Consider the following 54,550-nt stretch of genomic DNA (forward strand, 5'->3'; position numbering starts at 1 on the left):
TGCTCACCGCGGTGCTCCAGCACCATGCGTACGGCACGCTCGCGCACCTCAGGCGAAAACTTCGGGGACTTCTTCATGGCTCCATTCTCCAGAATCGGAGCCTCCTCGAAACCCGGGGCGATTCAGTGATGCAAAGATGCATCGAAATGAATAGTAGGCGACTGCTCAAGGCAGCACCATAGAGGACAACGAACGCGCCTGCATTCGATGCGCCCCAGGTCGAGCACACGTATGGAGGAGGCAGCTGTTGAATTGAAATACAGCGCGACCCTTGCCTCGTGGCGCTGGCACACCTTTCCCAGTACTGAGTGGGCTCTGTGTTCACCATATGAGAGTCGACGGGTATCCGCTCGCCTCAATAACCGCGCCGATCGCTTCAATGCCAGCGGGCGCCGCTGGCTAATCTGCCTACCTATGAGCCACCGCCTGCAGCCGCTCGCGCCGGCTCGCCTTCGAGCGCCTCTGGAACCTAACATGACCCGATACCACCACTTTCTTGACTGGGCCTGCCGCAACTGGCGGCCTGCCGATGGCGCCTCGCTCGATGCGCTGATCGGCGAGGCCCGCATCGTCTCGCTCGGCGAGGGCCTGCACGGCGCGCACGAGCCGCTGCAGTTCCGCAACGCCTGGTTCGCCAGGCTGGCCGATTCGCAGGGCTTCAGCGCCATCGGGCTGGAGTCCGGGCTGGCCGAAGGCCTGGTGATCGACAGCTTCGTGCAGGGCGACGCGGGTGATGCGTCAAGCGCCGTTTCGGCTGGCATCACCTCGGGCCTGCATGCGTTTCCCGAGCAGGTGGCGTTGGTCGAGTGGATGCGCGCATTCAACTCACGCTCACCCAAGCGGCGGCTGGGCTTCTTCGGTTTCGACACCTCTAACGCGCATGCTGCGCTGGAGCGGGCATTGGGTTTTCTCGATGCGCCCACAGCCGCCTCGTTCAGGGAACGGCTGGCGCCGGTGTGGTCCCGGTTGGTGGTGGACCGTCGTGCCTCGGAGCCGACAGGCTATGCGACGCTCGACGCCGCCGCGCGCGATGCCGTCACCGCGGCGGTAGCCGACATCGGGGTTCAGGTCGAGCGCAGCGATCCGTCCGATGCGGCGCTCGATGCCGCGTTGGCAGCCCGACAGGCCGACCTCTACCTGCGCCAAATTCCCATCGGCTGGTGCACCGCCCAGGGCCTGGCCGGCCTTTGGGCCAGCGTCGCTCTGAGCGACCGCGTCAAGGCTGAGAACGTGGAGCGAATGCTGCATCGATATGGCCCTGACGGTCGCCTGCTGCTGTTCTCGCACGTGGGGCACGCGTCCACGCTGCCGGTCTCCATCGACATGGCGGGCCAGCGCATCGAGTTGCCACGGATGATGGGCCACCACCTGCACCGCCGCTTTGGCACTGCGATGCTGACCATCGGCCACTTGATAGGTGACAACCAGTGCCAGCCCGAAGTCGGCGCCGCGTCGCCCGACTCACTGGAAGGAATGTTGGCAACGCTGGGCCAAGACGCACTGCTGCTGGACCTGCGAGATGCCCCCCATGACGTGCAAGCCGAGTTGCTGGCCGCGCCGCATCCACTGCACGGCCAGCAGCCCATCCACCTCTTGAGCCCCGGCCTGGGCGTCGACATCCTGTTCTTCACGGCCCGGGCGACCCCGGCAAGGTAGTACGCCACCCCGTGGCCGAAAGCCCGTGCGTCGCCGTCGCCAGAGGTGAGCTGGCTCATCGACGACGGCCATCGCAGCCAAGGCCGCTCTGACCGTCGACCAACGGAGGACTGGCCGCTTGATCGCTGGGCAGGCGGTATCGCCTCTGCGCTGCCTGCGCCGGCGATGGCGCTTCCTTGTCTCCCGCTCACGGGTGCGGCGTAGTGGCCATGTGCAACTTGGCTCCGGGCAATACCCGCGCAGTGCGCCATCTGGCGCAGCTCGCCCTGGAGGGATTCGCGCCGGGCAGCACACCCTTGTCTCTGACGGGTATAACAGATGACTCGCCAGCCCTTACTGCCATGGCTAAAGCGCAACTCCTTCGCAACGGAACGGCATTGGATCAGGGCTGCTTTGCCGAGGAGCTGCTGAAAGTCGTGTCCCAAGGCAATACAGTGCGCAATGTGATCAACCTGTGGGCCGGCAAAGAGCCACTGGTCCTTGAGCTGGTGGAGCAGCAGCCCCACTCGACGCACCGGCTCCGGCGCTATCGGATCCGCTACGCCGACCGCGCCGAGCACTTGCTAGTAGGCGCGACTTCGGAGAACAAAATCTACTTGGCCTGGCCACTTTGAGCGGTCAAGGTGTGGCGCACCAACTTCGCCAGCGCCGCCACACCCTGGGCTATCCGATCCGGGGGTTCCGTTGCGAAGGACAACCGGACTGCGTTGCGCATCGGGTTGCGCGCGAAGAACGCAGCGCCTGGCAGATAGCTCACACCATGCTTGATCGCCAGCGGCAACAGTGACGCACTGTCTATCTGCGGCGGCAGCTTCATCCAGAAGAACATGCCGCCGTCAGGAATCTGCCAGGTGGCGAGATCGCGCATGTGCGTGTGCAACGCCTGTGCCATGGCGTCGCGTCCGATTCGGTAGCGGGTGCGCACGTCGTCCAAGTGACCATCAAGCATACCTGTACGCAGCAGGTCAAGCACAATGTGCTGCGCCAACGTCGAACTGTGCATATCGGCCGCCTGCTTGGCTTGCACGAGAAGGTCATGCACCGGCAAGGGTGACACGGCATAGCCCAGACGCAAGCCGGGCGCCAGCACCTTTGAAAACGAACCCAGATAGATCGTGCCCTCAGGCCAATGGGCCGCTACGGGTGCCGCCGGCGGCTGGTCGAACCAAAGATCGCCGTAGGGGTCGTCCTCGAGCAGAGGCAGTCCCATGGAACGCGCCGTAGCCGCAATCTGCGCGCGCCGCGCATGCGAAATGCAACGCCCAGTCGGGTTCTGAAAGTTCGGCAGTAGGTATAGCGCCCTGGCGCCGGCCACCTCGGCCAAGCGTTCAGGCAGCGGCCCGGCGTCGTCACAAGCCGCCTCGATGGCGTCTGCCTCGTATGGTGCAAAGGCCTGCAATGCGCCCAGATAGGTGGGCGCTTCGACCGCCACCTGGGCACCGTTTTCCAGCAGCATCTTGGCCACCAGGTCGAGCCCCTGTTGCGATCCGCTGGTGATAAGCACTTGCGATGCCTGCACGGCCAGACCGCGTTGGCTCAGGCGCGCCGCAAGCCATTCACGCAGCGCGAGCAGCCCTTCGGTCGTGGTGTATTGCAGGGCTTCACGTGGATGCTGCGTCAGCACGCGATGCGAGGCATCACGGACGGCTTCGGAGGGAAATCCTTCGGCCGATGGCAGTCCCCCACCCAGTGACACCAATCCAGGCTGGCCCATGAGCTTCATCAGCTCAAGGATCATTGATGGCGCGAGTAGCCGGGTCCGGTTTGCAAATCTGAAGACTGAGGCATTCATGTATTGGCTTTCATTTCGGCTACTAACTACTCCATACGGAAAACAAGAGCACGGTCGGAGGGGAAATTGCATCGGAGGATGCTCATTGAGCTGGTCCGCGTCTTCTCAATTTATGAACATTAAAAAACCAAGACCATGATCCGGCCCGACACCAACATCGAGGACTTGAGCAAATGGACATGTGCACATTCAACTGTTTGCTGACACCGATTGACGCATGTGGACTTGCTGCCCTGCCTCGCGCGAGCCGCGTGTCCGGTCCTGGTCTTCGGCGGCGCAGACGATCCGATCACGCCGATTGAGGACCAACGCGAGATCGCCGCAGCACTGCCGGCGCATCTGGTTCGCTACGTCGAGTTCGCAGACGCAGGCCACGGAGTCTGGCGCGACAAGCCGCTCGCGGCGATGGCGCTGCTACGCGAATTCATCGCGGCCTGAACCGCGCAGAATCAGGCCAGGCTGCGGTCCAGGAAGGCGCGCACCGCGGGGACGAACAGTTCGGGCTTCATGCAGACCTCGTGACCAAAGGCGGGCACTTGCATCAACTCCCATCCGAGCAGGCGCAAGGTGGCGGCGTTGTTGCGAATCAGGCTGGCGATGGGCACGGGTATGCCCGCTTCGACCAGATCCCCCCGCTCGCCATGGAACACGAGCTTGGGCAGTGCGCGCATCGCCGCCAAAGCCGCAGCTTCGTTCCAGCTATGCTGGACGCTGCGGTTGTAGTGGATCCACTGCGTGTACTGCGCCTTGCTGCGCAGCACCATCATGGACGAGGCCTCGGGCTCGTGCTGCTTGCGCTCCGCGGCGTCGGCGATTTCCTTGTACGGCCCGCCGATCGGCGGCCAGCCACCGATGACCAGCGCCTTCAGCCGATCGCTGCGGCTGACCAATTGCAAGCCGACGCCGCCGCCCCAGGAGTAGCCCCAGTAGGTGAACCGACCGAAGCCGGCTGCGGTGGCGACACTCAGCAGATCCGTGCAAACGCGTTCGGCCGTCAGCTGTTCGGGTGCTATGTCGCGGCTTGCACCAATGCTCGGGTAGTCGACTAGAAGCACCCGGTAGCGATCCGTCAGGCGCGACAGGTAGCCGTCCAAAACCGGCTTCAACGCCGCGCCGAAAATCGCTTCGAACGAGGCCATCAGCGGCAAACCGATCAACAGCGGCTCGCCATCGCTCGGGCCGTGCAGCGCGTACGCAACGCCCGAGACAGGATCGAATTGAATGCCACTCATGCCGCAGCCTCCTCGGCCAGCCATTCATCGAGCAGTTCGCCGATCACTGGCAGCGTCGCGGTGCCGAAGCTCAACAGCTTGTCGTGATACGTGCGCAAATTGAAGCGCTCGCCCAGCTTCGACGCGGCAAGTGCGCGGAATTCGCGGAAGCGGATGTTGCCGATCTGATAGGCCAGCGCCTGGGCCGGCAGCGCGATGTAGCGGTCGACCTCCGCCTCTACCGTGTCCAAGCTTAGCGAAACGCGCGAGGCCAGTGCCTCGATCGCCTGCTGGCGGGTCCATCCCTTTGTGTGGATGCCTGTGTCGACGACCAGCCGCAGCGCGCGCCAAAGCTCCATGTCGAGCCGTCCAAAACGTTCGTGTGGCGTCTTGTAAAGACCCATGTCCTCGCCGAGGCCCTCGCAGTACAAGGCCCAGCCCTCGACGCAGGCGCCGTACTTTGGGCCGTTGTAGCGGCAGAAGGCCGGCACATCTTCCAACTCCTGCACCAGGGCCAGATGCATCAGATGGCCCGGCCAGCCCTCGTGCAGCGTCAGCGACGGGATCATGTAAAGCGGGCACTTCTGCGGTAGGCCGCTGACCCAAAGGATGCCGGACGTGGAACCATCGCCTGGGCTGGGTTGGGCGTAGGCGGGCGGCATGCGCGGCGCCAGGCTCTCCGGAATGCTTTCCACACCGTAAGTGATGCGGGGCACGCGGCCGATGTAGCTGGGGATCAGCCGGTCGATGCGCTTGGCGGTGATCTCGAGCCGCTCGCGCAGTACCTCGCCGGTGGGGGCGAAGAACTCAGGTGACTCAGCCAGGTGCCTACGGTAGTCGGCCACGCGGCCGGCAAATCCGGCATCGGCGGCGACCCGTTCGATCTCGGACTCGACCCGCGCCGCCTCGGCGATGCCGAGCTGGTGGATCTCGTCGACTGACATGTCCAGATTGGTGAAGTGACGCACCCAGAGCTGGTAATAGCGCGCACCGTCGATGTCATCGGTCGCGGCAATCGAATCGCGGGCCTGGGGCGCCAGCTCGTCGCGCAGCACGTCGGCCAGGCGGATGATGGCGGGGAGGATGGCTTCCGAAATCACGGCCTTCGAGGCCTCGGCCTGTGGCCACAGGGTGGCGCAGCGAGCGAAGGGGCCGAACCAGGCGAGCTTCTCGACCGGCCCCTGCGTTACGGCGCGCATATTGGCCTCGGCACGCGTCAGCACAACGCGCGGGTAGCGAAAGCCGCGTGCGAGACCGTCTCGCAGGTTCGCGCTGATGTCGTCAAAGAACCCGGCCAGCGTCTTCAGGCGCGCCAGGTACAGCTCCGCCGACCGTGCATCGGCAAGGCTTGTGAGATTGGCGAAGTAGATGGTGTTGAACTCAGGCCCGACCGGCAGCAGCCAGGGACGCTGGTGAGCGCCGAGCCCGTGGAAATCGCGCAGGTCCTCCAGCTCACGGCGCAGCAAGGCGGCGTCCGCCCGTTCGCGCGGCGTGGCAGGTGCGGTGATGGCATTGAGCTGCGCGATGAAGCCCAATACCTCGTCGTGGCGGCGCAGGTGGTCGGCCGGCGCGTCCCGGAACATCACCGGGTCGTCGCTGGCGCTCACGCCTGCGATGAAGGCCGTCAGCGGGAACTCGCGGCATTGCCAGGCCCAGAAGCGCTCGGCCAGCGTGTTGATGTGCTCAGACATGGCGCTTACGTGCTCCTTCTACCTGCTGCATGACGCGCAGGATGTTGCCGCCCAGGATGGAGGCCACATCGGCCTCGCGGTAGCCCCAGCCCAGCAGGATGGAAACGATCTCGGTGAGTTGCTCGGGAGCGACGAAGCGCCCGCCCAGTTCGTACCCCAGACCCGGCGGGAACGTGTGCTTCATCTTGTCGAGATAGTCGTCCAGCTCCTGGCGATCGAACACGTAGTCCAACGCGATGCTGGCGTGCTGCGGGCCAACAAGCTGCACGACGTGGTCGACGTGGCGCGCGTAGGTTTCGCTGGCGATGTCGTTCGCGCCGAGAAAAATTCCCACGCCGTTCAGGCCAACCACGCCGCCCGTGGCGGCGCAGGCACGAATCAGCTCGTCCGGGATATTGCGTGGGTGCTCGTGCAGGGCCGCGCAGTTGCTGTGCGAGAAGATGACCGGTTGCTCTGCGAGCGACAACACCTCGCGTGCCGTGCGGTGGCCGGTGTGGCTCAGGCATACCACCACGCCGACACGCTCCAATTCGCGAACTACGGCACGGCCAAAGTCAGTCAGGCCGGCATCTACCTCCTGGCAACCACCGCCCACGCGGTTGCTGCGGTTGTAGGCCAACGCCATCCACCACACGCCCAGGTCTCGATACAACTCGATCATCGACAACTGGTCTGCGATGGCGTTCGCTCCCTCAATGTCCAGGCCGATGGCCAATCGCCCGCTGCGTCGGGCCTCCATCGCATCCGCCGGGGTGTCCAGCATCAGGTAGTGCTCGCGTCGGGCTGCGACCCAGTGCCGCACCGCCGCCGCCATGCGCACGTGGTCCTCGATGCCGTTCTCGCCAAAGCCGATATTCAGCATCACGGTGTCAAAGCCAGCGCGGCGGTGCCGCTCCAACTGCGGTAGGAAGCTCTCATCCAGCGGTCGCAGCGGCAAGCAGGCATGGTTGTCCCAGGCCAGTGTGCCGTCAATCAGCGTGCGGGCGCGGTGCATCAGTGGCTCGGTGATCTTGGTCATGGCGTGACCTTATTGACTGCTGCGTCGCCTGGATTAGCATTCCGCATCAGAAATTTAGGAGAGCAGACTCGATGAGCACAACCATCCGCGCCGAGGTTCCAGATCCGCTGAACTTCGACGCCGAGTGGCAGCGCGCATCGATCCACGGGGGCGCCAAGCCGATCTCCCGCAACATCGTTCGCACCGTGTTCGACGAGCCCGGCAACGGCACGGTTGACCTCTTCCGCCTCGACGACGACGCAATGGCCAATGTGCTGAACTGCGTACTCCCGGAGCAGGTGCGCTGGCCCTACCAATCCGAGGAGCCCGTCATCATGCTGCGCGCCTCGCTGGCCTGCGACGTCTCCTTTCGCTACGGCGACTCCAACCCCATCGTCTTCAATCGACCCGAGGTGCTGCTGGCCTGCCTGCCGGAGGGCGTCACGCTGACGGCCGATGTGATGGGCGGCTCGCGCCAGCAGGGCCTGGTGGCAAGCTTTCGCGGCAAGACCTTTGCCAAGCGGCTCGGCCTGTTGGAGAGCGAGTTGCCGCCAGCGGTGCGCGAGGTGGTACGCCATTCCTCCGACGTGGTGCGGCTGTCGTCCTTTCCGGTCGACCAGCGCATCGCCGCATTGATCGCTGATACCTTGGACAGTCGCTTGCCGGGCGAGCTCCGCACGATGCAATTGAACGGCCGGTTGACCGAGCTCATTGCCTTTGCGCTGCAAGCCATCCAGGAGCGTGCAGACGATCCGGCACACCGGCATGTGCTGCTGCCGCGCAAGCGCGATCTCGATGTGGCACGTGCGGCCCGTGAAAGGCTGGACCGCGAATACCGCCGGCCACCGCTACTCGGCGACCTGGCCTCGGACCTTGGCGTCAGCCTGAACAAGCTGAAGTCGGTGTTCAAAGAGTCCTTCGGCACGACCATGGCCGGTCACTGCCTGGATCGTCGCATGCGCGAGGCTCAGCAGCTACTGCTGCAAGGGTCCTTGACCGTCGCGCAGGTGTCCGACAGCGTAGGTTACGAGCACCAGAGCAGCTTCGCCGCAGCCTTCAGTCGGCACGTCGGCCTGGCCCCGCGCGAATACCGCCGCCATCGGGCACCCTTTCTGGTCGAACTCGCGCCTAAGGACTAACCCGACTCCGTCTGTTCGCCTAAATTTTTCGTCGAAGTCCTCACGGTGCGAGGGTTTCGTGAACCTATCGTGACTGTCACCCGCCGAGCTGTACCCGGCCCATGACAGGAGCACATCGATATGTCCGTGAAGTCTTCTCCCTTGCGCCTCAGCCGGATCGCCGAGGCGACGGCCTTGATCGGCCTGGTAGCTACGGTGCCCGCCGTGCATGCCCAGCAAAAGCCCGCAGCAGATCCCGATCAACTCGATCGCGTCGTCATCACCGCCAATAAGCGCTTGGAGCCCGAGCGAAGCGTCGCCGGCTCGGTCAGCGTGCTGCAGGGCGCGCAACTGGAGAAGCTCGGTGCCAAGGACCAGGAAGACACGCTGAAGCTGACGCCCGGCGTTCAATTCAACAAAGGGGACATCTCAAGCAACACGATCACCATCCGTGGTATCGGTACCGAGACGACCAACGAAGGAAGTGGCGGCCAGCAACAGCCTACGGGCTTCTATGTGGAGGACGTGCCGCTGGTCTCGCCGCTGGGCAAGGGCATCGTGCCCGACCCGTATGCCTTCGACCTCGACCGAATCGAGGTGCTGCGCGGCCCCCAGGGCGCGCTGTTCGGCTCTGGCTCGTTGGGCGGCGCGGTGCGCTATCTTTTCAACAAGCCGCGGCTGGACAGCTTTGAAGCTGCAGCACAGCTGAGCTTCGCCAAGGTCTCCGGCGGCGACAGCGCGCCGTCTGTCGCTGGCATGGTGAACATACCGCTGTCGACCAATGTCGCTGGCGTACGTGTCGTCGCATGGGATCGGGAGGATCCGGGCTATATCGACAACCTGGGAACGCGCACACCAGATGCGAACAAGGTCAAGCAGCACGGTGCACGTCTTCTGGCCACCATAAAGCCGAACGCTGCGCTGAGCGCTACATGGGTCGTGTCTTCGCAGGACACCAAGCAGTACGACACCTTCAGCGTGTCACCCGACCCGAGCAAGCTTGAGCACACGTCGCCCAACAATTCCGCCCGCAAGGTCACCGCGGACTTCTCCAGCCTCACCGTGGACTGGAATCTCGGCGCCCAGACGCTGACCTCCATCACGGGCTGGTGGCGCAACAAGTCCACTGCGCTGATTGACGACACCGAGCTGTTCGCCAGCGTGGGACTTGTACTGCCGCAGGTGATCCGCCCGCAGGAGAGCGAACTCAGCGCGCGTTCGCAGGAACTCCGTATCGCCAGCAATCCCGGTGGGCCGCTAAGTTACGTTGCTGGCGTCTTCTACCAACGCAGCTCCGGCAATGGGCACGCGAAACAGATCGACCCCTCGGGGGCCTTCGGACTGACCGACTTGGTGGATCTGAGCACCGATCTTCGCGGCACTGAGACCGCGTTCTTCGCCGACGCGGAGTATGCCCTCGGCAATGGCTGGAGCGTCGACATCGGGGGCCGGCGCTACAAGACGACGACGCACTACGTGCAAAGCGGCACTCAGTTCGGCGCACCGTCCTCGGTGACGCCACCCGACTCGTCGGACAGTGGCTTCACACCCAAGGCCAGCGTGAAGTACCGTTTTGACGGCAACCAGATGTGGTACGCCCTCGCAAGCAAAGGCTACCGCTACGGCGGCACCAATGGCACTGCACCCTTCCTGCCGTTCAAGTCTGACTCGTTGTGGAACTACGAGACCGGCCTGAGGCTGAGCCCGGCCAAGGGCTTGCAGGTGGACCTGAGCGTCTTCCTGCTTGACTGGAAGGACGCGCAGTTCACCTACTTCACCGTGCAGAACGGAGGGCTACCGGAAAGCGGCATCAGCAATGTCGGTCATGCCAAAAGCAAGGGCATGGAGGCAGCCTTGCGCTACCGCTTCGGCCCAGCGTTTGACGTCTCGCTCTCGGCGGCCTACACCGAGGCCAAAACGACGGTGCCGGTCGCGGTGCCCAATGGCCGGACGTCCATCACGGCGCCTGCGGGATCGCGCCTGCCGGGGTCACCCAAGACCCAGGCCGCGCTGCAGGCCGGCTGGAACTTCGCCGGGCCGATGGGTACGAACGGCCGCGCCTTCGGCACCTGGACGTATGTGGGTGACCGCGTGATGTTCCTGAGTGGCAACAAGCCCGCTGCTTCCTACAACACGGTTGACGTCGGCACCTCGTTCACCAGCGACCACTGGACACTGTCGGGTGTGCTTGCCAACATGACGAACTCCAAGGGTGTGCAGAGCATCACCGGCGCACCAGCCGGTGTGGGCAGCTTCGCGCAATACTTCCTGCAGCGACCGCGCACACTGACGGTCAGTCTGCGCTATGACTATTGAGCGGCAGCCATGAACAGCAGCAAGTCCGACGTGGATTCCAAGGCCAGCTGGAAGGTTCTCGTCGGCTGCTGCCTGGTGGCATTGTTCGGAGTGACGGCGCTCTACGGCTCGACCTTCGGCCTGTTCCTGATCCCCATGGAACAGCACCTGCACTGGTCGCGCGCGCAGATCGCGTTCTCGATGACGCTGGTGACGATCATCGGTCCACTGAGCATGCCGCTGGTCGGCTGGGTGATCGACAACCTACCGCTACGCCCCCTGGTGCTGTGGGGCGTGCTGCTGCAATCGGTCAACTTTGCCGCCTTCGGCATGATGAACGGCAACGTCCTCTTCTACTACCTGCTGTGCGTGGCATTGATGTTCACAGCCACAGGCGCCTCGCTGCTGACGCTAGCCAAGCTGGTTCAGCAATGGTTCGACGCCTCGCTGGGCAAGGGCCTGGGCATCCTGTTCGCGGCCACCGCCGTCGGCTCGGTGATTCATCCGCCCTGGGTTGGCTATGTGCTGACGCACTGGGGCTGGCGCGATGCCTTCTTCGCGATGGGACTGATGAGCTTGTTGTTGGGTGGCGCGGCCGCGCTGCTGCTGATCCGAGAGCGGGAGCCGGAGCAGCCGGCACGCGCTGGCGTCAACGTCACGAGGGGCGGCAGCGGAAGCTCGATGCTGGGCTTCCTGAAGAGCCCGACCTGGTGGGCGCTAGCCTGGTGGAATCTGTTCTTTGGCTTCGCGATCGGCGCGATCATGATGCACTTCGCGGCGCTGCTGCAGGGGCGCGGCCTCTCGCTGGCCCAGGCGGCGGCCATGCTCAGTGTGATGGGCGTGGGTGGTTTTTCTGGCAACCTGCTGGCGGGGTGGCTGATCGACCGCTTCCCCGCCACGTGGCTCGCGCGCGGCTTCGTGCTGGCGCCACTGGGCGCCGTCGTGCTCTTGTACTTCGGCCATGGCCTCGCGGCGGCGGCCATCGCGGCGCTGATGCTGGGCTTGTTCAGCAGCGGCGACCACGCGCTCGGCGCCTTCCTGGCGCGGCGCTACTTTCCCGCTGAGGCCTTTGGCCGGGCCAGCGCCACGCAGATGATGGCGGCGACGCTGGGCGGGGGCGTCTCGCCCTGGATCTCGGGTCTCGTCTATGACGCGACGCACAGCTACGACGCGTCCCTCATGATGGCTGGCGTGGCCTTCGTGCTGGCGACCATCGCGGCGTGGCGCTTGCCAAAAGTCGGCGAACAGGTCAGCCAAGAAGCCAGCGATGACGAGGTGACCGCCCCGGCGGCTAAGGCCGGTGGCGTCGCTGCCGCTAGCAGCACCACCCAATGAACACGCTGCTCTCGCTGCTGAGCCGCGATGCGGCCGGCCTGCTGCTGGCACTGCTCTCGGCCTTGATGCTCGCGCCGGTAAACCTTTGGCTGGCGGCGCTCGTCGGCATCGGCCTGGCCTTGCTCTCGCTCCGCTACCTGTGGATGCGTGCTGTCGTGCGTCGGCGTTTCCCGGCGCCGGGTCGCCTGGTCGACATGGGCGGCTACCGAATCCACGTCCAAGCCGAGGGCGAGCCGCTAGAGGGCCGCCCGACGGTGCTGTGGTTCGCAGGCGGCCACACTGCAGGCAACGCGATGCATCACCTGCACCGGGCGTTCCGTGGCCGCACCCGCTCCATCCTCATCGACCGGCCGGGGACGGGCTGGAGCGACGCCGGGCCTTTTCCACGCACCACCGCCCGTGAGGCGGACGAGGTGCTCCGCATGCTGGAACTGACGGGCGAGCGCGGGCCCTTTGTCATTGCCGGTCATTCCTTCGGTGGCCTGCTGGCCGCGAATATCGCGCGCCGCCGGCCCGACCTCGTCCACACGCTGGTGCTGCTGGATCCGACCCCGCTCGACACCATCCTGTACGGCCCGCCGCTGGAAGCGCTGCGCGAGTTTCGGCTGGCGCCGCTGAAGGCGGGCCTGGCGCGCCTGTTCGGCTTCGACCTCATGAAGCGCCGTGCGGCCGAGCAGCGTCTGATCCCCGCCTACGCGGCGGTACTGGCGGCCGTGGACCGCGAGCTTGGGCCGGAGGTCGTCGCCGCACGTGCGGTCGACGAGCGTGTCGCCGCCGACTTCACGCAGGCTTCCATCTACGCCGAGCTGACGCCGGCCGGCGCGGCTCGCGCAGCCTGGTCCGCCGGTGTCTACGACGGTGACCTTGACGGCGTGCCCGTCTGGCTCGTGGCCCCGAAGAACGACCTCGACGTCGCCCGACTCCCGGAGGCCCAGACGGCCGACGCTCGGCTGAACGAGCGTGTGGTGCGCGTGATCGCCCGCACGCGAGAGCGCTACCTGGCCACGTCCGACCGTTCGCGGCGTATCGTCGCGCCCGCCGGCTCGGGCCACAACTTTGTCTACGAAATCCCGGACTTCGTCATCGGCGTGATGCGCGAGGCGATTGAAGGTCCTGCACAGAAGTATTGAACATGAATGCCTTGCTATCCCCCTGGTCCGGCCCCTTCGGCGGCCTGCCGCCCTTCGAACTGGCTACGCCGGCGGCACTGGAAGCAGCTATGACCGAGGCGATCGCCATGAAGCGCGCCGAAGTGCATGCGATCGCCACAAGCGCCGAAACGCCAAGCTTTGCGAACACCGTCGAGGCGATGGAACGCAGCGGCGGCGCTTTGAGGCGCGTGAACGCGCTGTACCGCGTGATGGGCGCAGCAAATTCGCTTGGCGAGATGCCAGCCGTCGCGCAGCGGGTCACGCCAATGCTGTCCGGGTTGGAAAACGAGATCCTTTTCGACCAGCGCTTGTTCGCCCGCGTCGACCGAGTCCACAAGCAACGCGAGAGCCTGCCACCGCTGGACAGGCGCCTGACCGAAGTGATCCACGACCGCTTCGTCCGCGCCGGCATCGGCCTGCCGGCAGCCGACCAGCAGCGCCTCGGCGAAGTCAATGCGCGGATCGACACGCTGGCGGCTCAATACAACCAGAACCTGATAGCCGATGGCGGCTCGCAATTCGCCTGGATCCAGGACGAGGCGGAACTCGAAGGCCTGCCCGCGCCGCTGGTCACTGCCGCTAAGGCCCTGGCGACCGCGAAAGGCCGCCCCGAAGGCTGGGCGATCCAGAACGCTCGCGCCGCCGTCTGGCCGGTGCTGACCCATGGGCGTGACCGCGGCCTGCGCGAGCGGGTCTGGCGGATGTGGAACGACCGGGGCGACCATGCCGGCCCTACCGATAACAAGCCCGTCGCGGCGGAGATTCTTCGGCTGCGTGCCGAGAAGGCCAGGCTGCTGGGCCATGAGAGTTACGCGCACCTGGCGATCGGCGAGCGAATGGCGCGACACCCCGAGACGGCGATGGCGATGCTGATGCGCACCTGGAGTGTCGTCCGAGCGGTGGCGCTGCGGCAGATCGAGGTGTACACGGCCATCGCCCGCGACGAGGGCCTCCAAGATGCCCTTCAACCCTGGGACCGCCAGTTTTATGCCGAACGCCTGCGCCGCCGCGACCTTGGCTTCGACGGCGAGACGCTAAAGCACTACCTGACCCTCGACAACATGCTCGCTGCGATGTTCGACAGCGCCAAGCGCACCTATGGCCTGCACTTCACCGCGTTGCCACTGGCGCCGCGGTTGCACCCGACCGTGCGCGTCTACGAGGTGCGGCGCGACGACGGCTCGGCGCAGGGCGTGCTCTACTTCGACCTGTTCAACCGCCCGGGCAAGATGCACGGCTCCTACCAGACCGAGTACCGCACGACCGAGGTCGACGACGAAGGCCGGCGCGTCCTGCCGATCTCGGCCGTGCATTCCTCCTTCGAGGCTGTGCCCGGACCGCGCGGCGAGATCCTCCTGCCCTTCGAGTACGCAAACGTGTTCTTCCATGAATTCGGCCATGCGCTGCACATGCTGCTGTCGCGCGCGCCGTACCCTTCGCTCGGCAGCGTCGGCGTGCCCTGGGATTTCGTGGAGGTGCCGGCACTGCTGAACGAGCGCTGGCTGCTGGATCGTGGCACGCTGGCCCGCTTCGCCCGCCATGCCGAGACGGGTGCACCGGTGCCGGCGCCGCTGGTCGAGCAGCTCGAGCGCTCGCTGCGCTACGACCGCGTGTTCAGCCTGAACCTCGACTACCTGGCCCCAGCGATCATGGACCTGCGGATGCACCTGCTGGCCGACGGCGCGCCGGACGGTAGCTTCGATGTCGCCGCGCTGGAGAAGAACATCCTGCGCGAGCTGGATATGCCGCCCGCCTGGGACATGATCATGCGGATGACCAGCAACTTCCACAGCTTTCCCGGCGGCTACGCAGCCGGCGTGTACGGCTACCTGTGGGCCGACGTGATGGCGGCCGACGCGGCAGAGGTTTTCCTGGCCAGTCACGGTGGTCTGAATGACCGCGAGACTGGGCGTCGCTGGGAAGAGGCGTTGCTTGGCGCGGCATGGTCCGTCGAGCCAGAGGACGCCTGGCTGCGATTCCGCGGCCGCCCCGTGGATCCAGCCGCTCTGCTGCGACGCTTTGGTCTGCAACCACAGGATTAGCTCTGCCGCCATGTCCCGTCGTGTCCACCGCCTTCCTGCAGACGATCTCAGCAATGGATGGAGCGCACTGCTGCCCAGCCGGACGGCTCGCCCAGCACTGGAGGGCGCGCAAGCCTTCGACTGGGTGGTTGTCGGGGCGGGCTATGCTGGAATCGCTGCAGCCCGCCGCTTGGCCGAGCAGCAACCGGGTGCATCGATTGCCCTGGTGGATGCCGGCGAAGTTGGCGAAAACGCATCGGGACGAAACTCAGGTTTCGCGATCGACCTGCCCCATTCGCCGGGAACTTCCCCTGCATTGACCGAGCAGGGCAGGCGCGCAATCCGCGTCGGCCGTTTCGCCTTGGGCGAGCTGGACCACCTGATCAGGCAGCATGGCATAGCTTGCGATTGGGATCGGCGTGGCCGGTACCACGCGGCGGTCACGACCAAAATCGCCGATCAGGCCCTGAAGAACTATGCGGCCAATCTGGACAGCTGGGGCGAGCCGTATGAATGGCTGGAGCGCCAGGCCTTGAAGGACCGCCTGGGAACAGACTACTACCGGGCCGCGATCTATACGCCCGGCACCTACCTGATGAACCCTGCGGCCCTTGTGCGGGGCTTGGCGGACAGTCTCCCGGAGCAGGTGACGCTGTTTGAGAACTCGGCAGTGCTTGAAGTCGAATTCGAAGGGGCTTCACGCCTTGTCCGCACGCAGCAAGGTCGCATACGCTTCGGCAAGCTGATCCTCGCTGTCAATGCGTTCTCGCCGTCCTTTGGCGTGTACCGAGATCGCCAGGTTCCGATTCTGCTGTTCGCCAGCCTTACCAAGCCACTCAGCCCTGCACAGCAGGGCCGGCTCGGAAGCGACACCAGCTGGGGCATCACGCCCGCCCACAGCGTGGCCGGCTCGACTCTGCGGCTTACATCCGACAAGCGTCTATTGATCCGCCATGGCTTCGAGTATTCACCTTCGCTGCGATCAGGCGAGGTTCGGCGGCAAGCGGCAAAGGCAGCGCAGTTGCAGTTGCTGAAGCGCCGCTTCGGCGAACTGGGTGAACTTGAAATTGAGCACTTCTGGATGGGCTGGCTGGCGGTTTCGAGGAATCATGCACCGGCGTTCGGGCAGGTGGCGCAGCACGTCTACGCGGCCTCCTGTTGCAATGGCTCAGGTATCGTCCGTCACACTGCTGCCGGCCTGCTAATTGCAGATCTCGCGCTAGGACGACACAACTCGCTGATTGACGACTTCCTCGTCCACGGCACAGCGAGCTACATACCGCCGCGCCCCTTGCAAGACATCGGCGTTCGCCTGCAGATGAGGTGGGAGTTGGCACGGGGTCGAGCCGAAGAGTAGCTGGACCTAGTTAGCCTACGTCCGGAACTCGCAGTCACGATACGGAAGCGTCTGGCAAGGTTGGCGAATCAATCATCCAGCGCTTAGACGCGGTTAACAGTACTGCTAGTCCCGGCGATCCGCGTGCTGGTCCTAAGACAGCTTTTCGAATGAGCAGGCGCTCGCGATTCGCCTGCAAATGTCTCTAACCAGCCTTGAGCCGTCCGACACGTAGAGCAAATGCAAGGTTCGCCGTGTCTTGTTGCCCAATCGAAGCGCCCCATGCAACTCGGCATGGTCGTTTGTCAGCCATCCTGCTCATTCGGCCCAGCTATCGGAATTGCGGCTGATCGCTGCTCCGACTGCATCCGATCCGACTGTCCTTGAATGAGGATTCCCGCTCACTTTCGCGTCAGTGATCGCCTGATTGACCGCTGCCTGAAGCACCGCAGTGACGTTCGCAATCGGCTGGCCGTCGAGCTCGCCGAGTGCGGCGATACCTTCGTCGTCGATCGCCCATCCACGCTCGCCTAGCCATCGCATCGCGTACTCCGTAATGGCCTCCAACTCCGGTGCCGTGAACTCGATCTTCTCGGCAAACCGCCCTCCTCTCAGAACAGCTGGGTCAAGAGCGGCTGGACTGTTGGTTGCCGCGATGAATAGGAGATCCGGAACGCGCCCGCCGACGCCATCCATTAGCGTTAGCAACTTGTTCGTCACGGCAGCCACACCACCAAGCTGCCGGTGACCGAGTACATCCTCCGCCTCGTCGATGAACACAATGGACGGGCGAGCGTCTCGCGCGTCGCGAAAGAGCTTATCGGCGAGGTCCGGCTTGGCCAGAAGGTCATGACCAGCGGCTGCGACCAGTGCCCATCCTGTGTCCTTCGCCAGTGCTCGCACGGCTTCAGTCTTGCCCGTTCCGGGTGCACCCCAGAAGAGAACGCCGGTAGGCAAGCTGCCGCCAAGTCGCTCAGTCTGGAAAGAGTTCTTCATCTGCACCACGAGCGACTGCAGTGCCCGGCGTTGCGCCGGCCCTAGCACCAGCTCATCCAGAGACTTGGCTTGCTCAGAGACCCTGATCCGAGTGCCTTGAACGCTCCGCATGCACGCCATCAGGTCGTCGAAGCCAAGGCGTCGACTCGGCACAGCATTCGCATGGGTGCCAGCCTGCCTGGTCACCGCGATCAGCCTCGACGCCGAGAAGCCCGACCAGCGGCGCGCAACGCTATTCAGCACATCGTCCTCGACACGGGCGCCAGGGGCGTGTTGCCTGAGGCCTTCGCGGAGCAGGCCGACACGAGCCTCCAGGTCCGGCGCTCCAATTTCTATCTTGTGGTCAAAGCGCCCTTCCCTGATCGCGGCGCCATCCAGACGTTCAAGGGAGTTCGTCGCAGCAATGATCAGCACGCCCTTTCCTCGCACACGAACCGCCTCTGTGAGGAATACGTTCGTCAGGTTGATCTGATCCTGGTGCAGCCCATCCAGCTCTCGCGAGGCGAACACACTGTCTGCCTCGTCGATGAAGAGCACGCACGGTGCTTGCTTCTGCGCTTGCTGAAAGGCTGCACTCAGCTGCTCAGGGCCCGCCCCGATCCAGCGCGACACGATGTCTGCCGTCGAGATGGAGATCCACTTGAGCTGCAGCTCGCCCGCCAGGGCTTCTGCGAACGCTGTCTTGCCGTTGCCGGGCTCGCCATAAAGCAAGATGCCGTTCGACTTCGCCGACTTGGCAACCGCGGCACGCCCTGCCTCGATCAGTCGCGCCTTTTCCGCACTCATTCCGATGATGGATCGGAAGTCGCGTTCGGGGCGCCGCACCCGCGGTCCCTGGATCACCTCGGTTCGCTGGCCCGAAGCGGCAGACTGCTTCGCGCTGGCGGTCTGTCGTGGCGTCCCAAGCCATTCGTGAAACTGGAGCCACCAGCCTGGCACCACCAAGGATAGGAATGCCAGCCCCCACCAGATCCAAGCGGTCGCACTGTTGTTCGTGGCGGCAGCGATACCCAGCCCGACAAGCGCAACTGGCAGCAGGAGGGCAAATCGCGCGTTGATCACGCCCGCAAGCGCGGCGAACAGCCACCACTTGCCAACGAAGGCTCGAAACCAGTGGGTGTCTGGTGCACTGCCATCCCACCAGGACAGCGAGCGCTTCGCCATCGATGCGTCAGCGACAGCGAACGCGATGACGCACGCCAGCGCGACAAGCGCGGCGATGAAAACCTTTGCCATGTAGGGATCAAGGTGTAGCAGATACCCCTGATAGATGGACCGTGACTGCATGAACGCTTTTCTCCTTTGCGGTCATGCTGCCTGTGAAGCTCAGCGGTTCAAGTGCCGTCACCTACTTCGGCCATCGCGCTGCCGATGGGCAGGCAGTGCGGGTCTGAGTGCGCCAAGCCCTTGATCTGCGGGCGTCTGTCTGCAGACTGATCGCATGAGCAGACCGCTACTCAACTGGCATGCCCTTCTCCGCGTCCTCTCGCCGTCTCATCAGGCTCATGCGGAGGGGCGAGGACGCGAAATGAGGCTCGCAGCAGGGTATGGGCCCCAAATTGCCGCCATACCCAGCTTCGAAGCACGCAATTTGCCTCGGAGAATTTTCCTCAAGTGGCCGACGTACTGCGGCCATCTGACCAGCCAAAGGAGTGAACACCAGTGATGAGCCTACTGACGCCCGCGCAGCTCGCGGCGCATCTGAACGTCAGCGAACGTACCGTCGCGCGCATGGTCGTTGATGGCTGCCCGTTCATCTCGGTCCGCTCTCGCCGCAAGTTCGATCTCGCTCAAGTCATTGACTGGACACAAAGGAATTCATGCCAACGCGAAAAGACAAGGACGGATACTGGCACGCGGAAGCGTGCGTCAATGGAAGGCGACTACATCGACGCCTCCCGTCAGGTGCGACTGCGAGTGAGGCCAAGCGCGTAGAAGCCGAGCTGGTTCGAGCGCTGGGTCGAGTTCGTCAACGGCAGGTTGCCATCCCCGGCGATCCGCGCCTAACCGACCTGATGGCCGCCTACTTTGAGCACTGTAAGACGCTGCGGCATTCGATCTCATCAAAAGAGCACGCCACCGCCATCGGCCCTTGGCTCGAAGGGCGGCGCGCAGCGGAGGCTCGACAGGTCGCGGCGCAGATCATCAAAGACATGTCGCCCCACTATGCCCCGGCAACCATCAATCGGCGGCTTGGCACCCTGCGCAAGGCTCTGCGGCTCGCGTTCGATGCGGGGCGAACCGATACCGACTACAGCACACACATCAGGCGTCTGCCGGAGAACAACCAGCGCACGGTCTATCTAACGATCGCCGAGGTCAAGCAGATCGCCGACCAGGCGAGCGACAACGTGCGCGCGGCAATCTGGATCGCACTGCTGACCGGCTGCCGGCGTGGGGAGGTTTGCAAGATCAAGGCAGAAGACATCACCGAGTCCGTGATCCGTCTGCCGGCGGACATCACGAAGACCGAGTCCTATCGGGAAGTCCCGATCACCGAAGCCCTGCGGCCCTGGCTCGCCTTTCTGCCGATGGCAATCAAACCCTCGAGCATCAAGTCGGGCTTCGCCAAGGCCAGAAAGGCCGCCGGCTTCGACAACGTGAGGTTTCACGACTTGAGACACGCATGCGCGACAATCCTGCTTTCACAAGGCGTGCCTTTGCACGTGGTCCGAGATGTACTCGGTCACGCGTCGATCCGGACGACCGAGCGCTATGCCCACACGATGGTGGAGGCCCAGCGCGACGCTCTGGACAAGCTCAGCGATTTACACCGAGAAATTACACCGGCGCCAAGTTCAGAACCACAATGATCTTGTAGGCCCTTGATTTAATGAAACTTTTAGCCTGCATCGAACAACAAGCCGCCCGCCTGACCGAGGCGGGCGTTTCTTTTGGGCATGGCACCAGCAATGCCTTCGACGAAGCGGCCTGGCTGGTGCTGTGGCAGCTGAAGCTGCCGCTGGACAGCCTGGACGAGCATGCCGAGCTTGAGCTGAGCCCGGCGCAGCAGGCCGAAATCGAAACGCTGGTCGGCGAGCGCATCGCCACGCGCAAGCCGGCCGCCTATCTGACGCGCGAGGCCTGGTTGCAGGGCGTGCCCTTCTACGTGGACGAGCGCGCCATCGTGCCGCGCAGCTTCATCGCCGAGCTGATCGCCGATGCCAGCATCGATCCCTGGCTGTCTGAGCAAACCCACCGTGTGCTGGACCTGTGCACCGGCAACGGCAGTCTGGCCGTGCTGGCGGCGATGGCCTGGCCTGAGGTGCAGGTGGACGCGATAGATCTGAGCGCCGACGCGCTGGCGGTGGCGCGAATCAATGTGGACAAGCACAGCCTGGGCGAGCGCATCCGCCTGCTGCAGGGCGACGGCCTGGTGCCAGCACAAGGTCGTTATGACCTGATCCTGTGCAATCCGCCCTATGTCAACAGCCAGTCGATGGCTGTGCTGCCGCAGGAATACCTGGCCGAGCCGCAGCTGGCGTTGGCCGGCGGTGCCGATGGCATGGACTTCGTGCGCCGCCTGCTGGCGGAGGCACCACAGCATCTGTCACCTCACGGCGTACTGGTGCTGGAAATCGGCAATGAGCGCGCCTTCTTCGAGGCCGCATTCCCCAATCTAGAAGTGGCCTGGATGGAAACATCGGCCGGAGAAGACCAAGTGTTGTTGATGACCCAGGAAGCGCTGAGCCGGAGCTCCGCCGCATGATCACGCTGCGCAATATCACGCTGCGCCGCGGCACCAAGATCGTTCTCGATGACGCGAGCGTCACGCTTCAGCCTGGCGAGAAGGTCGGCCTGGTGGGGCGCAACGGCGCGGGCAAGTCCAGCCTGTTCGCGCTGCTGACCGACCGCCTGCAAAGCGACAAGGGCGAGGTGGAGATCCCCCGCCAATGGGCCGTGGGCGAGGTGGCGCAGAACATGCCGGAAACCGAGATGCCGGCGACAGACTATGTGCTGGAAGGTGACACCCGGCTGATGGCGGCCCGCAAGGCGCTGGAAGAGGCCGAAGCCGCCGAGGACGGCCACGCGATGGCCGATGCGCATGGCCTGCTGATGGATGCTGGCGCCTTCGATGCGCGTCCGCGCGCCCAGGCACTGCTGATGGGTCTGGGCTTCAAGGGGGCGCAGGTCGATGCGCCGGTGAACAGCTTCTCGGGCGGCTGGCGCATGCGCCTGCAGCTGGCTCGCGCACTGATGTGCCCGGCTGATCTGATGCTGCTGGACGAGCCTACCAACCACCTGGACCTGGACGCCCTGGTCTGGCTGGAAGCCTGGCTGCAGCGCTATGACGGCACCCTGATCATCATCAGCCACGACCGCGAATTCCTCGATGCGATCACCAAGGTGACCCTGCACCTGGACGAGGCCAAGCTGATGCGATACGGCGGCAACTACACCGCGTTTGAAGCGATGCGCGCCGAGCGCATGGTCTTGCAACAGGCCGCCTTCGAGAAGCAGCAGGACCGTATGCAGCATCTGCAGAAGTTCATCGACCGCTTCAAGGCCAAGGCCAGCAAGGCCAAGCAGGCCCAGAGCCGCGTGAAGGCGCTGGAGCGCATGGAGCGGCTGGCCCCGGTGCTGACCGCCTCGGACTTCTCCTTCGAGTTCCGCGAGCCCATCAGCCTGCCGAACCCCATGCTGATGTTCGACGAGGTGGCCTGCGGCTACGCGACGCCCGAAGGCGACAAAATCATCGTGCGCGGCATCGACCGCTCGGTGCTGGCCGGCCAGCGCATCGGCATCCTGGGCGCCAATGGCCAGGGCAAGTCCACTGTCGTAAAGACGGTGGCGCGAATGCAGCGCGCCATGGGCGGCAAGATCACCGAAGGCAAGGGCCTGTCGATCGGCTACTTCGCACAGCAGGAGATGGATGTGCTGCGCCCCGATGAGGGGCCGCTGTCACATATGGTGCGCCTGGCCAAGGAAGTCAGCCCCGGCGCCCGCGAGCAGGAGCTGCGCGACTTCCTGGGTCAGTTCCGCTTTGTCGGCGATATGGTCAACCAGGCGGTGGGCAGCCTCTCGGGCGGCGAAAAAGCGCGGCTGGTGCTGGCCATGCTGGTCTGGCAGCGCCCCAACCTGCTGCTGCTGGACGAGCCGACCAACCATCTGGACCTGCAGACCCGCGAAGCGCTGTCGATGGCGCTCAACGAGTTCGAAGGCACGGTGATGCTGGTCAGCCACGACCGCGCGCTGCTGCGTGAAGTCTGCGACGAGTTCTGGCTGGTGACCGACGGCAAGGTCGGGCCTTTCGACGGCGATCTGGATGACTACCAGAAGTGGCTGCTCGACCAATCCAAGGAGGCTGCCAAGCAAGCCAAGGAAGCAGCGCGTCAGGCGGCCAAGCTGCCGGCGACTTCATCGGCTGCTGTTGCTGCTACTGCTGTGGCCGAGCCAGTGCTTGCTGCGGTCGTCGAGGCAAGCGCTCCAGCGCCCGTGTTCAAGCGCGAAGACCGCAAGGCCAGCGGGCAGGCTAGGCAAAGGCTGGCCGAGCAGACCAAGCCCTTGCGCCGCGAGATGGAGCAGATTGACGCCACGCTCAACAAGCTGGCTGACGAGCGCACGGCTGTCGAGGGCGAACTCGCCAGCGGCAGCGCTGCAGCAGCCCGCATCGCCGAGCTCGGCAAGCGGCTGAAGGCGATCCACGATGAGCTTGAGTCTGCCGAGCTGCGCTGGCTCGAGCTCAGCGCCCAGGTCGACGCAATCCAGGCTGGGGCCTGAGCCCGGTCAGCTCAGCAGCACGGCGGCGATGCTGATCGCCGCCGGTAGCGCCTGCACGAACAGGATCTTGCGGCTGGCCGTGGCTGCGCCGTAGACGCCGGCCACGAGTACGCAGCCCAGGAAAAAGAGTTGCGTCGCAAGGTCTCCGCGCATCAGCCCCCACAGCAGGCCAGCGGCCAGAAAGCCGTTGTAGAGCCCCTGGTTGGCGGCCAGCACCTTGCTGGCCTCGGCAAACTCAGGCGTCAGCCCGAACGCACGCCGGCCGCGCGGCGTCGTCCAAAGAAACATCTCCAGCACCATGATGTAGACGTGCAGTGCCGCGACCAGGGCCACCAGCACGCTCGAGATCGTCAGGTTCATACCAAGCTCCTGGGCTCAAAGCCCTTTTAGATTGTGTGCAATTTAATTGCATCATACATTAATGCCCATGCCACGCACCAAGACCCAGCCCAATCCAGCCCGCGACGCCAGCGCCGACTGGCTGCGGCTGGACCGCCAGCTGTGCTTCGCGCTGTATTCAAGCTCATTGGCGATGACCAAGCTCTACAAGCCTTTGCTTGAACCGCTTGGCCTGACCTACCCGCAGTATCTGGTGCTGCTGGTGCTGTGGGAGCAGGACGGACCGAGCGTGTCGACGCTTGGCGAGCGCCTATCGCTCGACTCCGGCACCTTGACCCCGCTGCTCAAGCGCATGGAAACTGCGCAGCTGATATCTCGCCAGCGCGCCGCCGAGGATGAACGGCGCGTGCATGTATTCCTCACCGAGCAAGGCCTTGCCATGAGGCAGCAGGCCTTGCCCATTCCGGCCAAGCTGGCCTGCGCCAGCGCCTGCTCACTTGAAGAGCTGAGCGCCCTGACCCAGCGACTGCAGCAGTTGCGGCAGCAACTCATTGATGCCGCAGCTCCGCAGCGCTGATACACCACCCCACCCACTCACAGGAGTTAGACCATGGCCCTCGACAAAGTCCTCTACACCGCCCGCGCCACTTCAACCGGCGGCCGACAAGGCAGCGCGTCCAGCTCGGACGGTGCACTCAACGTCACACTGAGCACGCCTAAAGAGCTGGGCGGTCCCGGCGGCAACGGCACGAATCCCGAGCAGTTGTTCGCAGCCGGCTACTCAGCCTGCTTCATCGGCGCGCTCAAGCATGTGGCGATGATGAAAAAGGTCGCCCTGCCAGGCGATGCGTCGATCACCGCGGATGTGGGCATCGGCCCGATCCCGAGCGGCTTCGGCATCCAGGTGGCGATGAGCATCTCCCTGCCTGGCGTCGACCGCGCGGTCGCCCAGGACCTGGTGGATACCGCACACCAGGTCTGCCCCTACTCGAACGCCACCCGCGGCAACATCGACGTCACACTGACGCTCGCCTGAGCCGTCAGACTTCCAGCAGGGCGAGCAGCAGTTCAATGCGCGACTTGACTGGACTCAGCGCCCCGGCGGTCCGCCAGGGCGCTTGAGTGTTCGGCGCCGCAATTACGGCGCCTGAGTCACAGCGCGTGCCGATCACCACCGCGACCCCTTGTGCACTGGCACGCCGCAAGGCGGCCTCCAGGCCTGTAGACAGCGTGCCATTGCCAGTGGCTGCCACGACGATGCCATCGACGCCCTGCGCCAGCAGCGCATCGACCACGCAGCCATCGGCACCGACATGGTTCCAGACGATCTGCACGCGCGGCCACAGCTCAGCAGGCCGGTCAATGCTGGCCAGGCCCAAAGCCGCTTCGTTGGCCGGCCAGGCACCAGTCAGGCGAACCACCCCCTCCTCGACCAGGGCAAGCTGCCCGCCGTCACTCGAAGCGAAGGCATCCAGCCGGTAGCTGTGCACCTTGCGAACCTGCTCGGACCCGTACACCTTGCCGCCAACCACGGTCACGACGCCCCGGGCTGAAGGCAAGGACGCCACACGAACCGCATCCAGCAAGTTCTGCGGCCCGTCGGCCAACAGAGCAGTGGCCGGACGCATCGCGGCCGTCAGCACAACCGGCTTTGTCGGCGCCAGCAGGCGCTGCAGAAAGAAGGCAGTCTCCTCCAGCGTATCCGTGCCATGGGTGATCACCAGCCCCTGCACCTCGGGACGAGCCAGGTGCCCTGCCACTGCTCGAGCCAAGCGCTGCCAAGTCGCGAAGTCCATGTCCTTGCTGTCCAACTGGGCGACTTGCTCGCATTCCAGCGGATAGGTACGCAGCGACGGAACAGCCTGTATCAACTGCTCCACGGCCAACTCGCCGGCTTTGTAGCCCACATTGTCTGCAGCGTCGGCTGCCTGGCCGGCAATGGTGCCGCCGGTCCCAAGAATCACAAGCATGAAGTCTCCCGATCAAAATACTGGATGAGCATACAGATACTGGATATATACTCAGGCATCGCCCATAGCTTGGGTGTCAGCGAGGTGTTTGTGGACGATCAGCCCATCAGCGAAATCCGATTGACCGCCCGGCAGCAGCAGATCCTTGATCTGGTGCGCGAGGCGATAGAGCGCACAGGCGCCCCACCAACGCGGGCCGAGATTGCCGCCGAACTCGGCTTTCGCTCGGCCAACGCAGCAGAGGAGCACCTGCAAGCTCTGGCGCGCAAGGGTGCCATAGAACTGGTCGGCGGCACCTCTCGCGGCATCCGACTGAAGTCTGACACATTGAAGTCGGTGCATCAGGCACGGCTGGCGCGTGAAGCTGCCAATCAGCAGTTCACCCTGCCCATGCCTGGCATTGCCCAACTAACCCTCCCCTTGGTCGGGCGCGTCGCCGCTGGCCAGCCCATTCTTGCGCAGGAGCATGTCGAGCAGACCTACACGGTTGAGGCCGGTATGTTCGCGCGCCGGCCTGACTTTCTTCTGAAGGTCCGCGGCATGAGCATGAAGGACATCGGCATCATGGATGGCGACCTGCTCGCGGTTCAACAAGCCAGGGAGGCCAAGAACGGCCAGATCGTCGTCGCGCGGATCGGCGACGAAGTGACTGTGAAGCGCTACAAGCGCAGCCGGGACGGCATCGCGCTGCTGCCCGAAAACGCAGATTTCAAGCCCATTCTGGTCAATGCAGGCGACGACTTCAGCATCGAAGGCCTGGCTGTGGGACTGATTCGCGCAGAGTTCGGAGGCTGACATGAAGGCGCGCCATTTCGAAGAGTGCTTCACCCTGGAGCAAATCCCGAATGTCGGACCCGCTGTCGCCGCAGATCTGCGCGCGCTGGGTGTTGTTCGACCCAAGGATCTGCGTCGACACGACCCTTATGCGCTGTACCAGCGCTTGTGCCGCCTGAGCGGCCAGCGCCAGGACCCTTGCATGCTCGACACATTGATGGCGGCAGTCGACTTCATGGCCGGCGGGCCGCCAAGGCCTTGGTGGCACTTCAGCGAACGACGCCAACACCTGTACGGATACCACGCCTGAACGTATTTGTGCAGGCAATAGCCAATATCAGCAAGTCCACTTGAGATAACAGATCCGAGGGGCACAGAGTATCTTGCGCCTGCCAACGAAAAAACCCCTGGCGCTTACACACCAGGGGTTTCCTTGTTTTTGGCGGAGTGGACGGGGCTCGAACCCGCGACCCCCGGCGTGACAGGCCGGTATTCTAACCAACTGAACTACCACTCCGCGTGGGATAAGTTTCGCACATTTTCGAGATACTCTCTCGATCAATTGCCAAGCCTTATCAAACTTGCCTGCCTTGCGGCAGATATTCAACCAACATTCCGTCTTCCGACGGACTGCCAATCAAATTGGCGTCCCCTAGGGGATTCGAACCCCTGTAGTCACCGTGAAAGGGTGGTGTCCTAGGCCTCTAGACGAAGGGGACTAATCCTTCTTGACTTGAACCGCGCGCCACCTCAGCCGAAGCCTTTGGTGGAGGTAAGCGGGATCGAACCGCTGACCTCTTGCATGCCATGCAAGCGCTCTCCCAGCTGAGCTATACCCCCGTGAAGCATTTGCTTCGCAAGCGTCGCGCTGTTCAAGCGTATCACTCTCAAAAATACAAACGGCCAACTGAATGGCCGTTTGCTAAGCAAACCTTGGCGGAGTGGACGGGGCTCGAACCCGCGACCCCCGGCGTGACAGGCCGGTATTCTAACCAACTGAACTACCACTCCGCGTGGGATAAGTTTCGCACATTTTCGAGATACTCTCTCGATCAATTGCCAAGCCTTATCAAACTTGCCTGCCTTGCGGCAGATATTCAACCAACATTCCGTCTTCCGACGGACTGCCAATCAAATTGGCGTCCCCTAGGGGATTCGAACCCCTGTAGTCACCGTGAAAGGGTGGTGTCCTAGGCCTCTAGACGAAGGGGACTAATCCTTCTTGACTTGAACCGCGCGCCACCTCAGCCGAAGCTTTTGGTGGAGGTAAGCGGGATCGAACCGCTGACCTCTTGCATGCCATGCAAGCGCTCTCCCAGCTGAGCTATACCCCCGTGAACTGCAGAATTCAGAGAATCAATCTCGTCAGCCTGAGGCTCTTGGTGTTTCGCGCTGTTCAAGCGAGACATAGATTATAGGAGAGTTTTTATGCACTGCGCAAGCGTTCCACAACAATTTCTTTGGCGAACAGTTCAAGCACGGCATCGAGCGATGGAGTTTGGGCACGGCCGCAGACGGCCACGCGCACAGGCATCGCCAACTGCGGCATCTTCAAGCCATGCTCAGCCAGCGTGCTCTTCAACACCGCCTGGATCTCTGACTTGTTCCAAGCCGTCAGCGACGCCAAGCTATCAGCGAGCGAGGCCAGCGCCGGTCGAATCGCGTCCGTCAGATGCGTTGCGGCCTCCTCCGCACTTGGCGTCACCGGCCCGAAGTACATGCCGAGCCAGTCCGCCAAGGACACCGTCGTCGCGCAACGATCCTTGAACAGGGCACACATCGCCTCGAACTGTTCAGCGCTGGCATTGACATCGACGCCGCGGCGATTCAACTGCTGGCGCACAAGCGCGGCCAGACGGGCGCTGTCTGCCAGCTTGATGTAGTGGCTGTTGACCCATTCAAGCTTGGCCGGATCCCACTGCGCCGGGCTCTTCGACAGATGCGTGCCGTCGAACCAGCTGACCATCTGCTCACGCGAGAACAGCTCGTCATCGCCATGGCTCCAACCCAGGCGGGCCAGATAGTTGAGCATGCCTTCCGGCAAGAAGCCGTTTTCCTCATAGGAGGTGACGCTGACCGCCCCGCGCCGCTTGGAGAGCTTGAGCCCATCGTCACCCAGGATGATGGGCAGATGCCCGAAGGCCGGCAATGGCGCAGCCAGCGCCCGGAAGATATTGATCTGCCACGGCGTGTTGTTGATGTGCTCGTCACCGCGAAACACATGCGTGATGGCCATGTCCCAGTCGTCGACCACCACGGCAAAGTTGTAGGTCGGCACACCGTCGGTTCGCTGGATGATCAGGTCATCAATCTCGCGGTTGTTGATGGTGATCGGTCCCTTGACCACATCGTCCCAGGTGACGTCGCCTTCGATCGGATTCTTGAAGCGCACGACAGGCTTCACACCCTCCGGCACCGCCGGCAAGGCTTTGCCCGGCTCAGGGCGCCAGGTGCCGTCGTAGCGGCGCTTCTGGCCGCGGGCATCCTGCGCGGCCTTCATGGCTTCCAGTTCTTCAGGCGTGCAGTAGCAGCGGTAGGCCGTACCCGCAGCGATCATCTGATCGATCACCTCTTGGTAGCGCTCCAAGCGCTGCATCTGGTAGATCGGTCCTTCGTCATAGTCCAGACCCAGCCACTTCATTGAAGCGAGGATCTGATCCACCGAGTCCTGGGAGGAACGGGCCACATCGGTGTCTTCGATACGCAGCACGAACTGGCCACCGTGATGGCGGGCATAGGCCCATGAGTACAGGGCGGTGCGCGCCGTACCCAAATGCAGGAACCCTGTTGGCGAGGGAGCGATGCGGGTGCGGACGGGCTTCTTGCTGGCGTCGTTCATGCGGGAAAGTCTTCTTCGAGGTTCAGTTTGGGAGCGTGCTCAGGCCACGCAGCAGGTCGTCCTGGATGTCAGCCACATGCTCGAGGCCGACGGACAAGCGGATCAGCCCCTGGCCGATGCCGGCAGCTTGGCGCTGCGCCTCGCTGAGGCGACCATGCGAGGTCGTAGCGGGATGGGTGATGATGGACTTGGTGTCGCCCAGATTGGTGGCGATGCTCAGGACGCGCGTGCTGTCGATGACGTGATAGGCACGGGCCCTCGCCTGCTCTGGCGACGCGCCAGACAGTTCGAACGACAGCACCGCCCCGCCCTGTCCGGATTGCTGGCGCATGGCCAGTTCATGTTGGGGATGGGAGCGCAGACCAGGGTAGTAAACCCTCGACACCTCGGGCCGCTCCTCCAGCCAACGCGCCACAGCCAGCGCCTGCTCGCTCTGGGCCTTGAGACGCAGACTGAGCGTCTCCAAGCCCTTCAGCAGCACCCAGGCATTGAAGGGCGAGAGCACCATCCCGGCGGTGCGGATCACCGGACCGAAGACATCGCGCACGAGGTGATTGGGGCCGCACAGCGCCCCTCCCATCACGCGGCCTTGCCCGTCCATGAACTTGGTGGCGGAATGCATCACCAGATCAGCACCCAGCGAAGCCGGGCGTTGCAGCGCCGGGCTGGCGTAGGTGTTGTCCACCACAAGCAGAGCGCCAACCGCATGGGCCATCTCGGCCAAGGCCGCGATATCGCAGACCTCGGTCAAGGGATTGGTCGGCGTCTCGGCGAAGAAGAGCCGGGTGTTGGGCTGAGTGGCAGCGCGCCACTCGTCCAGATCGGTCTGCGAGACAAAGCTGGTCTCGACGCCGAACTTGCCGAACTCCTTGGCGAACAGATTGATCGTCGAGCCGAAGACCGAGCGCGAGCACAGCACATGGTCACCCGCCTTGAGCAGGCCCATGCACATCAGCAAGATAGCGCTCATGCCGCTGCCGGTCGCTACGGCCGCCTCCGTGCCCTCCATGGCCGCCAGCCGCGCCTCCAGGCTGCGCACTGTCGGGTTGCTGGTGCGGCCGTAGGTGAAGTCCTCGGAGTTCGCGAAGCGCCTAGCCGACTCCGCCGCACTGGGCTGGATGAAGCTGGTACTCAGGAACAAGCCTTCGGAGTTCTCGCCATGCTGGCTGGGCGCCAGTGCTGTACGCACAGCCAGCGTCTCGGCGCGCAGGCCTTCGGGCAGGCGTGCACGTGCAATACGCTGCAACTCGTCGTCGTGGCTGCTCATGTTCAGGACTCTTGGCCGCTCTGCAAGGCCAGGCGGGTGCGAGCCGGGCCCTCTTCTTCCTCGCCCTGGCTCTGGCGCTGTTCGCGCAGTGCGGCGAAGTCCTCAACCGACACATCACCGGTGATGTAGTGCCCATCGAAGCACGAGGCCTCAAAGCCAGCCAAGCCCGGATGCAGCGCGGCGACGACGCGCTTCATCGCGTCGACGTCCTGGTAGATCAAAGCATCGGCGCCGATGAACTGGCGGATTTCCTCGATGCTGCGGTTGTGGGCCACCAATTCTTCCTTGGTCGGCATGTCGATGCCATAGACATTGGGATAACGCACCGGCGGCGCGGCAGAGGCCAGATACACCTTGCGGGCACCGGCTTCGCGCGCCATCTGCACGATCTCTTTCGACGTCGTGCCTCGCACGATGGAGTCATCGACCAGCAGCACATTGCGGCCCTTGAACTCCAGGCCGATGGCATTGAGCTTCTGACGCACCGACTTCTTGCGCGCCCCCTGCCCCGGCATGATGAAGGTACGCCCCACATAGCGGTTCTTCACGAAGCCTTCGCGGTAGGGCTTGCCGATCTTGTGCGCCAGCTGCATGGCCGAGGGGCGGCTGGACTCGGGAATCGGGATCACCACATCGATGTCGCTGGGGGGCATGGTCGAGATCAGACGCTGCGCCAGGGTCTCGCCCATGTTCAGGCGCGCCTGATAGACCGAGATGCCGTCCATCACCGAGTCCGGCCGGGCCAGGTAGACGTACTCGAACATGCAGGGATTCAGCACCGGGTTCTCGGCGCACTGCTCGGTGTGCAAGCGCCCCTGGGTGTCGATGAACAAGGCCTCACCAGGCGCCACATCGCGCGTGAGCTTGTGCCCCGTGCCTTCGAGCGCCACGCTCTCGCTGGCGACCATCACTTCGCCTTCTGCCGAGTGGCCGAAGCACAAGGGGCGGATACCGAAGGGATCGCGGAATGCCACCAGGCCATGGCCGGCGATCAGCGCGATCACTGCATACGAGCCCTTGATGCGCTTGTGCACCGCACGCACCGCCTTGAACACGGCCTCGGGGCTGAGCGGCAGGTCGCGCGCCGCCTGCTCGATCTCATGCGCCAGCACGTTCAGCAGCACCTCGGTGTCGCTCTCGGTGTTGATGTGGCGACGGTCGATGTCGAAAAGTTCCTTCTTCAGCGCATGCGCATTGGTCAGGTTGCCGTTGTGCACCAGCACGATGCCAAACGGCGCGTTGACATAGAAAGGCTGCGCCTCCTCTTCGCTGTACGCATTGCCAGCGGTCGGGTAGCGCACCTGACCCAGGCCGGTCGTCCCCGGGAGCGCACGCATGTTCCGCGTGCGGAACACGTCACGCACCATGCCGCGCGCCTTGTGCATGAAGCACTTGTTGCCTTGCATCGTGACAATGCCGGCCGCATCCTGACCGCGGTGCTGCAGCAGCAGCAGCGCGTCATAGATCAGTTGATTGACGGGCGCCTGGGATATCACTCCAACAATGCCGCACATGAACCTGTTCCTTGTCTTGACGAGACCGTCTCTAAAAAACTGTGGCGAGTGCCTGCGCTCTCAGCCCACTGAAATGAATTTCACCACGTCGGCCGGCAGCATGGGGCTCAAGCCCTGCAGCGCCGCCTGAAGCCAAGGGGCCAGCGTGGACGCCTGCCAGGCCTCGGTCCGGGACGCCGGCGTCATGCTGACGCCCAGCACGATCAGCAAACCCAGCAGCAAGGCACGCAGCACACCGAAGCCCGCACCAAGCAGGCGGTCCGGCACGCTCAAGGGCGTTGCATGGATCAAGCTGCGAAGCAGCTTGGCCGCCAGCCCCCACAGCAGCAGGACCAGCATGAAAGAGAGGAGCAGGCTGAGGCCTTGCATCAGCGCCGGATCCAGCCGCCCCTGCGGCAGCAGCGGCAGCAGAATCGGCGCCAGCGGCGAGCAGGCGAAATAGGCCACGACCCAGCCGGCTATCGCCATCACCTCATAGATCAGCCCACGCCACAGCCCAACGAGCACAGACAGAAGCAGCAGGCTCAGCAGCAGCAGGTCGACCCAGGCCATAGCGAATGCCAGCGCCGGCTCAGAGCGTCAGCACGGCGGTGGAAAGACCGCTGCCACGCACCTTGGTCGCAATTTTTTCGGCCTCATCGCGGCTGGGATAAGGACCGAGGCGCACACGTGTTCGCTTGCCGGCGGACGTCTCGACGGTCTGCACATAGGTCTTCAAACCCATGCGCTCAAGCTTCATGCGTGCCTCCTGCGCAGCCTTGCTGTCTGCATAGGCCCCGACCTGCACCACGTATTTGGCACCAGCCGGCGCGGAGGCCGAGGTTTTACCGTCCAGCAGGGACTGCACGCGTGATGACTCAGCGGCAGAAGAAGGCTTGGACTTCGCGACCGCCTTGTCAACGGCCTTTTCAGCCGTCTTCTCCACGGGCCTTTCCGCCGCCTTCTCTGCTGCCTTTTCTGCGACCTTTCCTGTGGTCCTCTCGACTGCCTTTTCGGCCGGCTTCTCCGCGACCTTGGGTGCCGCGTTCTGTGCCGGCAACACCGGCTTTTCTGCTGGAGGAAGCGCGGCCGCGCTCAGCGCACCGGCACCAGCCACGACAGCAGCTGCCTTGACCGCAGAGGCGGCGCCCGTCGCCACAGCGCTTGCGGCAGCGGCTTTGGGTTCAAGCGCAGCATCGGGCGCCGGCGCCGTTGCCTGAGGAATCACCAGTGGCGCAGCGCCCTCCTTGCGCGGAATGTCGATGGGAAGGTCGATCGGAATCGGCCTGGGCTGGGTCTCGAACACCAGCGGAAATCCGATCACCCCCAGGCCGACCAGCACCGCTGCGCCGATGAGTCGACGGCGCGCCCGCACGCGCAACTGCTGCACCGACAGTTCCGCCGAGGCCTTGGCCGAGGGCGATGCCTTGCGTTGGAAAAAGGACAGCAAACCCATGGCAGCAATGGCTCAGAAACTGGGGATTGGATGGGGATCAGGGCTGGCCGGTGGCACCGGCACTCGCCAGACGCGGCAGGCCGTTCTTCAGCACACCGCCCACGGTGTAGAAGGAGCCGAACACCACGATTCTATCAGCGGGGTCGATGCCGGCTGCGGCGGCTGACAAGGCCTGCAGCGGGGTGGAATGGCAGACCAGACTCACGCCAGCAGGTGGCTTGATCAGGCCGAGTCCACGCAAGCGCTCGAACTCGGCCGCCAAGTCTTGCGCCTTGGCCGCGCGAGGCAGCTCAAGGTCTGTGAAGTGCCAGACGTCAATCAGCGGCGCGATCCGCTCGAGGATCTGCGCAAGGTCCTTGTCGGCCATTGCGCCGAACACCGCATGGGTGCGCGGGAAGAATCCCATCTGGTCCATATTCTGCGCCAGCGCCGCCACCGCATGCGGGTTGTGCGCCACATCCAGCACCAGCGCCGGCTGCCCCGGCACGACCTGGAAGCGCCCCGGCAGCTCAACGAGGGCCAGCCCGGTGCGCACCGCCTGAGCACTGATCGGCAGGCGCTGATACAGCGCCTCGAATACGGCCAACACGCCGGCCGCATTCAGCAACTGGTTGACGCCGCGCAGCGAGGGATAGGCCAAGCCGCTGAAGCGCTTGCTTTGCCCCACCCACTGCCACTGCTGGCGATCGCCGCTGTAACTGAAATCCCGCCCCAGCTGACGCAGATCGGCGCCGATGGCAGCGGCGTGTGCTGCCACACTGTCAGGCGCCATCGGGTCGCTGCATACCGCCGGTCGGCCCGGCCGCATGATGTGGGCCTTTTCCCGGCCGATGCTCTCGCGATCCGGGCCGAGGTATTCGACGTGGTCGATGTCGATGCTGGTGATCACGCTGCAATCCGCATCGATGCAGTTCACCGCATCCAGCCGCCCGCCCAGGCCGACCTCCAGAATCACCAAGTCCAGCGGCTCAGCCGCCAAACGGTGGAGGATGGCCAGGGTGGTGAACTCGAAATAGGTCAGCGCCACATCACCGCGCGCCGCCTCCACCGCCTCGAAGCTCGCCAACAGCGAGTCAGCGTCCACCGGTGCGCCCGCTACGCGGCAGCGCTCCTGGAAGTGCACCAGATGCGGCTTGATGTAGAGACCGACCCGGTAGCCGGCCTGCAGCGCGATCGACTCCAGCATCGCGCAGGTCGAGCCCTTGCCGTTGGTACCGGCCACCATCACTACCGGGGCCTCGAAGCGCAGGCCCAGCGCGTCGCGCAGGCGATTCACGCGCTCCAGCCCCATGCTGATTTCCTTGGGGTGCAGGCGCTCGCAATGGGCCAGCCAGTCGTCGAGGCGTTGTTGGGCGCTGGGGGTCGTCGTGCTCATGGGGACTCGCAGAAAACAGCACGGCCAGACCGTTGCGGGCCTGGCCGTGGGGCTTTGGGGTTCAGGTTCAGGCCACCGCGTCGGAGCTTTGGCGCTGCAGCATGGCCAGCTGGCGGGCGATGGTTTCGCGCAGTTGGCGGCGGTCAACAATCATGTCCACCGCACCCTTCTCAACCAGGAATTCAGCACGCTGGAAGCCCGGCGGCAGCTTCTCGCGCACGGTGTTCTCGATCACGCGCGGGCCGGCAAAGCCGATCAGTGCCTTGGGCTCGGCAATCACGATGTCGCCGACAAAGGCGAAGCTAGCCGAGACCCCACCCATGGTCGGGTCGGTCAGCACGCTGATGTAAGGCAGCTTGGCTTTGGCCAGGCGGGTCAGCGCCGCATTGGTCTTGGCCATCTGCATCAGCGAGAGCAGGCCTTCCTGCATGCGCGCCCCGCCGGTGGCGGTATAGCAGATGAAAGGCGTCTTCTGCTCGATGGCGGTCTCGACGCCGCGCACGAAGCGCTCGCCGACCACCGAACCCATCGAGCCACCCATGAAGTCAAACTCGAAGCAAGCCACGACTACGGGCACGCTCATCACCGCGCCGCCCATCACGATCAGCGCATCAGTCTCCCCGGTCGACTCCAGCGCTTCCTTGAGCCGGTCGGGATACTTCTTGCTGTCCTTGAACTTCAGCGAGTCGACCGGCAGTACCTCCTGACCGATTTCGTAACGACCTTCACCGTCCAGAAAGGCGTCCAGGCGTGCACGCGCGCCGATGCGGTGGTGGTGGCTGCACTTGGGGCAGACGTTGACGTTCTGCTCCAGATCGGTCTTGTAGAGCACCGTCTCGCAGGACGGGCATTTGATCCAGAGACCCTCGGGCACCGTGCGGCGCTCGGTCGGGTCGCCTTGCTGCATCTTGGGCGGCAGAAGCTTCTCAAGCCAACTCATCTTGCAGACTCCTTTAGGTTTGTCTTGGCAGGGCGTCGAGCGCAACGCGGATCTCGCGGATGAACTCAGCCCCCTTGGCGGCGACATTATCGCGTGTCTCCACCTCCAGCAACTGAACCAGGCGCGAACCGATCACGACCGCGTCCGAAACCCGCGCCACGGCCTGGGCCGTTGCCGCATCGCGGATACCGAAACCCACCCCCACCGGCACCGAGACATGCTTGCGGATGCGCGGAATGACCTGCGCCACCGCATCCGTGTCCAGATGGCCGGCGCCGGTCACACCCTTGAGCGACACGTAGTAGACATAGCCGCTGGCCACTTTGCCAATGCGGGCCATGCGCTCCTCACTCGACGTAGGCGCCAGCAGGAAGATCGGATCGAGCTCGACCGCGCGCAGCTGCTGCGCGAAGGCCTCGCACTCCTCGGGCGGATAGTCCACCACCAGCACGCCGTCGACACCGGCCGCCTTGGCGTCCTTGACGAAGCGCTCGATGCCGTAATGCTCGATCGGGTTGGCATAACCCATCAGCACCACCGGCGTGCTCGCATTCTTGTCACGGAAGGCGCGCACATAGGCCAGCACATGACTCAGGCCGATGCCATGTGTCAGGGCCCGCTCGGCGGCGCGCTGGATCACCGGGCCGTCAGCCATCGGATCGGAAAACGGCACGCCCAGCTCGATCACATCGGCGCCGGCCTCTGCCATCGCCAGCATGAGCTCGACGGTGGTTTCCGGATAGGGGTCGCCGGCATGCACGAAGGGAATCAGCGCCTTGCGGCCCTCGCTTGCCAGCTGGGCGAAAGTGGCTTGAATGCGGCTCATGGCTGGCATCCCTTCACCACCGAGACAACGGCCTCGCCACCCTTGACGGATTGGCCCTTGCAGGACGGCCGACAGTAGAACTCGGCATGCGACAGGTCGGCAACGGTGCCGATGTCCTTGTCGCCACGGCCGGACAGATTGACCAGCAACTGCTGATCCGGCCGCATGGTCGGCGCGATCTTCATGGCGTGGGCGACCGCATGGCTGGACTCCAGCGCCGGGATGATGCCTTCGGTGCGGCACAGATGGTGGAAGGCTGCCAGCGCCTCCTGGTCGGTGATACCCACATACTCGGCCCGGCCGATGTCCTTCAGATAGGCATGCTCGGGGCCGACGCCGGGGTAGTCCAGACCGGCGGAGATCGAGTGCGTCTCGGTGATCTGGCCATTGGCGTCCTGCAGCAGATAGGTGCGATTGCCATGCAGAACGCCGGGCGTGCCGGCCGTCAACGTGGCCGCATGCTTGCCGCTTGCCATGCCCTCGCCTTCCGCCTCGACGCCGATCAGGCGCACACCTTCATACGGGATGTAGGGATAGAAGATGCCGATGGCGTTGGAGCCGCCGCCCACGCAGGCGATCACCGCATCGGGCTGCTTACCAATCATCTGGGGCATCTGCATCAGGCACTCGTCGCCGATGATGCGTTGGAAGTCGCGCACCATCATCGGATACGGATGCGGTCCCGCCACCGTGCCGATGATGTAGAAGGTCGACTCGACGTTGGTGACCCAGTCGCGCATCGCCTCGTTCAGCGCGTCCTTGAGCGTCTTCGAGCCAGACTCCACCGGCACCACGCGGGCGCCCAGCAGGTTCATGCGATAGACATTCGGGCTCTGGCGCTTCACGTCCTCGCTGCCCATATAGACCACGCATTCCATGCCGTAGCGCGCGCAGATGGTGGCGGTGGCCACGCCGTGCTGGCCGGCGCCGGTCTCGGCGATCACCCGCTTCTTGCCCATGCGCTTGGCGAGCAGGGCCTGGCCGATGGTGTTGTTGATCTTGTGCGCGCCGGTGTGGTTCAGGTCTTCGCGCTTGAGGAAGATCTGCGCACCGCCCAGCTCACGACTAAGGCGGTCAGCGTGGTAGATCGGGCTGGGACGACCGACGAAGTGCGCGAGCTCCTTCTTGAACTCGGCGATGAACTCGGGGTCGCGACTGTAGTGCTCGTAAGCCTCGTTCAGCTCATCGAGCGCGTGAACCAAGGTTTCGGCAACGAAACGGCCGCCATAAGGACCGAAATGCCCGCGGGCATCGGGTTGCTCGTACTTCAACATGAAAGGATTCTCCTCAGGAGGATTCTGTGGCGGCGAGGCGCCGGTCCGCTTCACGGACGGCCTCGCAGAATTGGCGCATCAGCACGGCGCTCTTGAGGCCCTTGGCCTCCTCGACACCGGAGCTGACGTCAACGGCCCAAGGCCGGACGCCCAGAATCCCTTCGATCACATTTCCGGCATGCAACCCACCAGACAAAACGACTGGAGAGGGCACGTTTCGTGGAATGAGTGACCAATCGAAGACCTTTCCGCCGCCGCCATAGCCCTCGACATGAGCGTCGAGCAGCAGGCCTTGGGCGCTGGAGAACTGTTGGGCGAAGTCTAGCAAATCGAAGCCCTCGCCCATGCGTGCCGCACGCAGAAAAGGTCGCCCGACCCGCTCGCAGTCCGCCGGCACCTCGTCGCCATGGAACTGCAGCAGCATGTTCGGCAGCGCGGCCAGCGCGTCATCGAGTAGCGCCTGCTCGGCATTGACGAACAGGCCCACCGGCGTGACGAAGGGCGGCAGCAGGCGCGCCAGCGCGCGAGCGCGCTCAGGCGTCACCGCGCGCGGGCTCTTGGCGTAGAGGACAAAGCCGATTGCATCGGCGCCGGCCTCGACTGCCGCGGCCACATCGGCCTCGCGCGTCAGGCCGCAGATCTTGATTCGGGTGCGTGTCATGGTCTCAGCCCGGCAGCCAGTCCATGGCGGACGTGTGCTCGGGCAGTATCAAGTGAGCATCGTAGTAAGGGCCGACAAAATAGAGACCGTCGGGCGCAAAGGTGGGCGCCGCCACTTTGCGGTCTCGGGCCGCCAGCACTTCGGCAAGCCATGGCACCGAGCGCGTCCCGCTGCCGATGGCGATCAGGCAGCCCATGATGTTGCGCACCATGTGGTGCAGAAACGCCGAGGCATCGAACTCGAAACGCCAGTAGGCACCGCGCTTGTAAATCTCGATGGCGCGCAGTGTCTTCACCGGCGAAGCGGCCTGGCACTCGGCAGAGCGGAATGAGGAGAAGTCATGCTCACCCAGCAGAATCTGTACCGCTGCGCGCATGGCCTCACCGTCAAGCGGTCGGAACACCCAGCCCGCGCCACCGCTCTCGATCGCCGGCCGCACGGCGGACTCCAGCAGAAGATACGCATAGCGCCGACCGCGCGCGTGGTTGCGTGCGTGAAAGTCCGCCCCCGGGAACGCGCACCACTGCACCGCGATGTCAGGCGGCAAATAGCGGTTGGTGCCACGTATCCACGAGAACGGCTCGCGCTCGACCTCGGCATCGAAATGCACCACCTGGTTCAGCCCGTGCACGCCGGCATCGGTGCGTCCAGCGCAGATCGTGCGCACCGGATGGGCAGCGAACTGGCTCAGGCCGGCCTCGAGCGCGTCTTGCACCGTGCCGCCGCCTGGCTGGCTCTGCCAGCCCTTATAGGCGGAGCCGCGATAGCTGATGCCCAGCGCCACTCTGATCGTCACGAAACCTCCGGCAAAGAAAAAGGCGCCCGGCCAAACCGGGCGCCTCGGCAATGAAGCAGTTTACTCACGCAGTCAGCGCAACTCGCTGAGCATGGCTTCGGCCTTTTCCTTGATCGGGCCGGAGGCTTTGGACAGCAGTTCCTGCAGCACATCGCGCGCGCCTTCCACGTCGCCGATCTGCCGGAACTCGTCCGCCAGCTCGAGCTGACGCTGCAGGGGGTCGCCATCTTCATCATCCAGCGCATCAAAGGCATTGGACAGAGGACTGCTCGGCTGCTCCTGCAGCAGGCTGTCGAACTCAGGCGGGAAGTCGGCCTCCATCGACGTGGCTGCGGCCGCAGGGATAGTGGCTTCGGCCGAAGCGTCAGGGCTCTGCGGCAGATCGAGGTCGATGGACGACAGGTCGAAGTCGAGCGCGTTGGCCGTTGGCGCGTCATCGGGCGGAATCGGGGCCGTCGGAGCGTCCAGCTCATCCAGATCAAAGCTCAGATCGCCCAGCTCGGTCTCAGCTGCGGACTTGGTGCTAGCGGGCGGCGGGCTGGAAAGGTCAAAGTCCATCCCCAGCGGTGCCTGCTCGACCGTGGTGGCCATGGCCTGCGTGGCTTCCATGGCCAGCGGCGATGCCGGCGCCCGCGCAGCGCTGCTCATGTCGAGGTCCAGATCAAGATCCAGACCGCTCATGGGACCACCATCCAAGGCAGCACGAGGCAAAGGCTCGGTGTTCAAATGCGCGCCGACGATGGTTGAATGCTGCGCAGTTTGCGGCAGCGTGCTGGCATTCATGGGCTCGGGGCGATGGTCCTCATCGAACAGGGCCTGACTCGGCGCGCCACCAGGCTGGTACAGCGGATTGTCCGGATCGATCAAGCGACCGAGTTCCTGAGCCTTGGCCCAGTCCTCGCCCGTGCCCGTGGTTTCGGCATAAAGCTGGATTGCCAGTTGCTCAAAGCCCTTGATGTCGCGCCGTTTGGCATAGACCTCGAGCAGCTTCAGCCGGATGGCCAGGCGATCTGGGTTGGCGCGCAGGGCTTCCTTCAGAATTTCTTCGGCTTGCAGGTCACGCCCGTAGGCCAGATAGACATCCGCCTCCGCCACCGGGTCGACATCACCGATCGCATCGAGCTGGCTCAAGGAGTAGCTCATCGACGAAGAGCCACTGGTGGCATCGCGCGTATCGACACGCTGGCCGCCGGACGCGCCAAAGAAGGAATCCGGCTGCAGGCGGCTTTCGTGGAAGCCCGTGTCGGACTTGGGCTTGCTGCCGCGACCGCGCAGCCGCATCAGGCCGAGTCCGCCCAACAAGGCCACCAAAACGCCTGCCACCGGGATCACCAAGGGGTGATTGATCAGGCCCTCAAGGAGTCCGGGCTCCTCGGCCACCGCCTCAGGCTGCGCTGCAGCCATTGGCATGGAAGCCGGGGCAGACGCCGAAGCTTTGGCCAGCGGCGCAGGCGCAGGCGCTGAAGCCGCAGCAGGCGCAACGGCAGAGGCTGGAACCGGCGCTGCGGCAATGGCAGGCAGGGCCGCCTGCACTGGCGCAGGCGCCGGCGCAGAGGCAACCGGCGCGGCCGTACCGGGCTTGGTGGCGCTGGAAATCTGCTTGAGTTCCTCGACATTGCGCTTGAGCTCAGCCACGCGGGCAGCCTCGTCCTTGCGCTCGGTCTCCTTGGAGACCTTGCCCTCCGGCGCCGAAGCGCCGGCCTTGCTGAGCTTCAGCTTATCCGGACTCGGCGCTTCTGCCGGCTTGCGATCAGCCACTTCAGCCTGCACCTTGCCCTTGGCAGCGCGCGAAGCCTGGGCGGCCTGGAGCTCTGGCGCGCCAGATGCCAGACGCTCGCGATAGGCCGCGAAATCGGCACTCTGGGCGGCGACGAATTCCTTGGCCTCGTCGGTGGACACACCTGAAAGCGCATCGGACGTCGGCACCTGGAGCACGACACCGGCCTTCAAGCGGTTCATGTTCTCGCCGATGAACGCATCCGGATTGTTGCGATACAGGCCAACCAGCATCTGGTCCAGCGAGACCTCGGCCGGCTTGGTGCGACTGGCCACGCGCGACAGCGAGTCGCCAGGCTTGACGGTGTACTGGCTGGCAGCACTCGGTGCGGCAGCCGGACTCGCAGCCGGCGCAGCAGCGACTGGCACTGGCGCCGGTGCAGGCGCCGCACGTGGCGCCGCCGGGGGGCGGGAAGCAGCGGCTGGTGCCGCGGCAATCGCCGGTGCTGCGGGCCGCGGAGCCGCGACGGCAGGCGCAGCGGCAGCAGGTGCAAGCGGGCGCGCCTCCGGAGTGGCCGCAGCAATCACAGGCGCTGTCGTCACAGATGCCGGTGGCGTCGGACGTGCCAGCGACGGCGGATCAAACAACAGCGTGTATTCACGAACCAGGCGGCCACCGGCCCAGCTGATCTCGAGAATCACATCGACAAAAGGTTCCTGGACCGCGCGATCGCTCGCAATGCGCAGATACGGTCGCCCGTCAGCGCGGCGCGCCAGCTGAACTTGGGTGTTCGTGAGCACCGGGTTGTACTCGACGCCGGTGGCGCGGTAGGCCTCGGGCGGCGCGACGCGCACCCGCAGCGTTCCCGCCTCCTCCGGCGTAATCGCCGCGATGTCGATTTCGGCGCTGAGCGTTTCGCCGAGCGCAGACTGCACGCTTAGACGCCCAAGGCCAAGGCCCCAGGCGGCCGTGCTGGCCACACTCAATGTCGCTACCGCCACATGGGTCAGGGCAAAACGCCCCCAAGCACTACGGTTCAGTTTCAAGGCGTCCCCCAAAGCGACAAGGCGGGCGACTGCAGGCGCCCGCCTTTTGACGATCGTTGTTCTGGCTTCAACAGCTCAGCCGAGTCTGTGTTCATGAGCTCTTGCGATATGAAATCACAACAGCGTCAAGCATATACGCTGATGAGCTCACGCAAAGCCTGAATACCTCGCCTGTCCCCTGCCTGATTAACCAGCGGTTACCGCCCTGTGGCTTGCCGGCAACGAGCTGCGCCGGCAAGCCGAGGGAAATCACCGATCCAGCAGGATGCGCAGCATGCGGCGCAGCGGCTCGGCCGCGCCCCACAGCAGCTGGTCGCCGATGGTGAAGGCACCAACGTACTCCGGACCCATCGCCAGCTTGCGGATGCGGCCCACGGGGATGGTCATCGTGCCGGTCACGGCCACCGGGGTCAGGTCTTGAATGGTCGCCTCGCGAGTGTTGGGCACCACCTTCACCCACTCGTTGTCGGCGGCGATCATGGCCTCGATGTCGGCCACCGGCACGTCCTTCTTCAGCTTGAAGGTCAGGGCCTGGCTGTGGCAGCGCATCGCGCCGACGCGCACGCAGAAACCGTCCACCGGGATGGGCGCGGAGCCGAAGCCCTCACCCAGCCCGAGGATCTTGTTGGTCTCGGCCATGCCCTTCCACTCTTCCTTGGACTGACCATTGCCGAGGTCCTTGTCGATCCACGGGATCAACGAACCGCCCAGCGGCACGCCGAAGTTGGCAGTCTCGGCGGCCGTCAGGCTGCGCTGCTTGGCGATGATCTTGCGGTCGATCTCGAGGATCGCGCTCTTGGGGTCGTCCAGCAGCGCCTTGACCTCGGCGTTCAGCGTGCCGTACTGCGTCAGCAGTTCGCGCATATGCTGCGCGCCGCCGCCCGACGCCGCCTGGTAGGTCTGCGTGCTCATCCACTCGACCAGACCGGCCTTGTAAAGCGCGCCCACGCCCATAAGCATGCAGCTGACGGTGCAGTTGCCTCCGACCCAGTTCTTGCCACCCTTGGCCAGAGCGTCCTTGATGACAGGCATATTGACCGGGTCGAGGATGATGACCGCGTCATCCGCCATGCGAAGCGTCGAGGCCGCATCAATCCAGTGGCCGTTCCAGCCGGTGGCACGCAGCTTGGGGAAGACCTCGCTGGTGTAGTCGCCGCCCTGGGCCGTGATGATGATCTCGCAGCGCTTGAGCTGCTCGATATCGAAGGCGTTCTGGAGCGTGGTCTCGTTCTTGGCCTGCGCCGGGGCCTTGCCGCCGGCGTTCGAGGTGCTGAAGAACAAGGGTTCGATCAGATCGAAATCCCGCTCGGCAACCATGCGCTCCATCAGCACGGAGCCAACCATGCCGCGCCAACCAACCAGTCCTACCAGTGTCGTCATCGTGATACCTCTATCGCCCTAACAGAAAGTGAGTTGAAAGAAACTCGAATCTCTTCCCCCTCCGGCTCGCTTCGCCTTGGGGGTGTAGGGGCGAGACGAACCGGAGCTGGACTAGCTCTTAATGGTTTTGGTGGTGGTGATGGCCTTGACGACTGCATCACCCATCTCGCGCGTGCCCACCTTCTGGGTGCCCTCGCTCCAGATGTCCGCGGTACGCAGACCCTGGGCCAGCACGGACTGCACCGCCTGCTCGATACGAGCAGCGGCTTCGGGCTGGTTGAGGGAGAACTTGAGCATCATGGCAGCAGACAGGATTGTAGCCAGAGGATTGGCAACTCCCTTGCCCGCAATGTCCGGCGCGCTGCCATGGCTAGGTTCGTAGAGTCCCTTGTTGTTCTTGTCCAACGAGGCCGAGGGCAGCATGCCGATCGAGCCGGTCAGCATCGCCGCCTCGTCCGAGAGGATGTCGCCGAACATATTGCCGGTGAACACCACGTCGAACTTCTTCGGCGCCTTCACCAGCTGCATCGCGGCGTTGTCCACGTACATGTGCTCGAGCTCGATGTCCGGATACTCCTTGTGCACCTCGGTCACCACGTCCTTCCAGAACTGGAAGGTCTCCAGCACATTGGCCTTGTCCACCGAGGTGACCTTCTTGTTGCGCTTGCGCGCGGCCTGGAAGGCCACATGGGCGATGCGCTCGATCTCGGGGCGCGAGTAGCGCATCGTGTCGAAGGCTTCCTCGGCGCCGGGGAAGTGACCGTCGACGGCAGTGCGGCGGCCGCGCGGCTGGCCGAAATAGATGTCGCCGGTCAGCTCGCGGATGATCAGGATGTCCAGGCCGGCCACCAGCTCGGGCTTCAGGCTGGACGCATGGGTCAGCTGCTCGTAGCAGATCGCCGGGCGGAAATTGGCAAACAGGCCCAGGTGCTTGCGCAGGCCCAGGATGGCTTGCTCAGGGCGCAGCGGACGGTCCAGCTTGTCGTACTTCCAGTCACCCACGGCGCCGAACAGGATAGCGTCGGCATCCTTGGCCAGCTGCAGCGTGGCCTCGGGCAGCGGATGGCCTGAAGCCTCGTAGGCGGCGCCGCCGACCGGCGCGCTTTCCATCTCCAGCGGCAGGTCCAGCACCTTCAGGACCTTGACGGCCTCAGCGACGATTTCGGTACCAATGCCGTCACCCGGCAAGACTGCGATCTTCATCTTCTGTTCCTTCTTTATTCTCTTCACCCGACCAGGCGGTGGGCCAGCCAGGGCTTGGTGGCAATGCGCTCGGCCTCAAACGCCTTGATCTTGTCGGCGTGACGCAGCGTCAGGCCGATGTCGTCGAAGCCGTTGAGCAAGCAGTACTTGCGGAAGGCCTGTACCTCGAAGGGCAGCGCCTCGCCATCCGGCGTGACGACGACCTGGCGCTCCAGGTCGATGGTCAGTTGGTAGCCCGGGAACGCGGCCACTGCGTCGAACAGGCGCGCCACCTGCGCTTCGGGCAGCTGGATAGGCAGCATGCCGTTCTTGAAGCAGTTGTTGAAGAAGATGTCGGCATAGCTCGGCGCGATGATGCTGCGGAAGCCGTATTGCTCCAGCGCCCAGGGCGCGTGCTCGCGGCTGGAGCCGCAGCCGAAGTTCTCGCGCGCCAGCAGGATGCTGGCACCCTGGTAGCGCGGCTGGTTCAGCACGAAATCCGGGTTGGGCTTGCGGCTGGCCGGGTCTTGGCCGGGCTCACCGCGGTCCAGATAGCGCCACTCATCAAACAGGTTGGGGCCGAAGCCGCTGCGCTTGATCGACTTCAGGAACTGCTTGGGAATGATCGCGTCGGTGTCGACATTGGCACGATCCATCGGGGCCACCAGGCCCTTGTGCACGGTGAACTTGTCCATGGCTATGCTCCTCAGGCGATGCGACGCACGTCGACAAAATGACCCTCGATGGCCGCGGCGGCCGCCATCGCCGGGCTGACCAGATGGGTGCGGCCACCCGCGCCCTGACGCCCTTCGAAATTCCGGTTGCTGGTCGAGGCGCATCGCTCACCCGGCTCCAGCCGATCGGCGTTCATCGCCAGGCACATCGAGCAGCCGGGTTCACGCCATTCAAAACCAGCGGCCTTGAAGATCTGGTCCAGGCCTTCGGCCTCGGCCTGCGCCTTCACCAGGCCCGAGCCCGGCACAACCAGAGCCAGCTTCACATTGCTGGCCACACGGCCGCCCAGGCGCTTGACCACGGCAGCGGCCTCGCGCATGTCCTCGATGCGGCTGTTGGTGCAGGAGCCGATGAAGACCTTGTCGATCCGGATGTCCGCGATCGCCTTGTTCGGCTCCAGCGCCATGTACTGCAGCGCCCGCTCGATGGCGCCGCGCTTGACGGCGTCCTTTTCCTTGTCGGGATCCGGCACGCGGTCCTCGATGGAGAGCACCATCTCCGGGCTGGTACCCCAGGTCACCTGCGGGCGGATCTGCGCGGCGTCCAGCTCGACCACGGCGTCGAAATGCGCGCCGGCGTCGCTGTGGAGCGTGCGCCAATAGGCCGCCGCCTGGTCCCACTCGACACCCGTAGGCGTGAAGGGCCGACCCTTCACATAGTTGATCGTCGTCTCGTCCACCGCCACAAGGCCGGCGCGCGCGCCGGCCTCGATGGCCATATTGCAGACCGTCATGCGGCCTTCCATGGAGAGCGCTCGGATGGCGGAGCCGCCGAACTCGATGGTGTAGCCGGTACCGCCAGCCGTGCCGATCCTGCCGATGATGGCCAGCACGATGTCCTTGGCGCCGACGCCCTTGGCCACTTGCCCCTCCACCTTGACCAGCAGGTTCTTGGCCTTCTTGGCCAGCAAGGTCTGGGTGGCCATCACATGCTCGACCTCCGAGGTGCCAATGCCATGCGCCAGCGCGCCGAAGGCGCCGTGGGTGGAGGTGTGGCTGTCGCCGCAAACCACAGTCATGCCGGGCAGCGTGGCGCCCTGCTCCGGGCCCATCACATGAACGATGCCCTGGCGCTTGTCCAGGAAGGGAAAGTAGGCCGCCGCGCCGAAAGCCTTGATATTGGCGTCCAGCGTGGTGATCTGCTGCTTGCTGGTGGCGTCCGTGATGCCGTCATAGCCCAGCTCCCAGCCCGTCGTGGGCGTGTTGTGGTCGGCGGTGGCGACGATGGAGCTGACACGCCAGACCTTGCGTCCGGCCAGGCGCAGTCCCTCGAAGGCCTGCGGGCTGGTCACCTCATGCACCAGATGGCGGTCGATATAGAGGACAGCGGTGCCGTCTTCCTCGGTGTGGACGACATGCTCATCCCAGAGCTTGTCGTAGAGCGTGCGTGCAGTGACAGCATTCATGCTTTGCTTCTTTCCTCTTCTCGTCGAACAGCAGGGCACAGCGCATCGACAAAACGCTGCACCACGGTGGGCAGGCGCTCTTGACGCATGACCCCCAGAACATAGTCGCGCTGCGCCCAGGTCTCATCCAGGCGCAGGCGCTTGACCTCGAAAACCTTGGCAAAGCGCTCAGCCGGCTCCTCAGGCAGCACAGCCACGCCCAGACCTGCCTCGACCAACTGCGCGATGGCGTCAAAGCCGCGCACCTGGAGCCGCGCATTCAACGTGCGGCCGCGGGCAAGCGCCTGCTCCCGCATCAATTCCTGCGCAGCGGCCCCGGCATGCAGGCCAATCAGATCGTAGGCCAGCAGATCATCAAAGCTCACCGCCGCCTGCGTCGCCAGGGCATGGCCCTTGGGCACCAGCACCGCCAGCCGGGCCGGCTTGTAAGTCCAGGTCTGCAGGCGGTTGTCCAGCAGCGGCGCGGTGAACACGCCCACATCGGCTCGCCCCTCGGCCACCGCGGCCTGCACCTCGGCGCTGGTGAGGTCTTCCAGGCTGATGCGAATCTGCGGGTGGGCCTGCAAGAAAGCCGCCAGATCAGGCGGCAGGCATTCGGCGATCGAGCCGGTGTTGGCGGCGATGCGCAGATGGCCCTTGATACCGCGGGCAAACTCCATCACCTCACTCTCCAGCGCATGCAGCGACGCATGCAGCGAGCGGATGTGACGCACCAGCGCACGGCAGGCTTCGGTCGGCTCCACACCGCGCGCACGCCGTTCGAACAGCTGCACGCCCAGGCGTGCCTCCAGATCGGAGATGCGCTTGCTGGCCGCCGCCAGCGCCAGATGTTCCTGCTGCGCGCCGCGCGTGATCGAGCGCGTCTGCTCGATCGCCAGCACGAGGTTCAGCGTGGTCAGATCCAGCCGCATGGCATCGATGTCCGGCAGTTTCTCGGTGCCGCCGACCTACTCGGCCACAATCCCGGCTGCTTGCACGGCCTTGGCCCACTTGAGGGTCTCTTTGGCTGCAAACAAGCCCAGCTCAGCCGGCGTGCTGGGCGTCAGGCCAAAGCCCGACTGGGCCAGCTTCTGCTGCAAGGCCTTGTCGTTCAGCGCATTGCGCACCCATTGATTCATTTTGGCGACGATGGGCTCGGGCGTACCAGCCGGCGCATACATGGCGAACCAGGCCGTCATCTCGAAGCCCGGCACCACAGTGGACAAGGGCGGCACGCCCGGCAGCATCGGATGCGGCTTGGCCGAGGTCACGGCCAGCGCGCGCAGCTTGCCTGCCTTGACCTGCGGCACGCCGGATGCCAGATCGCCGAATACCAGCTGGATGGTGCCGCCAATGGCGTCCGTCATGGCAGGCTGAACGCCTTTGTAGGGAATGTGCGCCAGCACCAGCTTGTTGGCACTGACCAGGGCCTGACCAGGAATCAGGCTGCCGCTGGAGCCCGAGCCCCAGGCCATCTTGTCCGGATTGGCACGAGCATGGGCCACAAACTTCTCGGCCGTGTCAGCCGGCACCGCCGGGTTGACCAACATGATGAAGGGGATCTCGGCCAGACGCGAGACTGGCGTGAAATCCTTGATCGGGTCATAGGGCAGCTTGCGGTACAGCGAAGCATTGGCCGCGTGCGTGGTGCTGGTGGCAATCAGAAAGCTGTAGCCGTCTGCCGCAGCCTTGGCGGCGGATGAGGTGCCCAGCGTGCCGTTCGCACCGGGCTTGTTCTCCACCACGATGGCCTGCCCGGCCTGCTTGCCTACATGCTCGGCCAACACGCGCGCCAACTGGTCGGTGGCACTGCCGGCCGGGAAGGCAACTGTCCATGTCAGCGCATGCTGCGGATAGGAAGGCGTTGCCGCGTCTGCCACCTGGTGCAGTGCACCAACGAGCAAGGTCAGCGCCGACAAGCTGAGCAAGCGCAAGCTCGACAGGGCGTGAGCACCGGCAGCGATGCGGTTCGAAGCGGGCCAAGTCAGGCTGTCTTTCATTGAGTCGTTCCAGCAGGAAGAGGAGACGCAAAACTCTTGCGCGACACCTCATTCTGCCTTCGCGGAAATCAAGAATCTACCAAAAGGAACAATAAATCCTTCTCGATTCACGAAGTCACGGCAACTCCTGCATGCTCGGCCGGCGGTCTCGCCAGCATCGATGGACGGAGCGTCAACCCAACGCCGCCACCACCTCGGGCGGTGCCTGCACCAGCTCGATCAGCACGCCTTCGCCGCCAATGGGGAACTCGTCGTTGCTCTTCGGGTGGATGAAGCAGATGTCGTAGCCGGCAGCGCCCTTGCGGATGCCGCCCGGGGCAAAGCGCACGCCGTTGGCGCTCATCCACTCGACGGCCTTGGGCAGGTCGTCCACCCACAGGCCCACATGGTTGAGCGGCGTGGCGTGGACGGCCGGCTTCTTCTCAGGGTCCAGTGGCTGCATCAGGTCGACCTCGACCTTGTGCGGGCCGCTGCCGATGGCGCAGATGTCCTCATCGACGTTCTCGCGCTCGGAGACGAAGTTGCCGGTCACCGTGAGGCCCAGCACATCCACCCAGAGCTTGCGCAGCGCGGCCTTGTCTGGCCCGCCGATGGCGATCTGCTGAATGCCGAGAATCCTGTAGGGCTTGTTGCCTGTCATGACCTGACCCTCACTCGAAACGCATGATGGGTTGGTCGACGGCCAGGCTTTCGCCGACCTTGGCCAGCACCTCGGCCACCTTGACGTCCTGCGTGGCGACGAGGATGTTCTCCATCTTCATCGCCTCGATGACCGCCAGACGTTCGCCAGCCTGGACGATCTGGCCCGGCTGCGCAGCGATGGCCACCAGCAGGCCCGGCATCGGCGACAGCAGTGACTTGCTGGTGTCGGGCGGTGCCTTGTAGGGCATCAGCGCGGCCAGCTCGGCGGCTCGCGGCGACAGCACCGTTACCTCGATCGCCGTGCCGTTGTGGCTGATGCGGTAGGCCAGCGGTCTTTTGAGCGTGCCGCGCTCGGCCTGGGCCGTAAAGGGCTTGCCGTTGACTGTGCCGCTCAAGCGGATGTCGTTCAGGCGTGAGGCGCAGACGATCTTGTAGGCCTTGCCGTCCACACGCACTTCGGCCTCGCCACTGTGGCCGGCGTACTCGGCGATGTGCACCTGATGCCGGCGCTTCTTGCCTTCGCCCTCGTTGACGATGGCGACGTAGTCGCTGTCGATGCGCACCTCGTGGCCGGCCAACTGACCGCTGATGCCGGCGGCGCGCTCACGCGTCTTGCGGCGGACGAAGGCTGACAGCGCCACCAGGAACAGCGCATCCTCATGCGGCACGTCCTCGGCACGGAAGCCGCCACCGTAGTGCTGCGCGATGAAACCGGTGTTGAAGTTGCCGGTGACAAAGTCCGGGTGAGCCAACAGCGCGGCCTGGAAGGGGATGTTGGAGCTGATGCCGCGGATCACGAAGCCGTTGAGCGCCTCACGCATCTTGGCAATCGCATCATTGCGATCCTTGCCGTGCACGATCAGCTTGGCGATCATTGAGTCGTAGAACATCGGGATCTCGCCGCCTTCGTAGACGCCGGTATCGACCCGCACGCCGCCGAACTGGCCATTCGCATAGCTGTCGCCGACCAGGGTCTCGCTGCCCTGCTCCAGGTTCGCCGCAGGCGGCTGGTACTTCACCAGGCGGCCGGTCGAGGGCAGGAAGTTACGGAACGGGTCTTCCGCGTTGATGCGGCACTCAATGGCCCAGCCCTCGCGTCGGATCTCGCCCTGGCCGAAGGAGAGCTTCTCGCCGGCGGCCACGCGGATCATCTGCTCCACCAGGTCCAGGCCGGTGATGCACTCGGTCACCGGGTGCTCCACCTGCAGGCGGGTGTTCATCTCCAGGAAGTAGAAGTCCTGGTTCTTGCCGACCACGAACTCCACCGTGCCGGCGCTCTGGTACTTCACCGCCTTGGCAAGGGCCACGGCCTGCTCGCCCATCGCCTTGCGCGTGGCGTCGCTGATGAAGGGCGACGGCGCCTCCTCGATCACCTTCTGGTGGCGGCGCTGAATCGAGCACTCGCGCTCGTGCAGGTAGACCACATTGCCGTGGCTGTCGCCCAGCACCTGGATCTCGATATGGCGAGGCTGCTCGACGAACTTCTCCATGAAGACGCGGTCATCGCCGAAGCTGTTTCGCGCCTCGTTGCGGCAGCTCGTGAAGCCTTCGAAGCAGTCCTTGTCGTTGAATGCCACGCGCAGGCCCTTGCCGCCGCCGCCGGCGCTGGCCTTGATCATCACCGGGTAGCCGATCTTCTTGGCGATCTCGACGGCTTCCTCGGGCGAGAGGATGGGCTCGTTGTGGCCGGGGATGGTGCTGACCTTGGCCTCGTTGGCCAGCTTCTTCGACGCGATCTTGTCGCCCATCGCAGCGATCGAATAGTGCTTGGGGCCGATGAAGACGATGCCCTCTTCCTCGCAGCGGCGGGCGAAGTCCTCGTTCTCGGACAGGAAGCCATAGCCCGGATGCAGGGCCTCGGCGCCGGTGGCTTTGCAGGCGGCAATGATCTTGTCAGCCACCAGATAGCTCTCGCGGCTAGGTGCTGCGCCTAGCAGCACGGCCTCGTCGGCCAGCTCGACGTGGCGGGCATCCTTGTCGGCCTCGGAATAGACGGCCACCGTCTTGATCCCGAGCTTCTGGGCAGTCTTGATTACCCGGCAGGCGATTTCACCCCGGTTCGCGATCAGGATCTTCTTGAACATGCGTTTCTCTCCATCGAGCAGATATCGGTGGGGCACTGCCCCGTCATCGTTGCGAGCTCCGGCTGCGCTCAGGCAGCATCGGGCTGGGTTGTTCGATCAGTTGCACATCAGGCTGGCCAAGCCGCACGGCGAGGAAGCGCTGCAAGGCCGAGGCCTGCTCCGGGCTCAAGGCCCGCGTCCGCTCGATCACGACGACGGCGAGCGGCGGCGTACTGGAGGGCATGGATGCGGCGGGGCTCTCGCCTGACGCCCGCCGAGCCTGAGCTGCCGGCGCCTCACCGGCCTCGACACGCCGGCCATAGGCCAGGGTCAGCGCCACGACTTGAGGCAATTGGGCCTGCACCTCATCGCGCAGCGCGGCAGCCGTGTCCGCCAGCTCCGACTGGCGTTGTGCAGTCAGTCCGGCCACGGCCTGGTCCATGGCCTGCAAGCGGGCTTCCGCCACCTGCAGGCGTTGCAGCACGGTGCGGTCCATGTCCTGCTTCAACTGATCGCGCAGCGAGCCCACATCCAGCGGCGCATCGCCGGCGAGCCGCAATTCCAACTTGGCCTGTGGGATCTTTTCCCGGCTGAACAGCGCCTGCGCCGACTCGCGCACCTTGGCCTCGTCCGCACCGCCGACCAGCGTGAGCCGCAGCGTACGGGTCGCCGGGTCCACCCGCTGAGCCACGATCACCAGGCGCTGGTCCTGCTGCAAGGCGTCGACCACGCGCAGCGCACCGGCCGTGAACAGCTCTTGCTGAACCACCCGGTAGGCAAACCAGACACTCGGCACCAGCACCATCGTGATGCCCAAGCCGATCAGAAGCCGGTGCCGGGCCCGCACCGCAGGCTCCAGCGAGCCCCGCTGCGGCAGCCGCAGCACCTTGCTGATCGCCAGCGTGCCCACTGCGATGAACACCCCATTGATCAGGAACAGGTAGAAGGCCCCGCCCACCATGTCCCAGCGGCCATGGGCCAAGCCGAAGCCCACAGTGCACAGCGGCGGCATCAGCGCGGTGGCGATGGCCACGCCCGGTACCACGTTGGAAACGTCCTTGCGCGTCGCTGCCACCATGCCAGCGGCACCGCCAAACGCTGCGATCAGCACGTCCCACAGTGTGGGCGAGGTACGCGCAAGCAACTCACTGCCGGGCTGGTCCAGCGGGCTGATCGCGAAGTAGATCGTCGACGTCAGCAGGCTCAGCGCCGTAAAGATGGCCAGCGCCAGCGCGCCCTCGCGGATCAGCTTGATGTCCTGCACCGCGGCGCCATAGCCCATCGCAATGATCGGCCCCATCAGCGGCGAGACCAGCATCGCGCCGATGATCACCGCAGTGGAATTGACGTTCAGCCCCACCGAGGCAATCAGAATCGCGAAGAACAGCACCCACAGATTGGCGCCCACAGGCCGGCTGCCGGCGCGGATGTCCGCATCGATCACTTGCGGGTCATCCTGGTCTCGGCGCAGGTTGAACAGGCGGTGCAGTGTTGAGCTCATGGCTTGGGGTGCGGACGGTCGCTTCAGGCCTTGTCGGATGCGCGGGAGGGGCCGATCACAGCGGGATGTTGCCGTGCTTCCTCCACGGGTTCTCCAGCTTCTTGTCCTTGAGCATCGTCAGCGAGCGACAGATGCGCTTGCGCGTCTCGTGCGGCTGGATCACGTCGTCAATGAAGCCGCGCGCGCCGGCCACAAAGGGGTTGGCGAAGCGGGCCTTGTACTCGGCCTCGCGGGCCGCCAACTTCTCGGGGTCGCCCTTGTCCTCGCGGAAAATAATCTCCACCGCGCCCTTGGCGCCCATCACCGCGATCTCGGCATTGGGCCAGGCGAAGTTGACGTCGCCCCGCAGGTGCTTGGAGGCCATCACGTCATAGGCGCCGCCATAGGCCTTGCGGGTGATCACGGTGACCTTGGGCACGGTGCACTCGGCGTAGGCGTACAGCAGCTTGGCACCGTGCTTGATGATGCCGCCGTATTCTTGAGAAGTGCCGGGCATGAAGCCGGGCACGTCCACGAAGGTGATCACCGGGATGTTGAAGGCATCGCAGAAGCGCACAAAGCGCGCCGCCTTGATGGAGCTCTTGATGTCCAGGCAGCCGGCCAGCACCAGCGGGTTGTTGGCGACGATGCCCACCGTCTGGCCCTCCATGCGCGCCATGCCGATGACGATATTGGCCGCGTAGTCAGGCTGCAGTTCGAAGAAGTCGCCATCGTCGACGACCTTCAGGATCAGTTCCTTGATGTCGTAGGGCTTGTTGGCGTTCTCAGGCACCAGCGTGTCCAGCGAGTAGTCCAGACGGTTGCCCGGGTCGCCGCTGGGGCGCACCGGCGGCTTCTCGCGGTTGTTCAGCGGCAGGTAGTTGAAGAAGCGCCGCAGCATCAGGATGGCCTCGACGTCGTTGTCGAAGGCCAGGTCGGCGACACCACTCTTGCTGGTGTGCGTCACCGCGCCGCCCAGCTCCTCAGCAGTCACTTCCTCGTGCGTCACCGTCTTCACCACCTCAGGGCCGGTGACGAACATGTAGGACGAGTCCTTCACCATAAAGATGAAGTCGGTCATCGACGGCGAATACACCGCACCGCCAGCGCAAGGTCCCATGATCATGCTGATCTGCGGGATCACGCCCGAGGCCATCACGTTCTTCTGGAACACGTCGGCATAGCCGCCCAGTGAGGCCACGCCTTCCTGGATACGCGCGCCGCCCGAATCGTTCAGGCCGATCACCGGCGCGCCGACCTTCATCGCCTGATCCATCACCTTGCAGATCTTCTCGGCATGCGTCTCGGAGAGCGCGCCGCCGAAGACGGTGAAGTCCTGGCTGAAGGCAAAGGCCAGGCGGCCGTTGATCATGCCGTAGCCGGTGACCACGCCGTCGCCGGGAATCTTGTTGTCAGCCATGCCGAAGTCCACGCAGCGGTGCTCGACGAACATGTCCCATTCCTCGAACGTGCCCTCGTCGAACAGCAGCTCCATGCGCTCGCGCGCGGTCAGTTTGCCCTTGGCATGCTGGGCGGCAATGCGCTTTTCGCCGCCGCCCAGGCGCGCCAGCGCGCGCTTGTCTTCAAGCAT

The 54,550-nt window shown here is 64.5% G+C and carries 45 protein-coding genes and 6 tRNA genes; 16 read left to right on the plus strand and 35 right to left on the minus strand.

Annotated features, from left to right (window positions below):
- Positions 1-474: 474 nt before the first annotated feature.
- Complete coding sequence (locus tag ACIQ67_RS07020) at positions 475-1,656, plus strand: erythromycin esterase family protein (RefSeq protein ID WP_397533647.1); 1,182 nt, start codon at positions 475-477, stop codon at positions 1,654-1,656.
- 341 nt (positions 1,657-1,997) lie between these two features.
- Positions 1,998-2,270: a hypothetical protein gene (locus ACIQ67_RS07025; RefSeq protein WP_397533648.1), complete on the plus strand. Its 273-nt coding sequence runs from the start codon at positions 1,998-2,000 to the stop codon at positions 2,268-2,270.
- Here the strand turns inward: ACIQ67_RS07025 and ACIQ67_RS07030 are convergent.
- The gene (locus ACIQ67_RS07030) at positions 2,249-3,520 is read right to left on the minus strand and encodes a PLP-dependent aminotransferase family protein (RefSeq protein WP_397533649.1); all 1,272 of its coding nucleotides are present in this window, start codon (positions 3,518-3,520) and stop codon (positions 2,249-2,251) included. The two genes, ACIQ67_RS07025 and ACIQ67_RS07030, sit on opposite strands and share 22 nt — an antisense overlap.
- Positions 3,521-3,667: 147 nt before the next feature.
- On the opposite strand from ACIQ67_RS07030, the gene ACIQ67_RS07035 reads away from it, so the two are divergent.
- The gene (locus ACIQ67_RS07035; protein ID WP_397533650.1) at positions 3,668-3,886 is read left to right on the plus strand and encodes an alpha/beta fold hydrolase; all 219 of its coding nucleotides are present in this window, start codon (positions 3,668-3,670) and stop codon (positions 3,884-3,886) included.
- A gap of 11 nt (positions 3,887-3,897) precedes the next feature.
- On the opposite strand, the gene ACIQ67_RS07040 is transcribed toward ACIQ67_RS07035, so the two are convergent.
- The 3 genes from ACIQ67_RS07040 to ACIQ67_RS07050 are packed head-to-tail and all read right to left on the minus strand — an operon-like array spanning position 3,898 to position 7,368.
- Positions 3,898-4,680 (minus strand): alpha/beta fold hydrolase, encoded by a 783-nt coding sequence (locus ACIQ67_RS07040; protein WP_397533651.1) that lies wholly within the window; start codon positions 4,678-4,680, stop codon positions 3,898-3,900.
- On the minus strand, positions 4,677-6,350 hold the full coding sequence (locus tag ACIQ67_RS07045; protein WP_397533652.1) for a DUF885 domain-containing protein: 1,674 nt from the start codon (positions 6,348-6,350) through the stop codon (positions 4,677-4,679). Before ACIQ67_RS07045 ends, ACIQ67_RS07040 begins: the two co-directional genes overlap by 4 nt.
- Positions 6,343-7,368 (minus strand): dipeptidase, encoded by a 1,026-nt coding sequence (locus tag ACIQ67_RS07050; RefSeq protein ID WP_397533653.1) that lies wholly within the window; start codon positions 7,366-7,368, stop codon positions 6,343-6,345. The genes ACIQ67_RS07045 and ACIQ67_RS07050 overlap by 8 nt, the downstream gene beginning before the upstream one ends.
- Positions 7,369-7,439: 71 nt before the next feature.
- On the opposite strand from ACIQ67_RS07050, the gene ACIQ67_RS07055 reads away from it, so the two are divergent.
- The 6 genes from ACIQ67_RS07055 (at position 7,440) to ACIQ67_RS07080 (ending at position 16,624) form a co-directional block, all read left to right on the plus strand.
- Positions 7,440-8,486: a helix-turn-helix transcriptional regulator gene (locus ACIQ67_RS07055; RefSeq protein WP_397533654.1), complete on the plus strand. Its 1,047-nt coding sequence runs from the start codon at positions 7,440-7,442 to the stop codon at positions 8,484-8,486.
- A 120-nt stretch (positions 8,487-8,606) separates the two neighbouring features.
- The gene (locus ACIQ67_RS07060; protein WP_397533655.1) at positions 8,607-10,781 is read left to right on the plus strand and encodes a TonB-dependent receptor; all 2,175 of its coding nucleotides are present in this window, start codon (positions 8,607-8,609) and stop codon (positions 10,779-10,781) included.
- Positions 10,782-10,790: 9 nt separating this feature from the next.
- Entirely contained in the window at positions 10,791-12,095 is a 1,305-nt protein-coding gene (locus ACIQ67_RS07065; protein WP_397533656.1) for an MFS transporter, read from the plus strand.
- Positions 12,092-13,225 carry an alpha/beta fold hydrolase gene (locus ACIQ67_RS07070; protein WP_397533657.1) on the plus strand — a complete coding sequence of 378 codons (1,134 nt, stop codon included), beginning with the start codon at positions 12,092-12,094 and terminating at the stop codon, positions 13,223-13,225. Before ACIQ67_RS07065 ends, ACIQ67_RS07070 begins: the two co-directional genes overlap by 4 nt.
- Positions 13,226-13,314: 89 nt before the next feature.
- On the plus strand, positions 13,315-15,288 hold the full coding sequence (locus ACIQ67_RS07075; protein WP_397533658.1) for a M3 family metallopeptidase: 1,974 nt from the start codon (positions 13,315-13,317) through the stop codon (positions 15,286-15,288).
- A gap of 10 nt (positions 15,289-15,298) precedes the next feature.
- Entirely contained in the window at positions 15,299-16,624 is a 1,326-nt protein-coding gene (locus ACIQ67_RS07080; RefSeq protein ID WP_397533689.1) for an NAD(P)/FAD-dependent oxidoreductase, read from the plus strand.
- A gap of 297 nt (positions 16,625-16,921) precedes the next feature.
- Here the strand turns inward: ACIQ67_RS07080 and ACIQ67_RS07085 are convergent, their stop codons facing one another.
- Positions 16,922-18,835 (minus strand): AAA family ATPase, encoded by a 1,914-nt coding sequence (locus ACIQ67_RS07085; protein ID WP_397533659.1) that lies wholly within the window; start codon positions 18,833-18,835, stop codon positions 16,922-16,924.
- 779 nt (positions 18,836-19,614) lie between these two features.
- Here ACIQ67_RS07085 and ACIQ67_RS07090 point away from each other — a divergent pair.
- From ACIQ67_RS07090 to ACIQ67_RS07100, 3 genes are read left to right on the plus strand one after another with little or no spacing between them, the layout of a single operon-like run.
- Positions 19,615-20,412, plus strand: a complete 798-nt coding sequence (locus ACIQ67_RS07090; RefSeq protein WP_397533660.1) for a tyrosine-type recombinase/integrase — start codon at positions 19,615-19,617, stop codon at positions 20,410-20,412.
- Positions 20,413-20,432: 20 nt separating this feature from the next.
- Complete coding sequence (prmB, locus tag ACIQ67_RS07095) at positions 20,433-21,308, plus strand: 50S ribosomal protein L3 N(5)-glutamine methyltransferase (protein ID WP_397533661.1); 876 nt, start codon at positions 20,433-20,435, stop codon at positions 21,306-21,308.
- Positions 21,305-23,320: an ATP-binding cassette domain-containing protein gene (locus ACIQ67_RS07100; protein ID WP_397533662.1), complete on the plus strand. Its 2,016-nt coding sequence runs from the start codon at positions 21,305-21,307 to the stop codon at positions 23,318-23,320. Before prmB ends, ACIQ67_RS07100 begins: the two co-directional genes overlap by 4 nt.
- Before the next feature lie 6 nt (positions 23,321-23,326).
- Here the strand turns inward: ACIQ67_RS07100 and ACIQ67_RS07105 are convergent, their stop codons facing one another.
- Positions 23,327-23,680, minus strand: a complete 354-nt coding sequence (locus ACIQ67_RS07105; RefSeq protein ID WP_397533663.1) for a DUF1304 domain-containing protein — start codon at positions 23,678-23,680, stop codon at positions 23,327-23,329.
- Positions 23,681-23,741: 61 nt separating this feature from the next.
- Here ACIQ67_RS07105 and ACIQ67_RS07110 point away from each other — a divergent pair, with 61 nt between their 5' ends.
- Positions 23,742-24,236 carry a MarR family winged helix-turn-helix transcriptional regulator gene (locus ACIQ67_RS07110; protein WP_397533664.1) on the plus strand — a complete coding sequence of 165 codons (495 nt, stop codon included), beginning with the start codon at positions 23,742-23,744 and terminating at the stop codon, positions 24,234-24,236.
- Positions 24,237-24,269: 33 nt separating this feature from the next.
- Positions 24,270-24,695 (plus strand): organic hydroperoxide resistance protein, encoded by a 426-nt coding sequence (locus ACIQ67_RS07115; RefSeq protein WP_397533665.1) that lies wholly within the window; start codon positions 24,270-24,272, stop codon positions 24,693-24,695.
- A gap of 4 nt (positions 24,696-24,699) precedes the next feature.
- Here ACIQ67_RS07115 and ACIQ67_RS07120 read toward each other — a convergent pair whose 3' ends face one another.
- A complete protein-coding gene (locus tag ACIQ67_RS07120; RefSeq protein WP_397533666.1) occupies positions 24,700-25,629 on the minus strand; it encodes an asparaginase in 930 nt (309 codons plus the stop codon).
- 90 nt (positions 25,630-25,719) lie between these two features.
- Between ACIQ67_RS07120 and lexA the strand changes: the two genes are divergently transcribed.
- Together lexA and ACIQ67_RS07130 are read left to right on the plus strand one after the other, a co-directional pair.
- Positions 25,720-26,424, plus strand: a complete 705-nt coding sequence (lexA, locus tag ACIQ67_RS07125) for a transcriptional repressor LexA (protein WP_397533690.1) — start codon at positions 25,720-25,722, stop codon at positions 26,422-26,424.
- Between the two features lies 1 nt (position 26,425).
- Positions 26,426-26,713 (plus strand): helix-hairpin-helix domain-containing protein, encoded by a 288-nt coding sequence (locus ACIQ67_RS07130; RefSeq protein ID WP_397533667.1) that lies wholly within the window; start codon positions 26,426-26,428, stop codon positions 26,711-26,713.
- Between the two features lie 130 nt (positions 26,714-26,843).
- Here the strand turns inward: ACIQ67_RS07130 and ACIQ67_RS07135 are convergent.
- From ACIQ67_RS07135 to ACIQ67_RS07270, 28 genes are all read right to left on the minus strand, one after another.
- Positions 26,844-26,920, minus strand: a tRNA-Asp gene (locus ACIQ67_RS07135).
- A gap of 126 nt (positions 26,921-27,046) precedes the next feature.
- Positions 27,047-27,122 (minus strand) — tRNA-Glu (locus ACIQ67_RS07140).
- 45 nt (positions 27,123-27,167) lie between these two features.
- Positions 27,168-27,243, minus strand: a tRNA-Ala gene (locus ACIQ67_RS07145).
- Positions 27,244-27,337: 94 nt separating this feature from the next.
- Positions 27,338-27,414 (minus strand) — tRNA-Asp (locus ACIQ67_RS07150).
- A 126-nt stretch (positions 27,415-27,540) separates the two neighbouring features.
- Positions 27,541-27,616, minus strand: a tRNA-Glu gene (locus tag ACIQ67_RS07155).
- A gap of 45 nt (positions 27,617-27,661) precedes the next feature.
- Positions 27,662-27,737, minus strand: a tRNA-Ala gene (locus tag ACIQ67_RS07160).
- Between the two features lie 92 nt (positions 27,738-27,829).
- Positions 27,830-29,242 (minus strand): glutamate--tRNA ligase, encoded by a 1,413-nt coding sequence (gene gltX / locus ACIQ67_RS07165; protein ID WP_397533668.1) that lies wholly within the window; start codon positions 29,240-29,242, stop codon positions 27,830-27,832.
- Positions 29,243-29,264: 22 nt separating this feature from the next.
- Positions 29,265-30,509 (minus strand): O-succinylhomoserine sulfhydrylase, encoded by a 1,245-nt coding sequence (locus tag ACIQ67_RS07170; RefSeq protein WP_397533669.1) that lies wholly within the window; start codon positions 30,507-30,509, stop codon positions 29,265-29,267.
- Positions 30,510-30,511: 2 nt separating this feature from the next.
- Entirely contained in the window at positions 30,512-32,023 is a 1,512-nt protein-coding gene (gene purF / locus ACIQ67_RS07175; protein WP_397533670.1) for an amidophosphoribosyltransferase, read from the minus strand.
- Positions 32,024-32,083: 60 nt separating this feature from the next.
- Positions 32,084-32,575, minus strand: coding sequence for a CvpA family protein (locus tag ACIQ67_RS07180; RefSeq protein WP_397533671.1), 492 nt, complete (start codon positions 32,573-32,575; stop codon positions 32,084-32,086).
- A 19-nt stretch (positions 32,576-32,594) separates the two neighbouring features.
- The gene (locus ACIQ67_RS07185; RefSeq protein WP_397533672.1) at positions 32,595-33,392 is read right to left on the minus strand and encodes an SPOR domain-containing protein; all 798 of its coding nucleotides are present in this window, start codon (positions 33,390-33,392) and stop codon (positions 32,595-32,597) included.
- 103 nt (positions 33,393-33,495) lie between these two features.
- On the minus strand, positions 33,496-34,833 hold the full coding sequence (gene folC / locus ACIQ67_RS07190) for a bifunctional tetrahydrofolate synthase/dihydrofolate synthase (protein ID WP_397533673.1): 1,338 nt from the start codon (positions 34,831-34,833) through the stop codon (positions 33,496-33,498).
- A gap of 67 nt (positions 34,834-34,900) precedes the next feature.
- Complete coding sequence (gene accD, locus ACIQ67_RS07195; protein ID WP_397533674.1) at positions 34,901-35,773, minus strand: acetyl-CoA carboxylase, carboxyltransferase subunit beta; 873 nt, start codon at positions 35,771-35,773, stop codon at positions 34,901-34,903.
- A 13-nt stretch (positions 35,774-35,786) separates the two neighbouring features.
- Positions 35,787-36,599 (minus strand): tryptophan synthase subunit alpha, encoded by an 813-nt coding sequence (trpA, locus tag ACIQ67_RS07200; protein WP_397533675.1) that lies wholly within the window; start codon positions 36,597-36,599, stop codon positions 35,787-35,789.
- On the minus strand, positions 36,596-37,873 hold the full coding sequence (gene trpB / locus ACIQ67_RS07205) for a tryptophan synthase subunit beta (protein WP_397533676.1): 1,278 nt from the start codon (positions 37,871-37,873) through the stop codon (positions 36,596-36,598). Before trpB ends, trpA begins: the two co-directional genes overlap by 4 nt.
- Positions 37,874-37,886: 13 nt before the next feature.
- Positions 37,887-38,534 carry a phosphoribosylanthranilate isomerase gene (locus ACIQ67_RS07210; RefSeq protein WP_397533677.1) on the minus strand — a complete coding sequence of 216 codons (648 nt, stop codon included), beginning with the start codon at positions 38,532-38,534 and terminating at the stop codon, positions 37,887-37,889.
- A gap of 4 nt (positions 38,535-38,538) precedes the next feature.
- A complete protein-coding gene (gene truA, locus ACIQ67_RS07215) occupies positions 38,539-39,324 on the minus strand; it encodes a tRNA pseudouridine(38-40) synthase TruA (RefSeq protein ID WP_397533691.1) in 786 nt (261 codons plus the stop codon).
- A gap of 78 nt (positions 39,325-39,402) precedes the next feature.
- The gene (locus ACIQ67_RS07220; protein WP_397533678.1) at positions 39,403-42,093 is read right to left on the minus strand and encodes a FimV/HubP family polar landmark protein; all 2,691 of its coding nucleotides are present in this window, start codon (positions 42,091-42,093) and stop codon (positions 39,403-39,405) included.
- Positions 42,094-42,342: 249 nt separating this feature from the next.
- On the minus strand, positions 42,343-43,473 hold the full coding sequence (gene asd / locus ACIQ67_RS07225; RefSeq protein ID WP_397533679.1) for an aspartate-semialdehyde dehydrogenase: 1,131 nt from the start codon (positions 43,471-43,473) through the stop codon (positions 42,343-42,345).
- A gap of 111 nt (positions 43,474-43,584) precedes the next feature.
- Complete coding sequence (gene leuB / locus ACIQ67_RS07230) at positions 43,585-44,676, minus strand: 3-isopropylmalate dehydrogenase (protein WP_397533680.1); 1,092 nt, start codon at positions 44,674-44,676, stop codon at positions 43,585-43,587.
- Between the two features lie 23 nt (positions 44,677-44,699).
- On the minus strand, positions 44,700-45,350 hold the full coding sequence (gene leuD, locus ACIQ67_RS07235) for a 3-isopropylmalate dehydratase small subunit (RefSeq protein WP_397533681.1): 651 nt from the start codon (positions 45,348-45,350) through the stop codon (positions 44,700-44,702).
- A gap of 11 nt (positions 45,351-45,361) precedes the next feature.
- Positions 45,362-46,795, minus strand: a complete 1,434-nt coding sequence (gene leuC / locus ACIQ67_RS07240) for a 3-isopropylmalate dehydratase large subunit (protein ID WP_397533682.1) — start codon at positions 46,793-46,795, stop codon at positions 45,362-45,364.
- Entirely contained in the window at positions 46,792-47,706 is a 915-nt protein-coding gene (locus ACIQ67_RS07245) for a LysR substrate-binding domain-containing protein (RefSeq protein WP_397533683.1), read from the minus strand. Before ACIQ67_RS07245 ends, leuC begins: the two co-directional genes overlap by 4 nt.
- A gap of 36 nt (positions 47,707-47,742) precedes the next feature.
- On the minus strand, positions 47,743-48,774 hold the full coding sequence (locus tag ACIQ67_RS07250) for a Bug family tripartite tricarboxylate transporter substrate binding protein (RefSeq protein WP_397533684.1): 1,032 nt from the start codon (positions 48,772-48,774) through the stop codon (positions 47,743-47,745).
- A gap of 172 nt (positions 48,775-48,946) precedes the next feature.
- Positions 48,947-49,414 (minus strand): VOC family protein, encoded by a 468-nt coding sequence (locus ACIQ67_RS07255; RefSeq protein ID WP_397533685.1) that lies wholly within the window; start codon positions 49,412-49,414, stop codon positions 48,947-48,949.
- A gap of 10 nt (positions 49,415-49,424) precedes the next feature.
- Positions 49,425-51,500 (minus strand): acetyl-CoA carboxylase biotin carboxylase subunit, encoded by a 2,076-nt coding sequence (locus ACIQ67_RS07260; protein WP_397533686.1) that lies wholly within the window; start codon positions 51,498-51,500, stop codon positions 49,425-49,427.
- Between the two features lie 43 nt (positions 51,501-51,543).
- Positions 51,544-52,980: a DUF389 domain-containing protein gene (locus tag ACIQ67_RS07265; protein WP_397533687.1), complete on the minus strand. Its 1,437-nt coding sequence runs from the start codon at positions 52,978-52,980 to the stop codon at positions 51,544-51,546.
- A gap of 55 nt (positions 52,981-53,035) precedes the next feature.
- Complete coding sequence (locus ACIQ67_RS07270; protein ID WP_397533688.1) at positions 53,036-54,550, minus strand: acyl-CoA carboxylase subunit beta; 1,515 nt, start codon at positions 54,548-54,550, stop codon at positions 53,036-53,038.

This window comes from Roseateles sp. (genome assembly GCF_044373315.1).
Classification (GTDB): Bacteria; Pseudomonadota; Gammaproteobacteria; order Burkholderiales; family Burkholderiaceae_C; genus JACDQM01.

Bases quoted from the DNA above. Each gene is read 5' to 3' on its own strand.
- ACIQ67_RS07020 (WP_397533647.1), top strand. From the start codon at position 475: ATGACCCGATACCACCACTTTCTTGACTGGGCCTGCCGCAACTGGCGG.
- ACIQ67_RS07025 (WP_397533648.1), top strand. From the start codon at position 1,998: ATGGCTAAAGCGCAACTCCTTCGCAACGGAACGGCATTGGATCAGGGC.
- ACIQ67_RS07030 (WP_397533649.1), bottom strand. From the start codon at position 3,520: ATGCAATTTCCCCTCCGACCGTGCTCTTGTTTTCCGTATGGAGTAGTT.
- ACIQ67_RS07040 (WP_397533651.1), bottom strand. From the start codon at position 4,680: ATGAGTGGCATTCAATTCGATCCTGTCTCGGGCGTTGCGTACGCGCTG.
- ACIQ67_RS07045 (WP_397533652.1), bottom strand. From the start codon at position 6,350: ATGTCTGAGCACATCAACACGCTGGCCGAGCGCTTCTGGGCCTGGCAA.
- ACIQ67_RS07050 (WP_397533653.1), bottom strand. From the start codon at position 7,368: ATGACCAAGATCACCGAGCCACTGATGCACCGCGCCCGCACGCTGATT.
- ACIQ67_RS07055 (WP_397533654.1), top strand. From the start codon at position 7,440: ATGAGCACAACCATCCGCGCCGAGGTTCCAGATCCGCTGAACTTCGAC.
- ACIQ67_RS07060 (WP_397533655.1), top strand. From the start codon at position 8,607: ATGTCCGTGAAGTCTTCTCCCTTGCGCCTCAGCCGGATCGCCGAGGCG.
- ACIQ67_RS07065 (WP_397533656.1), top strand. From the start codon at position 10,791: ATGAACAGCAGCAAGTCCGACGTGGATTCCAAGGCCAGCTGGAAGGTT.
- ACIQ67_RS07070 (WP_397533657.1), top strand. From the start codon at position 12,092: ATGAACACGCTGCTCTCGCTGCTGAGCCGCGATGCGGCCGGCCTGCTG.
- ACIQ67_RS07075 (WP_397533658.1), top strand. From the start codon at position 13,315: ATGACCGAGGCGATCGCCATGAAGCGCGCCGAAGTGCATGCGATCGCC.
- ACIQ67_RS07080 (WP_397533689.1), top strand. From the start codon at position 15,299: ATGTCCCGTCGTGTCCACCGCCTTCCTGCAGACGATCTCAGCAATGGA.
- ACIQ67_RS07085 (WP_397533659.1), bottom strand. From the start codon at position 18,835: ATGGCAAAGGTTTTCATCGCCGCGCTTGTCGCGCTGGCGTGCGTCATC.
- ACIQ67_RS07090 (WP_397533660.1), top strand. From the start codon at position 19,615: ATGGCCGCCTACTTTGAGCACTGTAAGACGCTGCGGCATTCGATCTCA.
- prmB (WP_397533661.1), top strand. From the start codon at position 20,433: ATGAAACTTTTAGCCTGCATCGAACAACAAGCCGCCCGCCTGACCGAG.
- ACIQ67_RS07100 (WP_397533662.1), top strand. From the start codon at position 21,305: ATGATCACGCTGCGCAATATCACGCTGCGCCGCGGCACCAAGATCGTT.
- ACIQ67_RS07105 (WP_397533663.1), bottom strand. From the start codon at position 23,680: ATGAACCTGACGATCTCGAGCGTGCTGGTGGCCCTGGTCGCGGCACTG.
- ACIQ67_RS07110 (WP_397533664.1), top strand. From the start codon at position 23,742: ATGCCCATGCCACGCACCAAGACCCAGCCCAATCCAGCCCGCGACGCC.
- ACIQ67_RS07115 (WP_397533665.1), top strand. From the start codon at position 24,270: ATGGCCCTCGACAAAGTCCTCTACACCGCCCGCGCCACTTCAACCGGC.
- ACIQ67_RS07120 (WP_397533666.1), bottom strand. From the start codon at position 25,629: ATGCTTGTGATTCTTGGGACCGGCGGCACCATTGCCGGCCAGGCAGCC.
- ACIQ67_RS07130 (WP_397533667.1), top strand. From the start codon at position 26,426: ATGAAGGCGCGCCATTTCGAAGAGTGCTTCACCCTGGAGCAAATCCCG.
- gltX (WP_397533668.1), bottom strand. From the start codon at position 29,242: ATGAACGACGCCAGCAAGAAGCCCGTCCGCACCCGCATCGCTCCCTCG.
- ACIQ67_RS07170 (WP_397533669.1), bottom strand. From the start codon at position 30,509: ATGAGCAGCCACGACGACGAGTTGCAGCGTATTGCACGTGCACGCCTG.
- purF (WP_397533670.1), bottom strand. From the start codon at position 32,023: ATGTGCGGCATTGTTGGAGTGATATCCCAGGCGCCCGTCAATCAACTG.
- ACIQ67_RS07180 (WP_397533671.1), bottom strand. From the start codon at position 32,575: ATGGCCTGGGTCGACCTGCTGCTGCTGAGCCTGCTGCTTCTGTCTGTG.
- folC (WP_397533673.1), bottom strand. From the start codon at position 34,833: ATGAGCACGACGACCCCCAGCGCCCAACAACGCCTCGACGACTGGCTG.
- accD (WP_397533674.1), bottom strand. From the start codon at position 35,773: ATGAGTTGGCTTGAGAAGCTTCTGCCGCCCAAGATGCAGCAAGGCGAC.
- trpA (WP_397533675.1), bottom strand. From the start codon at position 36,599: ATGAGCCGCATTCAAGCCACTTTCGCCCAGCTGGCAAGCGAGGGCCGC.
- trpB (WP_397533676.1), bottom strand. From the start codon at position 37,873: ATGTTGAAGTACGAGCAACCCGATGCCCGCGGGCATTTCGGTCCTTAT.
- ACIQ67_RS07210 (WP_397533677.1), bottom strand. From the start codon at position 38,534: ATGACACGCACCCGAATCAAGATCTGCGGCCTGACGCGCGAGGCCGAT.
- asd (WP_397533679.1), bottom strand. From the start codon at position 43,473: ATGACGACACTGGTAGGACTGGTTGGTTGGCGCGGCATGGTTGGCTCC.
- leuB (WP_397533680.1), bottom strand. From the start codon at position 44,676: ATGAAGATCGCAGTCTTGCCGGGTGACGGCATTGGTACCGAAATCGTC.
- leuD (WP_397533681.1), bottom strand. From the start codon at position 45,350: ATGGACAAGTTCACCGTGCACAAGGGCCTGGTGGCCCCGATGGATCGT.
- leuC (WP_397533682.1), bottom strand. From the start codon at position 46,795: ATGAATGCTGTCACTGCACGCACGCTCTACGACAAGCTCTGGGATGAG.
- ACIQ67_RS07245 (WP_397533683.1), bottom strand. From the start codon at position 47,706: ATGCGGCTGGATCTGACCACGCTGAACCTCGTGCTGGCGATCGAGCAG.
- ACIQ67_RS07250 (WP_397533684.1), bottom strand. From the start codon at position 48,774: ATGAAAGACAGCCTGACTTGGCCCGCTTCGAACCGCATCGCTGCCGGT.
- ACIQ67_RS07255 (WP_397533685.1), bottom strand. From the start codon at position 49,414: ATGACAGGCAACAAGCCCTACAGGATTCTCGGCATTCAGCAGATCGCC.
- ACIQ67_RS07260 (WP_397533686.1), bottom strand. From the start codon at position 51,500: ATGTTCAAGAAGATCCTGATCGCGAACCGGGGTGAAATCGCCTGCCGG.
- ACIQ67_RS07265 (WP_397533687.1), bottom strand. From the start codon at position 52,980: ATGAGCTCAACACTGCACCGCCTGTTCAACCTGCGCCGAGACCAGGAT.
- ACIQ67_RS07270 (WP_397533688.1), bottom strand. From the start codon at position 54,550: ATGCTTGAAGACAAGCGCGCGCTGGCGCGCCTGGGCGGCGGCGAAAAG.